The organism is Acidisoma cellulosilyticum (assembly GCF_020621385.1).
Taxonomy (GTDB): domain Bacteria; phylum Pseudomonadota; class Alphaproteobacteria; order Acetobacterales; family Acetobacteraceae; genus Acidisoma; species Acidisoma cellulosilyticum.
Window position 1 is genome coordinate 398,408 of the sequence record NZ_JAESVA010000005.1, and the last position, 54,789, is coordinate 453,196.

At 61.9% G+C, this 54,789-nt stretch carries 57 protein-coding genes (2 of these 57 only partly in view); 26 read left to right on the plus strand and 31 right to left on the minus strand.

Going from position 1 to position 54,789, the window contains the following annotated elements:
• From ACELLULO517_RS16775 to ACELLULO517_RS16810, 8 genes are all read right to left on the minus strand, one after another.
• Positions 1-48, minus strand: partial view of a hypothetical protein gene (locus ACELLULO517_RS16775; RefSeq protein ID WP_227308550.1) — the start only. 342 nt of this gene lie to the left of the window's left edge; only the first 48 of its 390 coding nucleotides appear in the window; it begins with the start codon at positions 46-48; the stop codon falls past the left edge of the window.
• Positions 49-101: 53 nt separating this feature from the next.
• On the minus strand, positions 102-419 hold the full coding sequence (locus tag ACELLULO517_RS16780; RefSeq protein WP_227308551.1) for a CREC-EF hand family protein: 318 nt from the start codon (positions 417-419) through the stop codon (positions 102-104).
• 93 nt (positions 420-512) lie between these two features.
• The gene (locus ACELLULO517_RS16785; RefSeq protein WP_227308552.1) at positions 513-995 is read right to left on the minus strand and encodes a periplasmic heavy metal sensor; all 483 of its coding nucleotides are present in this window, start codon (positions 993-995) and stop codon (positions 513-515) included.
• A gap of 5 nt (positions 996-1,000) precedes the next feature.
• On the minus strand, positions 1,001-1,486 hold the full coding sequence (locus ACELLULO517_RS16790) for a hypothetical protein (protein WP_227308553.1): 486 nt from the start codon (positions 1,484-1,486) through the stop codon (positions 1,001-1,003).
• A 13-nt stretch (positions 1,487-1,499) separates the two neighbouring features.
• Complete coding sequence (locus tag ACELLULO517_RS16795; protein WP_227308554.1) at positions 1,500-2,057, minus strand: sigma-70 family RNA polymerase sigma factor; 558 nt, start codon at positions 2,055-2,057, stop codon at positions 1,500-1,502.
• Positions 2,058-2,368: 311 nt separating this feature from the next.
• Complete coding sequence (locus ACELLULO517_RS16800; protein WP_227308555.1) at positions 2,369-2,578, minus strand: cold-shock protein; 210 nt, start codon at positions 2,576-2,578, stop codon at positions 2,369-2,371.
• A gap of 244 nt (positions 2,579-2,822) precedes the next feature.
• A complete protein-coding gene (locus tag ACELLULO517_RS16805) occupies positions 2,823-3,740 on the minus strand; it encodes a lysophospholipid acyltransferase family protein (RefSeq protein WP_227308556.1) in 918 nt (305 codons plus the stop codon).
• An 11-nt stretch (positions 3,741-3,751) separates the two neighbouring features.
• Complete coding sequence (locus ACELLULO517_RS16810; protein ID WP_227308557.1) at positions 3,752-4,780, minus strand: Ldh family oxidoreductase; 1,029 nt, start codon at positions 4,778-4,780, stop codon at positions 3,752-3,754.
• 188 nt (positions 4,781-4,968) lie between these two features.
• On the opposite strand from ACELLULO517_RS16810, the gene ACELLULO517_RS16815 reads away from it, so the two are divergent.
• Positions 4,969-5,370 (plus strand): Rid family hydrolase, encoded by a 402-nt coding sequence (locus ACELLULO517_RS16815; protein WP_227308558.1) that lies wholly within the window; start codon positions 4,969-4,971, stop codon positions 5,368-5,370.
• Between the two features lie 63 nt (positions 5,371-5,433).
• Here ACELLULO517_RS16815 and ACELLULO517_RS16820 read toward each other — a convergent pair whose 3' ends face one another.
• The 9 genes from ACELLULO517_RS16820 to ACELLULO517_RS16860 all read right to left on the minus strand — a co-directional run bounded on the left by ACELLULO517_RS16820 (position 5,434) and on the right by ACELLULO517_RS16860 (position 14,910).
• The gene (locus tag ACELLULO517_RS16820) at positions 5,434-6,807 is read right to left on the minus strand and encodes a hypothetical protein (RefSeq protein ID WP_227308559.1); all 1,374 of its coding nucleotides are present in this window, start codon (positions 6,805-6,807) and stop codon (positions 5,434-5,436) included.
• 153 nt (positions 6,808-6,960) lie between these two features.
• Complete coding sequence (locus ACELLULO517_RS16825; RefSeq protein WP_227308560.1) at positions 6,961-7,743, minus strand: hydroxyethylthiazole kinase; 783 nt, start codon at positions 7,741-7,743, stop codon at positions 6,961-6,963.
• A gap of 81 nt (positions 7,744-7,824) precedes the next feature.
• The gene (locus ACELLULO517_RS16830) at positions 7,825-8,223 is read right to left on the minus strand and encodes a RidA family protein (RefSeq protein WP_227308561.1); all 399 of its coding nucleotides are present in this window, start codon (positions 8,221-8,223) and stop codon (positions 7,825-7,827) included.
• Positions 8,220-8,912, minus strand: a complete 693-nt coding sequence (locus ACELLULO517_RS16835; RefSeq protein WP_227308562.1) for an HAD family hydrolase — start codon at positions 8,910-8,912, stop codon at positions 8,220-8,222. Before ACELLULO517_RS16835 ends, ACELLULO517_RS16830 begins: the two co-directional genes overlap by 4 nt.
• Positions 8,909-10,303 (minus strand): amidase family protein, encoded by a 1,395-nt coding sequence (locus ACELLULO517_RS16840; RefSeq protein ID WP_227308563.1) that lies wholly within the window; start codon positions 10,301-10,303, stop codon positions 8,909-8,911. Before ACELLULO517_RS16840 ends, ACELLULO517_RS16835 begins: the two co-directional genes overlap by 4 nt.
• Positions 10,296-11,171, minus strand: a complete 876-nt coding sequence (locus ACELLULO517_RS16845; protein ID WP_227308564.1) for a sulfurtransferase — start codon at positions 11,169-11,171, stop codon at positions 10,296-10,298. Before ACELLULO517_RS16845 ends, ACELLULO517_RS16840 begins: the two co-directional genes overlap by 8 nt.
• On the minus strand, positions 11,161-12,501 hold the full coding sequence (locus ACELLULO517_RS16850) for an LLM class flavin-dependent oxidoreductase (RefSeq protein WP_227308565.1): 1,341 nt from the start codon (positions 12,499-12,501) through the stop codon (positions 11,161-11,163). Before ACELLULO517_RS16850 ends, ACELLULO517_RS16845 begins: the two co-directional genes overlap by 11 nt.
• Positions 12,502-12,643: 142 nt before the next feature.
• Positions 12,644-13,537, minus strand: coding sequence for a LysR family transcriptional regulator (locus ACELLULO517_RS16855; protein WP_227308566.1), 894 nt, complete (start codon positions 13,535-13,537; stop codon positions 12,644-12,646).
• A complete protein-coding gene (locus tag ACELLULO517_RS16860) occupies positions 13,534-14,910 on the minus strand; it encodes an aminotransferase-like domain-containing protein (protein WP_227308567.1) in 1,377 nt (458 codons plus the stop codon). The genes ACELLULO517_RS16855 and ACELLULO517_RS16860 overlap by 4 nt, the downstream gene beginning before the upstream one ends.
• Before the next feature lie 156 nt (positions 14,911-15,066).
• Between ACELLULO517_RS16860 and ACELLULO517_RS16865 the strand changes: the two genes are divergently transcribed.
• On the plus strand, positions 15,067-15,933 hold the full coding sequence (locus ACELLULO517_RS16865) for a DMT family transporter (protein WP_227308568.1): 867 nt from the start codon (positions 15,067-15,069) through the stop codon (positions 15,931-15,933).
• Between the two features lie 9 nt (positions 15,934-15,942).
• On the opposite strand, the gene ACELLULO517_RS16870 is transcribed toward ACELLULO517_RS16865, so the two are convergent.
• Positions 15,943-16,218 (minus strand): chorismate mutase, encoded by a 276-nt coding sequence (locus tag ACELLULO517_RS16870; RefSeq protein WP_227308709.1) that lies wholly within the window; start codon positions 16,216-16,218, stop codon positions 15,943-15,945.
• Positions 16,219-16,512: 294 nt separating this feature from the next.
• Here ACELLULO517_RS16870 and ACELLULO517_RS16875 point away from each other — a divergent pair, with 294 nt between their 5' ends.
• Both ACELLULO517_RS16875 and ACELLULO517_RS16880 read left to right on the plus strand, forming a co-directional pair.
• A complete protein-coding gene (locus ACELLULO517_RS16875; protein WP_227308569.1) occupies positions 16,513-18,000 on the plus strand; it encodes a glucosyltransferase domain-containing protein in 1,488 nt (495 codons plus the stop codon).
• A 110-nt stretch (positions 18,001-18,110) separates the two neighbouring features.
• Positions 18,111-18,743 (plus strand): DNA-3-methyladenine glycosylase I, encoded by a 633-nt coding sequence (locus tag ACELLULO517_RS16880; protein ID WP_264481529.1) that lies wholly within the window; start codon positions 18,111-18,113, stop codon positions 18,741-18,743.
• On the opposite strand, the gene ACELLULO517_RS16885 is transcribed toward ACELLULO517_RS16880, so the two are convergent.
• Positions 18,720-19,631 (minus strand): DMT family transporter, encoded by a 912-nt coding sequence (locus ACELLULO517_RS16885; RefSeq protein ID WP_227308570.1) that lies wholly within the window; start codon positions 19,629-19,631, stop codon positions 18,720-18,722. The genes ACELLULO517_RS16880 and ACELLULO517_RS16885 overlap by 24 nt on opposite strands.
• Positions 19,632-19,730: 99 nt before the next feature.
• Between ACELLULO517_RS16885 and ACELLULO517_RS16890 the strand changes: the two genes are divergently transcribed.
• Complete coding sequence (locus ACELLULO517_RS16890) at positions 19,731-20,501, plus strand: AraC family transcriptional regulator (RefSeq protein ID WP_227308571.1); 771 nt, start codon at positions 19,731-19,733, stop codon at positions 20,499-20,501.
• A 45-nt stretch (positions 20,502-20,546) separates the two neighbouring features.
• On the opposite strand, the gene ACELLULO517_RS16895 is transcribed toward ACELLULO517_RS16890, so the two are convergent.
• Positions 20,547-21,845: a DEAD/DEAH box helicase gene (locus ACELLULO517_RS16895; RefSeq protein WP_227308572.1), complete on the minus strand. Its 1,299-nt coding sequence runs from the start codon at positions 21,843-21,845 to the stop codon at positions 20,547-20,549.
• Positions 21,846-22,226: 381 nt separating this feature from the next.
• Between ACELLULO517_RS16895 and sfnG the strand changes: the two genes are divergently transcribed.
• The 7 genes from sfnG to ACELLULO517_RS16930 are packed head-to-tail and all read left to right on the plus strand — an operon-like array spanning position 22,227 to position 29,559.
• Complete coding sequence (sfnG, locus tag ACELLULO517_RS16900; RefSeq protein WP_227308573.1) at positions 22,227-23,342, plus strand: dimethylsulfone monooxygenase SfnG; 1,116 nt, start codon at positions 22,227-22,229, stop codon at positions 23,340-23,342.
• A 26-nt stretch (positions 23,343-23,368) separates the two neighbouring features.
• Positions 23,369-24,172, plus strand: a complete 804-nt coding sequence (locus ACELLULO517_RS16905) for an ABC transporter ATP-binding protein (RefSeq protein ID WP_227308574.1) — start codon at positions 23,369-23,371, stop codon at positions 24,170-24,172.
• The gene (locus tag ACELLULO517_RS16910) at positions 24,169-25,059 is read left to right on the plus strand and encodes a branched-chain amino acid ABC transporter permease (RefSeq protein ID WP_227308575.1); all 891 of its coding nucleotides are present in this window, start codon (positions 24,169-24,171) and stop codon (positions 25,057-25,059) included. The genes ACELLULO517_RS16905 and ACELLULO517_RS16910 overlap by 4 nt, the downstream gene beginning before the upstream one ends.
• Positions 25,060-25,062: 3 nt before the next feature.
• Positions 25,063-26,103, plus strand: a complete 1,041-nt coding sequence (locus ACELLULO517_RS16915; protein WP_227308576.1) for a branched-chain amino acid ABC transporter permease — start codon at positions 25,063-25,065, stop codon at positions 26,101-26,103.
• 30 nt (positions 26,104-26,133) lie between these two features.
• On the plus strand, positions 26,134-27,498 hold the full coding sequence (locus tag ACELLULO517_RS16920; protein ID WP_227308577.1) for an ABC transporter substrate-binding protein: 1,365 nt from the start codon (positions 26,134-26,136) through the stop codon (positions 27,496-27,498).
• Between the two features lie 7 nt (positions 27,499-27,505).
• Complete coding sequence (locus ACELLULO517_RS16925) at positions 27,506-28,306, plus strand: ABC transporter ATP-binding protein (RefSeq protein WP_227308578.1); 801 nt, start codon at positions 27,506-27,508, stop codon at positions 28,304-28,306.
• Entirely contained in the window at positions 28,303-29,559 is a 1,257-nt protein-coding gene (locus ACELLULO517_RS16930; protein WP_227308579.1) for an SfnB family sulfur acquisition oxidoreductase, read from the plus strand. Before ACELLULO517_RS16925 ends, ACELLULO517_RS16930 begins: the two co-directional genes overlap by 4 nt.
• A 97-nt stretch (positions 29,560-29,656) precedes the next feature.
• On the opposite strand, the gene ACELLULO517_RS16935 is transcribed toward ACELLULO517_RS16930, so the two are convergent.
• Positions 29,657-30,586 (minus strand): LysR family transcriptional regulator, encoded by a 930-nt coding sequence (locus tag ACELLULO517_RS16935; protein ID WP_227308580.1) that lies wholly within the window; start codon positions 30,584-30,586, stop codon positions 29,657-29,659.
• A gap of 146 nt (positions 30,587-30,732) precedes the next feature.
• Between ACELLULO517_RS16935 and ACELLULO517_RS16940 the strand changes: the two genes are divergently transcribed.
• Both ACELLULO517_RS16940 and ACELLULO517_RS16945 read left to right on the plus strand, forming a co-directional pair.
• A complete protein-coding gene (locus ACELLULO517_RS16940) occupies positions 30,733-31,233 on the plus strand; it encodes a lactoylglutathione lyase family protein (protein ID WP_227308581.1) in 501 nt (166 codons plus the stop codon).
• Positions 31,234-31,450: 217 nt separating this feature from the next.
• Positions 31,451-32,566 (plus strand): NADH:flavin oxidoreductase/NADH oxidase, encoded by a 1,116-nt coding sequence (locus ACELLULO517_RS16945; protein ID WP_227308582.1) that lies wholly within the window; start codon positions 31,451-31,453, stop codon positions 32,564-32,566.
• A 24-nt stretch (positions 32,567-32,590) separates the two neighbouring features.
• Here ACELLULO517_RS16945 and ACELLULO517_RS16950 read toward each other — a convergent pair whose 3' ends face one another.
• Positions 32,591-33,502, minus strand: a complete 912-nt coding sequence (locus ACELLULO517_RS16950; RefSeq protein WP_227308583.1) for an SIS domain-containing protein — start codon at positions 33,500-33,502, stop codon at positions 32,591-32,593.
• A 314-nt stretch (positions 33,503-33,816) separates the two neighbouring features.
• Here ACELLULO517_RS16950 and ACELLULO517_RS16955 point away from each other — a divergent pair, with 314 nt between their 5' ends.
• Genes ACELLULO517_RS16955 through ACELLULO517_RS16965 form a run of 3 tightly spaced genes read left to right on the plus strand, consistent with a single transcriptional unit; the run spans position 33,817 to position 37,355 of the window.
• Positions 33,817-34,809, plus strand: coding sequence for an ABC transporter substrate-binding protein (locus tag ACELLULO517_RS16955; protein WP_227308584.1), 993 nt, complete (start codon positions 33,817-33,819; stop codon positions 34,807-34,809).
• A gap of 7 nt (positions 34,810-34,816) precedes the next feature.
• Entirely contained in the window at positions 34,817-36,340 is a 1,524-nt protein-coding gene (locus ACELLULO517_RS16960; protein WP_227308585.1) for a sugar ABC transporter ATP-binding protein, read from the plus strand.
• A gap of 13 nt (positions 36,341-36,353) precedes the next feature.
• The gene (locus tag ACELLULO517_RS16965; RefSeq protein WP_227308586.1) at positions 36,354-37,355 is read left to right on the plus strand and encodes an ABC transporter permease; all 1,002 of its coding nucleotides are present in this window, start codon (positions 36,354-36,356) and stop codon (positions 37,353-37,355) included.
• Between the two features lie 170 nt (positions 37,356-37,525).
• Here the strand turns inward: ACELLULO517_RS16965 and ACELLULO517_RS16970 are convergent, their stop codons facing one another.
• The 5 genes from ACELLULO517_RS16970 to ACELLULO517_RS16990 are packed head-to-tail and all read right to left on the minus strand — an operon-like array spanning position 37,526 to position 41,571.
• Positions 37,526-38,383, minus strand: coding sequence for an MBL fold metallo-hydrolase (locus ACELLULO517_RS16970; protein ID WP_227308587.1), 858 nt, complete (start codon positions 38,381-38,383; stop codon positions 37,526-37,528).
• Positions 38,367-39,311: a phosphoglycerate dehydrogenase gene (locus tag ACELLULO517_RS16975; RefSeq protein ID WP_227308588.1), complete on the minus strand. Its 945-nt coding sequence runs from the start codon at positions 39,309-39,311 to the stop codon at positions 38,367-38,369. The genes ACELLULO517_RS16970 and ACELLULO517_RS16975 overlap by 17 nt, the downstream gene beginning before the upstream one ends.
• A 4-nt stretch (positions 39,312-39,315) precedes the next feature.
• A complete protein-coding gene (locus ACELLULO517_RS16980) occupies positions 39,316-40,275 on the minus strand; it encodes a shikimate dehydrogenase family protein (RefSeq protein ID WP_227308589.1) in 960 nt (319 codons plus the stop codon).
• A gap of 14 nt (positions 40,276-40,289) precedes the next feature.
• Entirely contained in the window at positions 40,290-40,937 is a 648-nt protein-coding gene (eda, locus tag ACELLULO517_RS16985) for a bifunctional 4-hydroxy-2-oxoglutarate aldolase/2-dehydro-3-deoxy-phosphogluconate aldolase (RefSeq protein WP_227308590.1), read from the minus strand.
• Position 40,938: 1 nt separating this feature from the next.
• Positions 40,939-41,571, minus strand: coding sequence for a glucose-6-phosphate isomerase (locus ACELLULO517_RS16990; RefSeq protein ID WP_227308591.1), 633 nt, complete (start codon positions 41,569-41,571; stop codon positions 40,939-40,941).
• A 158-nt stretch (positions 41,572-41,729) separates the two neighbouring features.
• Between ACELLULO517_RS16990 and ACELLULO517_RS16995 the strand changes: the two genes are divergently transcribed.
• The 6 genes from ACELLULO517_RS16995 to ACELLULO517_RS17020 all read left to right on the plus strand — a co-directional run bounded on the left by ACELLULO517_RS16995 (position 41,730) and on the right by ACELLULO517_RS17020 (position 48,829).
• The gene (locus ACELLULO517_RS16995) at positions 41,730-42,713 is read left to right on the plus strand and encodes a sugar ABC transporter substrate-binding protein (RefSeq protein ID WP_227308592.1); all 984 of its coding nucleotides are present in this window, start codon (positions 41,730-41,732) and stop codon (positions 42,711-42,713) included.
• 24 nt (positions 42,714-42,737) lie between these two features.
• The gene (locus ACELLULO517_RS17000; protein WP_227308593.1) at positions 42,738-44,279 is read left to right on the plus strand and encodes a sugar ABC transporter ATP-binding protein; all 1,542 of its coding nucleotides are present in this window, start codon (positions 42,738-42,740) and stop codon (positions 44,277-44,279) included.
• A gap of 1 nt (position 44,280) precedes the next feature.
• Positions 44,281-45,270 carry an ABC transporter permease gene (locus ACELLULO517_RS17005; protein WP_227308594.1) on the plus strand — a complete coding sequence of 330 codons (990 nt, stop codon included), beginning with the start codon at positions 44,281-44,283 and terminating at the stop codon, positions 45,268-45,270.
• Positions 45,271-45,305: 35 nt separating this feature from the next.
• On the plus strand, positions 45,306-46,079 hold the full coding sequence (locus tag ACELLULO517_RS17010) for an SDR family NAD(P)-dependent oxidoreductase (RefSeq protein WP_227308595.1): 774 nt from the start codon (positions 45,306-45,308) through the stop codon (positions 46,077-46,079).
• Between the two features lie 161 nt (positions 46,080-46,240).
• On the plus strand, positions 46,241-47,746 hold the full coding sequence (locus tag ACELLULO517_RS17015; protein ID WP_227308596.1) for a xylulokinase: 1,506 nt from the start codon (positions 46,241-46,243) through the stop codon (positions 47,744-47,746).
• 33 nt (positions 47,747-47,779) lie between these two features.
• Positions 47,780-48,829 carry a DUF1176 domain-containing protein gene (locus tag ACELLULO517_RS17020; RefSeq protein ID WP_227308597.1) on the plus strand — a complete coding sequence of 350 codons (1,050 nt, stop codon included), beginning with the start codon at positions 47,780-47,782 and terminating at the stop codon, positions 48,827-48,829.
• Between the two features lie 9 nt (positions 48,830-48,838).
• Here the strand turns inward: ACELLULO517_RS17020 and ACELLULO517_RS17025 are convergent, their stop codons facing one another.
• Complete coding sequence (locus ACELLULO517_RS17025) at positions 48,839-49,720, minus strand: aldo/keto reductase family oxidoreductase (RefSeq protein ID WP_227308598.1); 882 nt, start codon at positions 49,718-49,720, stop codon at positions 48,839-48,841.
• Positions 49,721-49,817: 97 nt separating this feature from the next.
• Between ACELLULO517_RS17025 and ACELLULO517_RS17030 the strand changes: the two genes are divergently transcribed.
• From ACELLULO517_RS17030 to ACELLULO517_RS17040, 3 genes are all read left to right on the plus strand, one after another.
• Positions 49,818-50,717 carry a LysR family transcriptional regulator gene (locus ACELLULO517_RS17030; RefSeq protein ID WP_227308599.1) on the plus strand — a complete coding sequence of 300 codons (900 nt, stop codon included), beginning with the start codon at positions 49,818-49,820 and terminating at the stop codon, positions 50,715-50,717.
• A 162-nt stretch (positions 50,718-50,879) separates the two neighbouring features.
• Positions 50,880-51,461 carry a hypothetical protein gene (locus tag ACELLULO517_RS17035; RefSeq protein WP_227308600.1) on the plus strand — a complete coding sequence of 194 codons (582 nt, stop codon included), beginning with the start codon at positions 50,880-50,882 and terminating at the stop codon, positions 51,459-51,461.
• A 10-nt stretch (positions 51,462-51,471) separates the two neighbouring features.
• Positions 51,472-52,155 carry a hypothetical protein gene (locus tag ACELLULO517_RS17040; protein WP_227308601.1) on the plus strand — a complete coding sequence of 228 codons (684 nt, stop codon included), beginning with the start codon at positions 51,472-51,474 and terminating at the stop codon, positions 52,153-52,155.
• A 168-nt stretch (positions 52,156-52,323) separates the two neighbouring features.
• Here ACELLULO517_RS17040 and ACELLULO517_RS17045 read toward each other — a convergent pair whose 3' ends face one another.
• The 3 genes in view from ACELLULO517_RS17045 to ACELLULO517_RS17055 are tightly spaced (at most 21 nt apart) and all read right to left on the minus strand, a layout consistent with a single transcriptional unit that may run on beyond the window.
• Positions 52,324-53,127: a DNA adenine methylase gene (locus ACELLULO517_RS17045; protein ID WP_227308602.1), complete on the minus strand. Its 804-nt coding sequence runs from the start codon at positions 53,125-53,127 to the stop codon at positions 52,324-52,326.
• A gap of 21 nt (positions 53,128-53,148) precedes the next feature.
• On the minus strand, positions 53,149-54,315 hold the full coding sequence (locus ACELLULO517_RS17050; RefSeq protein WP_227308603.1) for a DGQHR domain-containing protein: 1,167 nt from the start codon (positions 54,313-54,315) through the stop codon (positions 53,149-53,151).
• Positions 54,312-54,789 carry the 3' portion of a hypothetical protein gene (locus tag ACELLULO517_RS17055; RefSeq protein ID WP_227308604.1) on the minus strand. It continues 146 nt past the right edge of the window, so only the last 478 of its 624 coding nucleotides appear in the window; the start codon falls outside the window, past its right edge; it ends in the stop codon at positions 54,312-54,314. The genes ACELLULO517_RS17050 and ACELLULO517_RS17055 overlap by 4 nt, the downstream gene beginning before the upstream one ends.

Consider the following 54,789-nt stretch of genomic DNA (forward strand, 5'->3'; position numbering starts at 1 on the left):
CAAAGTCAGCGCCGAGACAACGGTCGCGATAGAGAGCTTCTTAAACATGATATGTCTCCAGCATCCTTGATGATGGGATAGGTTTGATCAGGAAACCGCGCTTACGGCGCGTTCCAGTCGTTCTGATCCAGATAACCCTTGTTGCCTTGGTCCCGTTTTGCGAAACGCTTTTGCAGGATCGATTGTTGCTGTTGTGGCGTCATTGCCTTGAAACGCTGTGCAAGGGGACCGTTCGCATTCGCCAGCATCTGCATGGCGTAGGCGTCGAATTCCGGGAAGGTGACGCGCCCGTCATGGTTGGCGTCGGCGACAGCGAAATTGCCCTTCATCTGCGCCAGGGCCATGGGTGCCAAGGCAAGCGTGCCGGCAAAAGCGAGAAGCCCCAGCGTCCCGATGCGGCGGGTCTTGTGTGCAGTCATGAGAGTCTCCGTCATTGGTCTTGACGCAGACTGATACGGAAGCGGGAGAGCGATGCGACATCATCCCCCGCTCGCCTCTCTCATTCGTGACCGTCAGGGATCGAAGCCCGTTTCGTGCATGCTTTTGCGCGTCGCATCGCGGTCGGCGATCAATTTGCGCCGCCCTTCCGGAGAGACAGCGCCCAGCGCATCGACCAGCGGGCCACGGAAGACGTCGAAAAACTGGTTCCAATCGCTGCGCCAATTATTCAGGGATTGGCTGACGGCCGCCGGGTCATAGGGTTCCGCGCTAATCGCCTGTCCTACGGCATGCCGAGCCGAAGCGAGCCTTTGGGCCGATCCGGCAAAGACCGATGATTCGCTTTTGATGACCTGCCGGAAGGTTTTCGCATCCTTGGGCGGCAGGCTGTGTTCCGCCGTCGCCAGCGCCTGGGCGAGTGGATTGTCGAACCGCCGCTGGCTCTCAACCCGCCAGATGTGACTGCCGATCAGGGCGACCAGAAACAGATTGATAATGACCGAGACCGACAGCGCGATCTTGGCACGGGTCCAGCAAGGGGGGGTGCGTAGGACCATGGCCATCAAAAGGGCAGGACGTGGAGGGGAGAGGTCTGCAGCAAGCTCAGCACCCCTTCCGATATGCCGGACGGTGCCGAAATGGCCCCGATCAGAAACCCGCCGGCGACGGCGATGCCGCCGGAGGTCGCAAGGCCCAGCCAGCCGAGATTGGCCTGCACGACAGCAAAGCCGTGGTTCAGAGACACCAGGCCCGGCCAGCGCCGGCGCTGGCCGCGGGCGACGCCGTCCCGCGCGATATGGCCCGAGACGCCCGCGCGCAGGCGCGCCACGGCCGCCGCTTCCTCGGCCTCAGTCCACAGCGCGGCATGCTCCGCCCGGCTCATGGCATCAAATAGCGCGTCGGTTTCGGCAGCGGAGGCGAGGATGGCCTGAGCGTCCGCGGAGACTCGCAGCAAAGCCTCGGCATCCCGTCGCTCGTCTGCGGGCCAGCGCAGCAGGTCGGCGCCATAACTGTCCGAGAGCGCCTTCAGCCGGTTGATCGTCATCATTCGCGGCCCCCTTTCACGTCTGTCTTTGAATAGTGTCACGCAAAAAGGCACGCGCGCGTGCCAGCAGTCTTTCGATGGCCTTGGCCGATAGACCCAAGGTCCGGCCGGCCTCCGCGCCCGACAATCCCTCATCATAGACAAGTGTCATGGCGGCGCGCTGCCGGGCAGGCAATTGGTGGAGAGCCGCCAGCAGCACCTTGTTCCGCTCGGTCGTGGCGAGCTTGTCCTCGGCGCTGTCGCTGGGGTCAGGCGCGTCGTAATCCTCCGGCAACTGACCGGGCTGGATACGCCGACGATGATCGATGCAGAGATTGACGATGATGCGATACAGCCAGGTGCGAAACTGCGCGCGCGCGGGGTCAAACCGCGCGATTTGAGACCAGGCGCGCAGCATGGCTTCCTGCGTGATATCCTCGGCGATGAGACGGTCGGGGATGACGCGCGCCGCGACACGCAGGGCGAAGGGCCCGTGCCGCGTGACGATCTCGTCGAAAGCCCGGCGGTCGCCCTTGCCGGACCAGCCAGCCAGGGCTTCATCTGTCGCGTCCCGATAGGTAAGCGGACCCGTCATTTGGGGCGCCTTGCCCCAAAGACCCGCCTGGGCGCGCAAAATCGACATACCATTCAGCCATGACCCTGCTGCTCATCCAGCCATCACGCCGGGCGAGACTGCCATGCGTGGGTGCGAGCCTGATACGGGGTGGGGCAGGCAATCCCCCCTGTCGGGGCTGATCTGGTCAGTGCGGCGGAGATAACGCCGGGCGCGCTGAGCGCGTTCGGGTCTCAGAATCAAAAAAGGCCGGGCGAACCCGACCTTCTTCTAAGCGCCTCAAGGGCTAGTGCCAGTACATCCGTGGTCACTGGCCCAAAGCGCTGTCCGAATTACGCGGACTGAAGATTCTCGGCGGCAACCTTGCCGTTACGATCATTCTTCACGGCGTCGAAGCTGAGCTTCTGGCCTTCGCTGATGGAATGCAGGCCCGAACGCTCGACGGCAGAGATGTGGACGAACACGTCCGGGCCGCCGTTGTCCGGCTGAATGAAGCCGAAGCCCTTGGTCATATTGAAGAACTTAACTGTTCCAACGGTCATGACGATTTTCCTTTCAATCGCATTAAAAATTTGGCCCGGGCGGTTAGCCATGACGGACCGTTCATGGTCGATTTTGAAAGAGGAAGATCGTCAGCGGCGCAGGTAGCGCAGGAACAAAGTTCGTCAGTAAAGATCGATGAAGGGCTCTCTAGACCCTCGGAACAGTATCGGCAAGACAATTCTGAAAAAGCGTAAGACATGCGCCAGTTGCAGTGCAGGGCTCGCGCCATCAATCGCGCGGATTTCAGGCCTTTGACTGCTTCGGCCAGCGGCGATGCAGCCAAAGCCAGCTGCCCGGGCGGGCGCGCACCCAGCCTTCTACTGTCCGGTTCAGCGCAAAGGTGATGGCCGCGATATCGGCGGTTCTGTCGCCCGTCAGGGGGATGTCGAGCGCAGGTTCGCAGATCATGCGCAGCCGCGCCGGTCCGATACGCTCAACCCGGACCGGCACCAGCGGCAGGTTGAAGCGCAGCGCGAATTGGGCCGGGGCCGTCGCGGTCATCGCCATCCGTCCGAAGAATGGCGCCGGGATTCCGTCATTCATCTTCTGGTCGATCAGCAGGCCAAGCGATCCGCCGCGAGCGACATGCAGCAGCGCCGCGCGGGCGCCGGCCGCCCCCTTGGCGAACATGGAGACATCCGCGCCATGCGCGGCGGAGCGCATCGCCTGGATGGCGTCCTCCATCGCGGGATTCGATGCCCGCCGATAGGCACCGGACACGGCAAGGCCCATCTGCGCGGCAATGGGAAGGATCATTTCCCAATTCCCGCAATGGGCGGAGATGAAAATCGCCTGGCCCGGCGGCAGGAATTCCGCCCCGGCAAATTCCCAGCCTGGGCCGCTTTCCGTGCGCTTCAGCCGCGCGAGATGCGGCAACTCCCCGACATTGCGGCCAAGATTGCGCCAGACATCGACGATGATCCGCTTCCGCTCGGCGGCGCTGAGGTCCGGCAAGGCGCGGCGCAGATTGCCATCCGCGACCTTGGACGGGCTCAGATGCGGGCCGATCGCCGCGGTGACGGCACCCGCCAGATTGGAGGCATTCACCGGGCCGATCAGACGCAGAAAGCCGAATCCGGCCCGCATCGCGAGCTTCGTCGCGGACTGCCAGGGATAGGCGCGCCGGCCGCCGTCAGCGCGCCGGGTTTTGTCTCGCTCCATGGATTAGGCGCTCAGAATCCCAGGATCTGCGCGGTATCCTGGTCCACCGGTATGCCGTCGCGCAGGCGCTGTTCCACGACCTGCCATTCGCGGTCGCCCGGCGCCATCGGCGGCGGGAAGCCCTCGCGCGGCGGCGAGGCGCGCAGCGCATCCAGATAGCGGCGCATCCCGGCCGCCATCTCCGTCACGCCGGCAAAGCGCGCCGGGTCGATCGCGATGAAGAAATGGCCGAGATTGGAGGGTTTCGCCGTCTCGGATTTGCCGAGCGAGACCAGATCATGGTCCAGCGTCGCCCCGGTCAGAATGGCGGAGAACAAGGTCGCGACACCCGCCAGTGCAGCGCCCTTGAAGCCGTAATCGGCGCCGCCCATCGGCATCAGCATCGTGGCATCGGCCGGATCACGCACCGGATTGCCGCTGGCATCGACCGCAATGGCCTCCGGCAAAGGATGCCCGAGCGAGCGGTAGAGCAGCACGCGATTGAAGGGAATGGCGGAGGTCGCCATGTCCATCAACCAGGGTTTTTCGCCCGGCACCGGGGCGGCGACGGCCAGCGGATTGGTGCCGTGAAAGGCCTCCCGCCCGCCGAAAAGCGTGACCAGGCTTTCCGCATTGGTGGTGGCAAAGCCGATCATCCCGGCTTCGGCTGCTGCCAGCGCATAGGCACCGGCCGCGCCGTAATGGGAGGAGCCGGTGGCGCCCACGGCACCGATGCCGCTGTCCCGCGCCAGTTCGACCGCCGCCTTCATCGCCTCATAGCCCGTGTGATGGCCAAGGCCGTTATCGCCGTCCAGCATGGCGGTGGCGGCGGCCGTCTTCCGCAACCTGACCTGCGGGCGGCCGTTGATTTCGCCGGATCGCAGCGGCCCGTCGTAATAGCCGACCAGCCGCACGCCGTGGCTATCCACCCCATGCAGCGAGCCGTGCATCAGCGCGCGGACGGTGGCGGCGGAGGAGGGGGCATCGGCGCCGGCTTCCGTCAGTTTCTGCTGCACGCGCTCGGCCAGCTTTGCCGCTGGTACGATAATAGGAGCTTTCATCCCGCAACCCTTGGTCTCTTCCCGCCAACAGATAGCCCCTGTCGGGGGAGGAGACCAAGGGGACAGGATCGGCGTAAATTGGAAGAATCATTTTGTGCGCGTTTGTCCATGCCCGCGCCCGCGCAGGCGCCTAGGCTGCCGGCATCGTCACGGCGATCCAGGTCGTGTCAGGCAAAGAGGGTAGTGCGATGAACGAAGCGATCAATCCGAAGGGCTGGCTGCCGGGCAAGACCGCCAACGGCACGCTGCATCTGAATTGGGGCGTGAAAGCCGGCAACCATATCTATGTCGCGGGCATGCTGTCGCTTGATCCCTATGACGGCAGCCTGGTCGGTGAGGGCGACGTGACGGTGCAGACGCGCCGCGTGCTGGACAGCATCAAGGAAGTGATCGAGCTTGCGGGCGGCACCATGGCGGATGTCACCTTCAATCAGATATTCCTGCGCAACATGGATGACTATCACGCCATGAACGCTGTCTATGTCGAATACTTCAAGGACTTCCTGCCCGCGCGTTTCTGCCTGAAGGGTGAGATGGTGAAGCCGGAATTCCTGGTCGAAATCGCGACGACGGCCGTTGTGACGCGCTGACGTCTTTCGTTCTGCTGTCGAGGTCAGGCCCGTCCTTTCGCGGACGGGCCCAGCCTTTTGCCTTCAGCCGGTGGCGGAAACCGGCTTCAAGACTGTCTCCGTCACCGATGACGTATCATCGGTCATGAAGCGGGACCAATAGGTCGCGTCCAGACCTTGCGCCTCCTGCTTGGCCGTCACCCGCAGCCCGATCGTCTTTTCGAGCAGGAAGATGACGACGAAAGCGACGACGGCGATGCCCACCACCATCAGCACCGTGCCGTGCAACTGTGTGCCGAAGGTGATGCGCGCATGCTGATAGGCATAGGCGCCCTTCGTGACATCGAAGAAACCGCCCTGCATTTTGCCGCTCCCCACGATGCCCGCCATGATCGCGCTATAAAGACCGGGACCGAAGGCCAAGGGCACGATCTTGGGATCGTCGATGCCGATGCGACGCATCAGCGCATCCGCCAAGGCCATCACGACCGGGCCGAAAAAGCCGACCGCGAAAGCCTGCCAGGGCAAGGCGATATCAAGGAAGGCCGAGCAGGAGATATAGCCCGCGATCGGTCCCAGGATGATGTAGATCGGATTGCCTTTGACGTAAGCCACAATGGCGCCGGAGACGCCGCCCGCGACCAGCGCCAGCACGATGCTCATGAACAGCACGCCCAGGCCGCTATCGTTCACGGCAATGCCGTAATAGCCGACGCCCGGCACCAGGAAGCCGCAGGCCGGCACAAACAGCGGAATGGCGAGGATCAGAAAGAAGGCGCCGAGCGCCATCATCGGGAAGTTCGTCGAGACCGAGGCGATCTTCTGGCGCGGCCCAAGACGCCAGGCAAGGATAAGCCCCCAGATGCCGACGAAGACATACATGGCAAAATCGCCCACGAAATCATGCAGGCCGCTATTGGTCAGCGCGCTGGCCGATCCATAGGTGAGGTAAGCGACGGCCGGGCTGATGATGCCGCCGATCAGCGCGGACATGATGACGGCCGGCACCGGCTTCAGACGCTCCACCCCCGCGCTATGCATCAGCATGCAGATCAGCATGGTGAACAGCACGAAGAAGGCCGCAAAGATCTGCGCGGTATCGGCGCCGGGCACGAAGGCCGGGTCCAGATGCTGCGCAAAAGTATTCAGGTTCGGCCCGAAGATGGACCAATCCGACAGCGCTTGCCGCAAAGGATGCGGCACGCCCAGCGCCTGGTAGATCTGCCAGTTCCAGGACCCATAGCCGATGACCAGATAGGCAAGACCGCCGACAGCGCCGCAGACCCATTTCTGCACGATGGTATCGACCACGTTCTTGCGGTTGACGATACCGGCATCCAGCAGCGTCAACGCCACCATGCCGAGCACCACACCGAAACAGCCGAGTATGTAGAAGATATCTGAAACATAGGCACCGGCTGTCACCTGTGCCGAAAACGTCTTTAAGCCCGCCGACATTCGGATTATTCCTTCTTTTGATGCATTGGAATCCGGATGCCGTGGAAAGGGATTTCATCTCCAGGATGACAGGGGATTGTTTCCCCCTATTTTTGGTCGTCACGGTTACAAAGCCATTCACGATGAATGACCTTGCAACCGATTGTCTCGTGATTATTCAGCAGGGTCGAGCAGCGACAGATGATCCAGGAACTGCACGGCGAAGCTGCCCGTGCCGATAGCACCGGACGCACGCTCGGCCGCTTCGGAATAGATCGCGTGGGCGGCGGCCACCGCCGTCAGACGGTCATCCGCATTGGCCAGCATGCCGGCGATGAAACCGCCGAGCGAGCAACCGGCGCCCGTCATCTGCGTCATCCGCGCGTCACCGCCGCTGACCGCAATCGTGGTGCGGCCGTCGGTGATATAGTCGATCGGGCCGCTGACGGCCGCGATGGTGCCGGTCTCGGCGGCCACCTTCTCCAGGAAAGGCAGCGCCTTGTCGGAGGTCAAGGTCGTCTCCACACCCTGGCCGCCGCCATGGCCGCCCGCGAGCGCGATCAACTCGGACGCATTGCCGCGAATGGCGGTCGGCTTGAATTCCAGCAGGCTGCGGACGACCGCATCATATTCGGCCGCACCGGCACCGACCGCCACCGGGTCCAGCACCCAGGGCACATTGCCTTCATGGGCCGAACGCGCGGCGAGGCGGATTTCATCCGGTCCGCAGCTCATCAGGCAGGCGGCATTGATCCAGACGGCATGGGCATGGCCGCCGAAGACGCTGGGCCAGTCCATGGCCGTGCCGATGGCGGGGCCGGCGCCGACCGCGAGCAGAACATTGGCCGACAGACCGGCGGTGACGTAATTGGTCAAGCCGTAGCAGAAGGGTTTCATGGCCTTCAGCCGGGAAAATTCGTGGCGGACGGCGGTATCCCGCCAAGATAATTCTTTCATCACGCTCTCCAGGTTCCGGCCGCGACGCGGCGGTTGATCGTCAGGTTGATACAAAAAACGGAAGGTTTCGTCTGCGGCGTCCTATTCGGCGCTGACCCCGGCAATGGCCGTGACTTCAAGTTCGATCTTCATGCGCGTATCGATGAGGCGGGAGACCTGCACCATGGTGCAGGCCGGCCGCACGGCGCCGAAAGCCCGGCCATGGGCCGCAATCAGCGCATCCCAATCCGCGTCGTCGGTCAGATAAAGGCGGGTGCGCACGACATCGGCGAGCGTGGCGCCGGCCTGTTCCAGGATGCGGCTGACCTTCGTCACGGCATAGGCCAGCTGCGCGGCGGCATCACCCGGGCCAGCGGTGTCGATATCCGGCGGCAGGCCGGAACAGCCCGAGACATAGATGGTCCCCTGCGCCAAGACAGCGCGGGAATAGCCCATCAGCTCTTCGTAGCGGCTGCCGGTCGCGATCGTCTGTCTTGTCATCGCTTGACCTCGTGAAGGCTGACGGGCTGTGCCAAGGACAGCAGATGCTCTGCCGTCAGCGTGCTGAAATCGGCCAAGGTCAGCGCGGTCTCGGTATTGAAAACATGCAGGCCGGTCTGCAAGGCAACGAAAGGAATGCCGAGCACAGCGGCGGTGCGCTGGTCCCAAAGCCCGTCGCCCAGAATGACGGCACGGAAGGGCTCGGCCTCCGCGCCCATGGCAAGTGCCGAAGCCGCAAGGACGATGTCTTCGCGGGTGAGGTGCTCCCCGCCGGTGGCCAGCGCCAGATCGTCCGGCTTCAACCCAAGGAGAGACAATTTCAGCCTCGCCATGCGGCGCAGCGATCCGGTGGCAAAGGCAATCTTCACACCATCGCGCTGGGCCAGATCGGTCAGAAGCGCTTTGGCGCCGGGGATTTCGTGAAGCGCGTGTTCCGCCAGATGCTCGCGCAGCGCGGCCTCGTACAATTCATCGTAGCGGGAGAGTTCGGCGGCGGTGATGCCGCGTCCGTGGTAATGCCGGAACAGCGCATCCAGCACGCCCAGATCGGTATAATGCGGATAGGCGCTCCAGGGCTGAAACGTCACGTCCAGCCCGTCATCGGCGAGAAGGCGGGTGATCAGGTCATGATGCAAATTGCCTGAATCCAGCAGCGTGCCGTCGACATCAAAGATGACGAGCGTTTTCATACAACGGTCTCCGGCCAGCGGATATCGAAACCGCGTGTCTTTTCCAGAAGCTTGGCCACCTGCAGCACGCCGGCATCGTCAAACCGCTTGCCGGCGATCTGGACGGAGACCGGGCAACCGCCGTCCCCCGCATCATGCACCACGACGGTCGCGGCCGGCCAGCCGAGCTGGTTGAACCAGCAGGCGAAAGCCTGGTGGGACATCGCACCCAGCGACGGGTCAGGGCAGGGCAGTTCGGCCGGGAAGGCGCGCACCGGCAAAGCCGGTGACAGCACATAGTCGAAATCGGAGAGTTGCTTGGCAATGCGCGTGGTCGCGACCGTGATACGGCGATTGACGCCGGCCGCAAAGATCGCAGACTGGACCAGCATGCCGTCATACATCGCACCGATGACAGGATGAATGCGCCCGCGCTCGGCTGGCGTCAGGCCAAAGTAATCGGGCGCACCGATGGACAGCATATACCAGTGGATCGCCATGTAATCCTCGGCGTCCACCGTGATATCGGCGATCTCGATGATTTCGGCACCAAGATCGGCCAGACGCGCGGCCTGCGTCTGCACAGCCGCCAGCGTCGGCGCATCGGTCGCGTCACCCCAGCCGGCCTGCGCCCAGACTGCGATGCGGCGGCCGTCGAGACGCGTCAGATCCGTGAGCGCCGGGATGAAACGCCCCTCGGCCGAGAAGAAATCGCCGTCGGAAAACTGGCCGAGGGCCGCGAGCGTCAGTTCCACATCGCGCACACAGCGCGCCATCGGGCCGGCACTGCGATAGCTGCCCGGCGGATCATAGGCGATGCGGCCCTGCGTCGGCTTGATGGAGGCAAGGCCGGACAATGCGGCCGGCAGGCGTACCGATCCCACCATATCGGTGCCGAGTGCGACGGCCGCGCCACCCAGCACGACGGAGGGGCCAGCGCCGGAGGAGGAGCCGCCGGGGCTGGTCGCACCATCCCAGGCATTGCGGATGATGCCGTGTTCGGAACTTAGGCCGGACATGACCATGGCGAAATCCGGCATCGTCGTCTTGGCGGTCGGCACCATGCCGGCGGCGCGCGCCCGCTGCACGGGCAGAGCGTCATGGGGGGAGGGCGTGCCGGCATGGCAGGCGGTGCCGTGCCAGCGCGGAAAGCCCTGCATATGGAAACTGTCCTTGAAGCTGATCGGCACGCCGTCCAGCGGGCCGATCGGCTTGCCTGCGCGCCAGCGTTCTGTGCTCGCCTCGGCCAGGGAGATGGTCAGGCCGGGAGAGACGCTGGCGATGGCATTCAGCGCGGCCAAGGGCCCGGTGATACGGGCGAGGGCGGCTTCCGCGACATCGACCGGGGTGAAGCGCCCGCCCGCGAAGCCTGCGGTCATGTCGGCCGCCGTCAGCAGGGTGATGTCAGACATGGCTTGCCTCATGCGCGACCGGCAGGGACAGCGTATTCCGCCAGCCGTTCATGGAATCGTCGTAGATTTTCACGTCATCGATGCCGACCAGGGACAGCGCCAAGGCCAGACCGGCCGCGTTGATACCGCCACCGCAATAGAGCACCGGGGCGATATCATGCCCGACGCCGAGCTTGGACAGGGCCGCCTCCACACGCTCCGGCGTCAGCCTGCCGTCCGCGTCCAGAAGGTCAGGGAAGGGAAGGTTGAGGCTGGTCGGAATATGGCCGCGCCGAGGGTCAGTGCTGTCGTCACCCCGAAACTGCACATCGCGCAGCCCGCAGAGCAGCGGCTGCCCCGGAATGGTTCCATGACCAATCATTTCGGCGACAAAATCCGTATCGACGAACAGCGTAGAATTCTGCTGAGCGCTCAAAGTACCAACCGGCACTGGCGCGGCCTCGCCCGTCTCGATAGCGCCGCCGATGGCTTCCCAGGCGCCGATGCCACCATTCAGCACGCGAATATTGGTCAGGCCGAAAGCCCGAAACACGCACCACAGCCGCGCGGCATAGGCGCTGCCCAGATTGTCATAGGCGACGATCCGGCTATCCGCGTTCAGGCCCAGCGCTTGCGCGGCGCTATCGAATCCCGCTCGCGTCGGACAGGTAAAGGGATAGCGCGCGTCCGGATCCGAAAACGCCTGCATGACATCGGCGAAGCGCGCGCCAGGAATATGGCCGCGCGTGAAGGCGGCTCCGCCGGGCGCGAATGCGGTGCGGCCATTGATACCGGGGATGCGCGCGACCGAGCAGTCCAGCACCACGACCGCATCAAGATTGGCCGCCAGCCAATCGGCCTCGACCAGGGGGGAGGGGTCAGCGCGCAACGCGGTTCATCCATTCGTCGCGCAGCGGACGCTTCAGGCCGAGCAGGTCACGCGTCGTGCCCTCGGGGTAGGACGTGCGATGCAGCCCGCGCCGCTGCAATTCCGGCACCACGCCGGCGGTGAAGTCCTGAAAGGCGCCGGGCAGATGCGTCGCCTGCACCATGAACCCGTCCGCCGCGCCGGCTGCGACCCAATGCTCCATCCTATCGGCAATGGTCTTGGCCGAGCCGATCATATTGCCTTCGGTCCGCGCGCCGTACCAGCGCCCGATCTCCCGCACGCTCAGCTTTTCGCGCTGGGCGAATTCGACGACTTCCTCGTAATGGCCCTGAACGCCGACTTCTTCCAAGGTCGGCAAAGGTCCGTCCAGGTCGTATTGCGTCAGATCGACATTGCAATGATAGGCGAGGCGCGACAGGCCAGCCAGGGGATGAACCAGATCGGCGAAGGCTTCATGCTTCGCCTGGGCTTCCGCATCCGTTTCGCCCACAACCACGGTCGCGGCGCATAGAACCTTGATCTGATCCGGGTCGCGCCCGAAGGCCGCGGCGCGCTTCTTGATGTCCTGGTAGAAGGCAATCGCCGATTCCAGAGATTCGTTGCTGCTGAAAATGACATCGGCCCAGCGTGCCGCGAAATCCCGTCCGCGCGGGGAAGCCCCGGCCTGGATCAGCAGCGGATAGCCCTGCGGCGGGCGCGGCACCGAAAGCGGTCCCTGCGTGCTGACATATTTGCCTTTGAAATCGACGGCGCGCACGCGGTCAGGGTTGCCGAACACGCCGCTATCCTTGTCCTGGGTGATGACATCGTCATCCCAGCTGTCCCACAGCCGCGCCGTCGCTTCCACAACCTCCTCGGCGCGGGCGTAACGCGCCTCGCGCGGCGGCAGCTTGTCCTGGCCGAAATTCTGCGCCTCCGCGTCCTGGAAGGATGTCACGATGTTCCAGCCCGCGCGGCCATCGGTCAGATGATCGAAGCTCGCCAATTCCCGCGCCAGATTATAGGGCTCGTGATAGCCGGTGGAGATGGTGGCGGCGAGGCCGAGATGGGTACTGGCGCCGGCCATGACGCCCAGCACCGTCATGGGGTCCAGGCGCGGCGTGCCCGATCCCCATTCCACCGCCGGACGGAAAGACCCGCCGAGCGAGCGCGGCATGGACAGCGCGTCAGGGATGAAGGCGAGGTCGAAACAGGCGGCTTCCAGGATACGCGCGGCATTGCGGTAATAGCTGGCGGACAGAAACGCAGGGTCGGCATCCTTATGGCGCCAGCCCGAGGTTCCCATCGGCCCGCCATTCATGAAAGCGGCGAGATTGATCTGCCCGGCCATTCTCTGCTCCTGAAGCGCAACGCTCGCTCATGCCTATCCGGCATAGCGTCGCGCCTTTGCCATCACGCCATGTGATATCCTGAAGAAACCTATCCTGACGTCCGGAAGCCGGCTTTCAACAGAAGAGATTTTGCCTTCGTGATTACTTTTGGAATGACGCGGCGACGCCCTCGGCGATCTTCAGGAATTGCAGCACGACCGGCTTCTTCTCCGTGCTGCGCCAATACATGGCCGTCTGCCAGCCGAGATCGGGGCCGTCGATGGGCTGCACCACAAGCCGCGAGCGATCGATGAGGCTAGACACGGCTGAGCCGTGCATGATGGCGACGCCGAGCCCGGCCGCGACCATGCGCAATTGCACTAGGCTTTCATTCACCCAATGGGTCACGGCCGGCTCGATCCCCTTCCATTCGAACAATCGCTGCACCGCGCCCTCGAACCCCGGCGCAATGGCGTGTTTCAGGCGGATGAAGGGCATATGCCGCACGGCCGGACTGTCGATGCTCTCAATCTCGCCGGCGCGTTCGGCCGGGAAGACGAAGGCCAGCCGGTCGCTGGAGACGATGCAGGAGGAGAGGTCAGGACTATCCTGCAGCCGTGCGAACGCGACATCCAGCCGGTGTTCGCGCAGCATCGGCAATTGGCTTTGCGACGAAATGTCGTCGAAACTGATTTCGACGTCCGGGAAAGTCTCCCGATAGGCGATCAGCGCCCGCGTCATCACTTCCAGCGCGGAGAAGGTAAAGCCGATGGCAAGCTGGCCGGTCTGGCCCGCCGCCATGCGCAACCCGCGCGCCCAGATACGGTCGGCCTCCCGCACCAGCGGCTGCGCTTCGACCAAAAACTGACGCCCGAAATCGGTCAGTTCGGTGCCCTGGCGGGAGCGGTGAAACAGCAGTTGCCCCAGGATATCTTCCAGTCGCGCGATCTGCTTGGTCAGCGTCGGCTGGCTGATGCCAAGCCGGTCGGCGGCGATCGTGTAATTGCCGGCCTCGCCCAGGATGACGAAAGAGCGCAGCAGGTCTATCCGGGTCATGACCCTTGCTCCTGCCTGGCGGTGGCCAGCGCGCGGCGCAGCACCTCCCAGAAACGCGGCTCGCCGCATTGCGCGACATTGAAGCGCATGAAATTGCCCGCCGTTTGCGAGACGCTGAAGACATTGCCGGGGGCGAGCACGACATCCTCGTCCATGGCGGCTTTCGTGACGCGCGTGGAATCCAATCCTTCCGGCAAGCGGCACCAGAGATTGAAACCGCCGCGCGGCATCGCCCAGGGTTCTATGCCCAGCGCCCGCAACTGCGCCGCCGTCTCCCGCCTTGCGCGCGACAGCTTCGGATGCAGCGCCTGCCGGTGCTTGCGATACAGGCCATCGGTCAGCACGCGGGCGATGATCTCGGTCACCAGCGGGCTCGGGCCCGTGAAATTGGTGGCGACCTGCAGGTCGATCAGATCCTCGGTCCAGTCGCTGCGCGCCGCGATATAGCCGCAGCGGATGGAAGCCGAGATGGTCTTGGAGAAGCTGCCGATGCGGATGACGCGGGCGAGACCGTCCAGGCTCGCCAGACGCGGCGAGGGTTCGGGCTCGAAATCCGCGAAGATATCGTCCTCGACGATCGTCAGATCATGGGCGGCAGCCAAAGTCAGAAGCCGGTGCGCCGTCTGCAGCGACAGCGTCGCCCCGGTCGGGTTATGCAGCGCGGAATTGGTGATGTAGAGGCGCGGGTGATCTTCCCGCAGCACCGTCTCGAAAGCCGCCAGATCGGGCCCCGACTGCGTATAGGGCACGCTGACGATCCTGACCTGATGCGCCCGCAGCAGCGCGCGGAAATTGAAATAGCAGGGGTCGTCCACCAGAACCGCATCGCCCGGCCGCAGCAGGAAACGGCAGACCATATCCAGCGCCTGGGTGCCGGAACTGGTCAGCATCAGTTGATCGAGGCTGGCCGAAATACCTTCCTCGGCGAAGCGCGCGAGCAGCAGGCGGCGCAATGTCAGCGCGCCGCGCGTGCCGGCATAATCGGCCAGCAGATCGTCCTCGCAGCGGGCAAGGCCGCGCACGGCACGGCGGAGGGCGGCGGTCGGCATCCAGCTTGCCGGCAGCCAGCCGCAGCCCGGCCGCATGACGCGCTGATCGGCGTCGAGCGATTGGCGGGAGACCCAGAAGGGATCCACGGCCCGATCCCGTTTCGGCTCACTCTCGGCGAGCGCCAGCGGCCCGGCGGCGCGACCGGCGACATAGAAGCCGGAGCCGCGCTGCGGGCGGATCAAACCCTCCGCCGAAAGCCGGTCATAGGCTTCGACGACGGTGGAGGGCGACACGCCCATGCTGGTCGCAAGACCGCGGATGGAGGGCAGACGGTCGCCGCCCGCCAGCGTGCGATTGGCCATGCGCGCGCGAATGGCTGCCATTACCTCCTGCGTGCGGCCGGCGGTTCTAACGGCGATGTCCTTGACGCTATCCAATTGTATGGGCTTCCGCATCAGTACAGTTCGACAGGATTGTATGGAATTGTTCCTGTCCCCGCCAGTGCCGTGAGCGCAGACCTTTTGCGAAAGCGAGGCGCCATGACACAGACAAAAACGGGATCGGGTTGGGGCAGCGGGCTGCTCGGCGTGCTGATCTTCAGCGGCTCCCTGCCGGCGACGCGCCTGGCCGTCTCTGGCTTCTCGCCGCTATTCCTCACCTCCGCCCGCGCCGTCATTGCGGCCGCGCTCGCGGGGGCGATGCTGATCCTGCTGCGGCAGAAGCGGCCGGCACGCGGGGATATTCTGTCGCTCGGCATCGTCGCACTCGGCGTCGTCATCGGCTTTCCGCTGCTCACGGCGCTGGCCTTGCGCCATATCGATGCCGGCCATTCCGTCGTCTTCATTGGCCTGCTGCCCTTGATGACGGCGGGTTTCGCGGTGCTGCGCGGCGGGGAGCGGCCAAAGCCGCTATTCTGGTTGTTTTCGGTTTTGGGCAGCCTCAGCGTCGTCGGTTTCGCGCTCGGCCAAGGGGGAGGGGCAGCGACCGCCGGCGATCTGCTGATGGTGGCGGCCATCCTGCTCTGCGGTCTGGGCTATGCCGAAGGGGCAAGGCTATCCCGTCAGCTTGGCGGCTGGCAGGTGATTTCCTGGGCGCTGTTGCTGGCCTTGCCGCTGATGCTCGTCCTCGCCATGGCGACAAGGCCAGCGCATTGGGCCGGCATCGGGCTGGCTGCCTGGGCGGGCCTCGCCTATGTCTCGCTCTTCAGCATGCTGCTGGGCTTCGTGTTCTGGTATCGCGGCCTGGCGCTGGGCGGTGCTGCGCGCGTTGGCCAGTTGCAGCTGCTGCAACCCTTTATCGGGCTGATGCTGGCGGCCCTCGTCCTGGGCGAGACCATGGAATGGAGCATGCTGGCGGCGGCCGGCGCGGTGGTGCTGTGTGTCGGCGCCGCGCGGCGTTTCGCCTGAGGGAAGCGGCTAGCCCTGGCGGGCGGCTTCGTGATGCTGGATCACCTCGCGGATCACGAAGCCCAGAAATTTCTCGGCGAAATCGGGGTCCAGCTGGGCATCCTCGGCCAGCGTCCGCAGGCGGGCGATCTGCTCGGCTTCCCTGGCCGGATCGGAGGGCGGCAGACCATGCTCGGCCTTTAAGGCGCCCACGGCCTTGGTGCAGCGAAAGCGCTCGGCCAGCATATGGATCAGCGCGGCGTCGATATTGTCGATGCTGCGGCGCAGCGTCTTCAGCGCTGCCATGGGCGTATTGGGGGGCGTATTTTGGGGCGCGGTCTGGGTCGGCTGGTCCGTCATTCTCATCAGTCCTGTTCTAGCCGGACTATTCTAGCGCGGTCTCGGCTGCCGGGAAGACGTGGATTTGACACGGTACGGCGATGACCGCCGAGGCGTAACGCTGATCGGTGGACGCGGTGCCCAGGCCCAGCCCGCTATCCTCAAAACATCGACGTAGAGAAACGACATGCGGTTTCGGTTGCGTTGCAACCGGCCCGCCAATCACGCTAAGACGGCCGCCCTCTTACCGACGTGGATGGCATGGACGAGTTCTATAAAGCGCATAAAAGCTTGTTGATCGGGTGCCTTTTAGCGGCGTTATTTGTATATGGCTATCCGCTGACAAACTTCGCCCTTCATATCGACGAGGAAAATGGGGCAGTTTTCGGTACCGTATTCAATAATATCAGCATTGGTCGCTGGGGGACATCGCTCATCCACAGCACGATATTGCGTGGCCCTGTCTTGCCTTTTTTCATGCCGGCGATCAGCCTTGCTTTTCTGGTGGCGGCCGCCATCGGCACCGCTAAAATCATCGGGAACGGCGGCTTTTCCGAAAAATTCCTGGCTTTGCTTTATATCGCGTTTCCGCAATTTGCTTATCAACTCGAATTCCTGAACCAGACGGAGTCTGTGGCGCTGGGCCTATTGGCCGCGACCGTCGCCTTCGGGTGCATTGTCAGGACAGCAGGCAATGCAAATCAAGGAAATTTTCGATACTATATAATAAGCGTCGTTCTTGTTGTATTTGCAATTTCTACCTATCAATCCCTGGTCCTTATTGTGCCGGCCTTATGCGCCTTGTCGGCCCTATCCCTGGTTCTGGAGGATGCTCCGAACAGACGCATTGTCCGCGAGATCGGCATTTCCTTAGCCGTTACGATCGTTTCTTTGATCATCTATCATTTTATTACAAAATTCCTCCAATTCGCGCTCCACGTTCCAGCCTCTGACTATCTCGATGCGGTGGTGGGATGGCATCACGGGTCCTGGTCTCACGCGTTTCAAAATGGGACGGGTTCTCTGTGGAAGGATGTCTCGGGGGGCGATTATTTCGGCGAGTCGATCTACGCGACCGTTTTTATTCCCGGCATTATGATCCTGGTACAGTATTGGAAGCGCAAACCCAGCCTTTCCAGAAAAGCGCTCGCCTTTGGCTTGGTGCTGTTCGGGATTGCCTCTCCCTTTGCCATGGTGCTTTTGCTTGGCATGCAGGAGCCGCCGCGGACATTCGTGGCTTCGGCGGTTATTTTTTCCGGATTTTGGACGCTCGGTTTCCGGTCGATCGGGTGGCGGAAATCCTGGGCCTGGGTGATTGTGGCATGCTGCCTCCTCTACGGTTCCTTTCATGTAACCCGCCTGTTTTTTGCGGATACGATGGCGTACCGATCGGACCTTCTGCTGGGCAATCGCATTGTATCGGCAATCTATGACCGAGAGCCCGCATTCGATGAAACCAAAACGCCGGTCTATTTCTGCGGCGTTTACGCGGTCCCGAACTTCTGGCGAAAGAACCATTATGATGTCTTCGGCGGATCCTTCTTTTCGTGGGACGTCGATGACAGCATCCGGATCAGCTCATTTCTGACGGTCAACGGGATCGCCAATGTCAAGCTGGCGACAGACGCCGATAAAGACAGGGTGCAGTCAAAACTGCCGTTCCTGCCGGCCTGGCCCAATCCCAATGCCATCAGCGATATCGACGGCGTCCTTGTCGTAAAGCTCGGCCCGACATGCGGTAACCCTTGATGTCCGACGGACATCATGCTGCGCCGGATCGGTCAGCCGCTTGACCGGCGCAGCACTTGCCAGCCGGGTGGGGCCCGGCGATCATTCGGACCGATGAAAAGGACGCATGCATGAGCGGCACGATGATCGCGCCGGACGGGAGGCCGCGCTGCCATTGGTGCGCCATCGGCCCGGATATGCTGGCCTATCATGACCGCGAATGGGGCTTTCCGGTCGGCGACGACCGTCTGCTGTTCGAAAAATTCTGCCTGGAGGGATTCCAGTCCGGCCTCAGCTGGCGCACGATCCTGACCAAGCGAGAGAATTTTCGCGCTGCCTTCCATGGTTTCGATATCGCCCGTGTGGCCGCGATGACCGATGCCGATATCGGCCGGTTGCTGCAGAATGAAGGCATCATCCGCAATCGCGCCAAGATCGCGGCGGCGATCAACAACGCGAAACGGGCGCAGGACTTGATCGGTGAGGTCGGCTCGCTCGCGGCCTATGTCTGGCGGTTCGAGCCTGCGGCGGAGAATCTGCCACCGCCGCAGACGATCACGACCTCGCCCGAATCGATTGCCCTATCAAAAGACCTCAAGAAACGCGGTTGGGCTTTCGTCGGCCCAACAACGGTCTTCGCGATGATGCAGGCCCTGGGACTGGTCAATGACCATGCCCATGGCTGCGTGACGCGGGATGCGGTGGCGGCAGCGCGGGCAGGGTTTCGGCTGCCCGCCCTGTCACGGGTGGAAAAGTCGCCGTGACGCCAGAGGGCGTTTGAAGATCTGGGCCGCGATTACGCCCGCCAGCGCCAGCCCCCCGCCGATGACATGAAACAGCCGGACAGGTTCGCCCAGCATCACAATGGCCGCGGCTGCCGTCAGCACCGGCAAAAGGTTGATGAAGATCGCGCAACGGCTGGGTCCCAATTGGGCCACGCCACGGATCCAGAAAAAGGGTAGCACGACGGAGGCCAGGGTTCCGGCATAGGCGATCAGCGGCCAGGTTTCGGCATTGATCTGTCGCAGCGGTGCGGGTGTCGCCAGATAGGCGGGGATCATGATCACCAAGGCGCAAAGCGACTGCATATAGGTGTTCTGCCAACCATCCACCGGCAATTTCCAGCGCTTCAGCAGCACGCCGTACAGCGCATAGACGCAGGCATCGATGAACATCAGCGCGTCGCCCGGATGGATGCCGTTGCGCCAGATCGATGCCGGGTCACCGCCGCTGACCAGATAGATCAGGCCCAGGAAGGACAGAACGCCACCGCCCAGCATGCCGATCGTCGGCGCCTCACCCAGCACCAGCGCGCCGAGTGCGACCGTCAGCAGCGGCGTCAATGCCGTGAATACGGCCATATTGGTGGCGGTCGTCGTTTCCGCCGCCAGATAGGACAGGCTCTGGAACAGGCAGGCGGCCAGGAAGCCGAGGATCGCGAATTGCCCGATATGCGGCCAGATGACGGCGCGGTTGCGCCAGGCGGGCCGGGCGACGAACAGGCTCATGATACCCACCGCCAGAATAAGGCGATAGGTGGTGATGGCCTGCGGCCCGATCGTATGGGCCGACAGTCGGGAAACGATGACATTGCCCGACCAAATCAGGATCGCGCCGAAAGGGTAGAGAAGGGCGGCTTTGTGCTTGAGCATGGCGTTTCGCTCTTATGGGATGAAGGGAGCGTCCAGCCTTAGCCTCTGGCAATCGCGTCCGTCTCTCGCTAAACAGACGTCAATTAGCGAGAATAGGACATGCCCAATTCTCCTCCGCGCTATCAGGATTATCACGCGACTTCCCAGCCCATGGCGGCGATGGAGGCGGATTACGCCAGCGGCGCTTCCACCGGCTGGCATGCCCATCCGCGCGGCCAGCTGCTTTATGCGATCGAAGGGGTGATGATAGTGCGCTCCGCCGCCGGCAGCTGGGTGGTGCCGCCCAATCGCGCTGTCTGGCTGGTGCCGGACTTGACGCATGAGGTGCGGATGAGCGGGGCGGTGAAAATCCGCACTTTGTTCATCCGTCCGGATGCCGCGCCGCATCTGCCGCGCGCCAGCTGCGTCATTGCGGTCTCATCCCTGCTGCGGGAACTGATCATCGCCGCGATGCTTGTGCCCTTGGACTATCGGCCGGACACGCGGGATGAGCGGCTGATGCGCTTGATCCTGGATGAGCTGAGGGAAACATCGGTGCTGCCGTTGCATCTGCCGATGCCGCAGGATGCGCGGCTGCGGCAGATCTGCGCGGCGCTGATTGCCGATCCCAGCGACGCGAGGACAGCCGAGGATTGGGCGCGGCCTTTCGCCGTGACGGCGAAGACCATCTACCGGCTCTTCATGCAGGAAACCGGGCTGAGTTTCGCGCAATGGCGGCAGCAGGCGCGGTTGCTATTCGCGTTGGAGCGACTGGCCCAAGGCGCGCGCATCCTCGATGTCGCGCTCGACAGCGGTTATGCCAGCCAAAGCGCCTTCACCGCCATGTTCCGTCGCCATTTCGGCATGCCGCCGGGTGTCTTCTATCGTTAACGGTTGTCTTCAATCGTTAAGATAAAGCCCCGGCCGCCGGCCTGATCAGACTTCTTCCAGGACCTTGCCGGTCGCCGCTGCCCGCGCGGCGCGCTTCTCTTCCTCGGTCCAGACTTTGCGCTCGCGCTTTTTTTCCTGCGGCTTGACTTGCTTGACCGGGCCGCCGCCCAGAACCGGCGCGCGCATGGTCGAGTTCCTTGCCGCTTCGGAATGCCATTCGTGATCGGCCAGCACGGTCAGCGCGCGGCCGATTTCCCGCTCCACATCCCGCAGCCACGCCCGCTGCTCGGCATCGCAGAGCGTGACGGCGAAGCCGCTGCGCCCGGCGCGGCCGGTGCGGCCGATGCGATGGACATAGCTTTCCGCCAGGCTCGGCAGGTCATGGTTGAAAACATGCGTCACGGTATCGACGTCGATGCCGCGCGCCGCGATATCCGTCGCCACCAGAACCTGCACGCTGCCGGCGCGGAAGGCATCCAGCGCGCGCTCCCGCTGGCCTTGCGACTTGTTGCCGTGCAGGGCCTCGGCCGTGATGCCTGCCTCGGTGATGAAGGCGCAAACTTCGTTGGCAATGTTCTTCTGCAGCGTGAAGACCACGGCCTGGCCAATGCCCGGTGTGCGCAGCAGTGCCAGCAGCGCCGCCTTCTTGTCGGATGCATCGACGAACATGACCGATTGTTCGATCCGGTCGACGGTGGTGGATGGCGGGGCGATCTCGACCTTCGCGGGATCGCGCAGCAGGGTCTCAGCCAGCACCGCGATGGATTTCGGCATCGTGGCCGAAAACAGCAGCGTATGCCGATCCTTCGGCAGGGTCGCGACGATGCGCTCGATCGGCTTGGCGAAACCCATATCCAGCATCTGGTCGGCCTCATCCAGCACCAGCGCCTCAAGCTGCGACAGGTCGCAAAGGCCCTGATCGATCAGATCCAGCAAGCGCCCCGGTGCGGCCACGATGATATCGACGCCGGCCTTCAGCGCATTGACCTGATGGAACTGGCTGACGCCGCCGAAAATCGTCGTCACGCGGGGCTTCATGTGGCGGCCGAATTTCTCGAAACCGTCAGCGATCTGAGAGACCAGTTCGCGTGTGGGTGCCAGGACCAGAACGCGGGCGCCGCCCTTGGGCGCCGGGCGCGGCGCGGCGGCCAGACGATGCAGCAGCGGCAGCGCGAAGGCAGCGGTCTTGCCGGTGCCGGTCTGCGCCATGCCGAGCATGTCGCGGCCTTCCAGCAGCATCGGGATCGATTGCGCCTGGATCGGGGTCGGGCAGACATACCCTTCCTCGGCCAATGCGGAGAGCAGGGATGGCGCCAGGGAAAGATCGGCGAAAGTCATGGACATGGTCGTGCGGCGCCTCCGGCGCTGGGTAAGGCTGCGCCTATTGGGGCTTCGCTGGTTCAGGATGACGCCTTTTACGGGTGATGCTGCACTGCGTCAACGCAGAGAGGCGGGCGGCAGCATCCTGTAAATCCCGAAGCCAGTGCTGAATGCGCTGTATGGAAAGACCCGGCAGCGCGCGATCTGGCGCCAGCAGGTTAACAATTTTGTCACGAGAAAATACAATTGTAAAAAGTAAAATAATAAAATGACTCAAAATTTTTGTTTTTAATTTGTTGACCTAACTTATTTCGGCATTTAACCCTGCTTACGAGGCCATTGGCTTCATTTAATTATTTTCAATCGTGAAATACGATCCAGGGTTAACTGGGTGAGGACATCAGAATGACGAACGAACCTCCCAAGACGAATGGCGCCGATCCTCTAAGCTTTGCCTACTGGGTCCCGAACGTCTCAGGCGGTCTGGTTGTCAGCAAGATCCCGCAAAGGACCGATTGGAACCTGGCTTACAACGTCAAACTCGCGCAGATCGCCGAGGCTTCCGGCTTCGATTACGCGCTATCGCAGATCCGGTTCATCGGCAGCTACGGCGCCGAGTATCAGCATGAATCGACAACCTTCTCGACGGCGCTTTTGGCCAGCACCACGCGGCTGAAGGTTATTGCGGCGATCCTGCCTGGACCCTGGCATCCGCATGTTATCGCGAAGCTGGGGGCGACGGCCGACCAGCTTTTTGAAGGCCGATGGGCCATCAATGTCGTCAGCGGGTGGTTCGCCGGTGAGTTCGAAGCCCTTGGGTTGCCCTGGCTGGCGCATGATGAGCGGTACAAGCGCTCGCGTGAATTCATCGAAGTGGTGAAGGGCATCTGGACCGAAGACAATTTCAATTATGAAGGTGAGTTCTACAAAGCGAAGGACTTCACCCTGAAGCCCAAGCCGGTGCAGCGACCGCATCCCGAGATCTTTCAGGGCGGAAACTCCCGCGCGGCGCAGGAAAATGCAGGCGCCGTCTCAGACTGGTATTTCATGAACGGCAATACGCCGGACGGACACCGGAAGCAGATTCAAAACGTCCAGGCGATTGCCGCCAGTCACGGACGCCACGTCAAGTTTGCTGTCAATTCCTTCGTGATCGCACGAGAGACAGAGGAGGAAGCGCAGGCGGTCCTGGCGTCGATCATCGATCAGGCAGACCCGGAGGCCGTCAATGCCTTCGGTGGCGCCGTCAAGGAAGCAGGACAAGCGAGCCCGGAGGGGCAGGGCATGTGGGCCAATTCCGGTTTCAAGGATCTCGTTCAATACAATGACGGCTTCAAGACGAACCTGATCGGCACACCCCGCCAGATCGCCGAACGGATCGTCGCGCTGAAGGATATCGGCGTCGATCTCGTGCTCTGCGCTTTCCTGCACTTCCAGGAGGAGGTCGCGTTCTTCGGCGAGCGTGTCCTGCCGTTGGTGCGCGAGTTTGAAGAAGCCCGCAGTCGCGCCCGCGCCGCTTAGCCGCACCGGCCAGAGACATCACCACCATGGCAGGCGCCGCGATCCGTCTTTCAGGCGTGACACTCTCCTTCGGCGGCATCCTTGCCCTCAAAGGTGTGGATCTCGACATTCATGCCGGAGACATTCACGCCATCATCGGCCCCAATGGGGCCGGTAAAAGCTCGCTGGTCAATATCATCTGCGGCATTTATCGGCCCGAGGCCGGGTCTATCGACTTCGACGGCCAGCATCTTTCGCGCATGGAAACCGGTCGGCTGGCCAAGCTGGGCATCACGCGGACGTTCCAGAACATCGTTCTGTTCAAAGGCATGTCGGTGACGCAAAACGTCATGATGGGGCTGACCCATAAGACGCGCTCGACGCCCTGGGGCCAGATCATCGGCAGCGCGCGCGCAAGGCGCGAGGAAGCTCACGCCTACGAAATTGCCCGAGCGATCCTGGCGCGCCTTGACCTGACACAGGTCCAGGACCGCGCCGTCAATACCCTCTCCTATGGCGCACAAAAGCGCGTGGAGCTTGCCCGCGCGCTGATAGCGGGGCCGCGCCTTCTGCTTTTGGACGAGCCTATGGCGGGGATGACGGCGGGTGAGAAGGTCAGGATGATCGCGTTCATCCGGGAAGCACAAGCGCATAGTGGTGTGACTGTCATCCTGATCGAGCACGATATGGGCGTGGTGATGGAACTCTCGGATCGCATTACCGTTCTGGACCACGGCAAGCGCATCGCGCAGGGAACGCCGTCCGAAATTCAGGTCAATCCCGACGTGATCGACGCCTATCTGGGCGTCGCCCACGCAGATGACGGCGATGACGCGGTGCTTGCAGCATGAGTGCGTGGAGCTTTTTCTTCGAAGTTCTGGTCGCGGGACTTGCCGCCGGCATCATGTATTCGCTTGTCGCGATCGGCTTCGTGCTGATCTACAAAACATCCGGTGTCCTGAACTTCGCCCAAGGCGCGATGCTGCTTTTCGCGGCACTGACCTTCGTCAGCCTGCATGAAAGAGGCATGCCCTTCTTATATGCCCTCGCGATCACATTCCTCGTCATGGTCATTCTTGGCATCGCGATCGAGAAATTTGTCTTGCGACCTATGATCAATCAGCCGCCGATCACCTTGTTCATGGTCACCCTTGGTCTTTCCTATATTATCGAGGGCAGCGCGGAGCTTATCTGGGGCACCCAGGTCCACGGCCTCGATCTTGGCATTCAAGATGAGCCCATGCAGATCGCGGGCGTGCTCGTAAGCCAGTTCGATCTGTTTTGCGCAGCGGTCGCGGCCGTAATGGTCGCGGCGCTGACAATCCTGTTTCGCTATACGCGTATCGGCCTGTCCTTTCGGGCCGCCGCCGAGGACCAATATGCGGCGCTCAATATCGGTTTGAGATTGCCGTTCATCTGGGCCGCCGTCTGGGCGACGGCGGGTATTGTGGCCCTTGTCGCAGGGCTGCTGTGGGGTGCGCGGACAGGCGTACAATTCTCCCTGTCGCTCGTCGTATTGAAATCGCTTCCCGTCCTGGTGCTCGGTGGTTTCGATTCCATTGCGGGCGCAATCATCGGTGGTCTGATCATTGGCGCGACCGAGAATCTCGCTCAGGTCTATCTTGGCCCCTATATCGGCGACGGTATCGATAGTTGGATCGCCTATGTCGTGGCGCTCGGATTTCTGCTTGTGCGTCCTTCCGGCTTGTTCGGCCAGAAACTGGTCGAAAGGGTCTGATCCATGAGCAGCGCAATCCTCGAACGTCAGGCCAATTCCCAAGGCCTTCCCGGGCTCAAGTCCTTTCGCGGTCCCTTTCTGGTTTTACTCGTCTTTGCTGTCGTCATCCCGCAAGTGCATTCGGATTATTTGTTCGATGCCATTCTGACGCCATTCCTCGCGATCAGCCTTGCCGCATTGGGGCTCAATCTTTTGACCGGTTATGCCGGTCAGGTGTCTCTGGGAAGTGCGGCCTTCATGGCGGTGGGGGCCTTCGCCGGATATAATTTCCTGTTGCGGATTCCGGGCTTGCCGCTGCTCGCGGGTCTCGCTTTCGCGGGACTGACCGCAGCCGTCATTGGCATCGTTTTCGGTCTACCCAGTCTCCGCCTGCGTGGCTTCTATCTTGCCGTTTCAACATTGGCGACGCAGTTCTTCGTCCAATGGGCGCTCACCAATATCAGTTGGTTTTCAAACGACGACACATCCGGCGTCATAAGCCCGCCTCCTTTGCATCTGGGTGGTTTTGCGCTGGACAGTCCGGTCAGGCGCTATCTGCTTTGCCTCGGCGTCGTCGCGGTCCTGACCTTTCTGGCCATGAGGCTGGTCTCCGGCCAGACCGGCCGTGCCTTGATCGCCGTGCGTGACAGCGAACTTGGCGCGCGTGTTCTGGGGGTCAAGGTCCTGCGCACGAAGCTTTTCATCTTCGCTGTCAGCAGCTTCTACATTGGCGTGGCTGGCGCCTTATGGTCCTTCGCCTATCTGCGGACGATCGAGCCGGACGGATTCGATCTCGACCGCTCCTTCCAAATTCTATTCGTGATCATCATCGGCGGTCTTGCCAGCATTCGCGGGGCCTTCCTCGGTGCCGCGTTCATTGTGGTCCTGCCGCTTTTGCTCTCACGCGCCGGTGCCATCCTGCTCGGGCCCGGGTTCGACAGCGGACTTGTCGACCTGGTGCAGAAAATTTTCCTCGGCGCTCTCATCATTCTTTTTTTGAGGCTCGAACCCGCCGGTCTTTCCGCCCTCGTCGGTCGCTTACGCATCCGGCGCAACGCGACCTGAATCGTCATTCGGTTTCATACGGAGTCTTCTATGGTCCCTATTGCAAAGAGGCTGGCAGCGCTCGCGCGCTCAACAGCCCTGGTGGCAGGTTTCGCTCTTGCGGCCGCCATCCCCATGGTCTCGGCGCAGGCTGCCCAACCGGAACAGTATTTTCCGCTGCAAAGCTATCGCGTCGGCCCTTATGCCGCAGGTGGAACCGGCTTCTTCGGCGGCTTCATCGACTACATGAACCTCATCAATCTGCGGGACGGCGGCGTGAACGGCGTCAAGCTCACCTGGGACGAATGCGAGACGCAGTATATCGTCGAGCGTGGCGTTGAATGCTATCAGCGGCAAAAGACGCATGTTCCAGGCCCCTCCGCCTGGAATCCGCTCAGCGTCGGCATCGCCTATGCCATGATCGACGGCGTGACCGCCGATAAGGTGCCCTTGATCACGATCGACCACGGCAGGACCGATTCCACGGACGGCGCCGTTTTCCCTTACGTGTTTCCGCTGTTGATGAACCCCTATAGCGAAAGCTCGGGCATCATCAATTTCATCGGCAGTCGCCTGGGCGGTGACGCCAAGCTTGCCGGCAAGTCGATCGTCGTCCTGTATCACGGCTCCCCCTACGGTCGTGAGACCGTTCCCATCTATAAGCTGCTCGCCGCCAAATACGGTTTCACGGTGAAGCAGATCGAGGTCCCGGCGCCAGGCACTGAACAGGAATCGGAGTGGTTGACGATTCGCCGCACCAATCCCAATTATGTCGTGCTGCGCGGCTGGGGCGTGATGAATCCGGTGGCGCTCAAGACAGCGCAGAAAGTCGGTTTCCCGGCCGACCATATCATCGGCAATGTCTGGAGCAATTCCGAGGAAGACGTAATACCGGCCGGTGGCGCGGCGAAGGGCTATATTGCGCTGACGACGCAAGCGACCGGAACGACCTATCCGGTGGTGCAGGACATCGAGAGGCTCGTCTATGGCGCCGGCAAGGGCAATCTCGCGGATAAGGCGCGTATCGGCAGCGTCTACCACAATCTTGGTATCGTGAACGGCATTCTGAACGTCGAGGCCATCCGGATCGCTCAGGCGAAGTTCGGCGACCGGACCTTGACAGGTGACGAGGTCCGGTGGGGCTTCGAGCATCTGCAGCTCGATCCGGCGCGGGTAAAGGCGCTGGGTGCGGAAGGGCTGTTTCATTCCATTAACGTCACCTGCTCCAATCACGAAGGCGACGGCTATGTGACCTTCCAACAATGGGACGGGGCGAAATGGGTTCGCATCAGCGACTGGATCGCTCCGGACTGGACGCTTCTGCGTCCGATCATTGAAACATCGGCCAATAAATACGCCAAGGAACACAGCATCACGCCGCGCGACTGCGCCAAAGAAACCGTCGCGGCGAACTGAGGTCACCATGACAGTCGCGCCCGCCTTGTTGACGTTGGAGGATGTGGACGTCGTCTACGGCGCCGCCATCACGGCCGTGCGCGGCGTCAGGCTTCATGTCGGGCAGGGTGAGATTGTCACCCTGCTCGGTGCGAATGGCGCCGGAAAAACCTCCACATTGCGCGCGGTCTCCAATCTGTTGCATGCCAAGCTCGGCCGCATGAGCCGAGGCCGCATCACCTTCGACGGCCGATCGACAGCGGGCTTGCCCACCAGCCGGCTGGTGTCGTCCGGACTGGTTCAGGTTCTGGAGGGGCGGCACTGCTTCCGGGCGCTGACTATCGAGGAAAACCTCATCACCGGCGCGATCGGACGGCGGGCCAGCAAGGCCGAAACCGCCACGGATCTGGAGCTTGTCTATGCTTTGTTTCCGCGTCTGCGGACCAAGCGGGCGGTGCTTGCCGGCCTGACGTCCGGGGGGGAGCAGCAGATGGCGGCCATCGGCCGGGCGCTGATGGCGCGTCCGCGACTGCTCATTCTCGACGAGCCCTCCATGGGTCTGGCGCCGATCGTCGTCGCGGAAATCTTCCTTGCCCTCACAGCGCTCAATCGCGATCAGGGGCTTTCCATCCTGCTGGCCGAACAGAACGCCACGGTGGCGCTTAAGGCCGCGCACCGCGGCGTTGTGCTGGAAAACGGCCGGGTCACCCTGACCGGCATCGCATCCGAGCTCAGCGCGCGCGACGACATTCGCGCGGCCTATCTCGGTCTCAACAAACCGCCTTCGTCTGAGTCTTCGCGCTCAAAATCCATTGAGGTTGTCGCATGAACGTCATTAAGCCGAATACCGGGCATCCGCCCTTGGGTAAGAGTGGTGTTCCCGGATTGCCCCGGCCGTCTGCCCCAGCCCATGTCATCAGCGATGATGCCGAGGCGATCGCGGTTGCCCATAGGCTGGCCGCTGATTTTGTCCAAGGTGCCGCCGCGCGTGACCGGGATCGCGTCGCGCCGGTCCGGGAACTCGACCTGTTCTCGCAAAGCGGCCTGTGGTCCATCAACGTGCCCCGCGCCTTTGGTGGGCCGGAGCTTTCCTATGTGACGCTATGCCGCGTTATTGCGATCATCGCGGCGGCCGATCCCTCCATCGGGCAGATTCCCCAGAACCATCTGGGTGTCGTCGCGGCCATTCGGACAGTCTCTGATCCGGCCCAGCAAACATTGCTCTTCGACCTCGTGTTGAGCGGTCTCCGCTTCGGCAATGCCTTCTCGGAATTCGGTTCCAAACGGGCGGCCGATTTTGAAACCAAATTCGAGGACGCAGGTGACCACGTCATCGTCACCGGCCGGAAATTCTACTCGACCGGCGCGATCTTCGCGCATCTGGTGCCGATCGTGGCCTTGGACGATCAAGGGCGTGCCTGGTACGCGATTGCGGATCGCAATGCGCCCGGTCTGACGGTCATCGATGACTGGTCGAGCTTCGGGCAACGCACGACAGGCAGCGGCACGGTCATTCTTGATCGCGTCACCGTGCCGAAGACGCATCTGGTGCCGGGTTATCTCGGCTATGAGCGGCCGACAGCGGATGGCGCGATTTTCCAGATCATCCAGGCCGCTGTCGATACCGGCATTGCGAAAGCAGCGATTGAGGACACGATCGCCTTCGTCCGCACGAAATCCCGCCCCTGGATCGATAGCGGCCTGGATCGCGCGTCCGATGATCCTTACACAATTCAGGCGATCGGTGATCTGACGATCCGGCTTCACGCGACCGAAGCACTTCTCGATCGTGCGGGTGCCGCGATCGATCGCGCCGTCAGCGATCCGACGAGCGAGAGCGTGGCGACGGCGCAGTTGGCGACAGCCGAAGCGAAGGTGCTGTCCACGGAACTGTCGGTCTATGCCGCGAGCAAGCTATTCGAACTGGCCGGCACGCGGTCAACGCTGGCGGCCGAGGCACTCGATCGGCATTGGCGTAACGCAAGGACCCATACGCTCCATGACCCTGTGCGCTGGAAATACGCGATCCTTGGAAACCATGCGCTCAATGGCGTCAACCCGCCGCTCCATGCCTGGAGTTAGCGGCAAACGCAGTCTCGATTATTGGCGTGTAGGCGATCGGGTCTGACGGATCGCTGAACGACATCGGGCGCAGACTTTATGGGCAGGGCGATATCCGCTAGCCAATTTGGTCTGCGCTCTCCTCCGGCAAACCCCCGGACGTCTCGAACAGCAAGGCGCGGACCCAGCGGTGGCCGGGGTCACGATGCGTCCGTTCATGCCAGACGGCGATCTTGCTGAACCCGGGTATGGCGACGGGCGGCGCGCGCATGGCGAGCCCGGGGGCACCGCTGACCAGGCGGCGCGGCGCGACCGCGATCAACTCTGTCCTGCGCAGCACTTCCGCCAGCACCAGAAAGCTCGTGACCGACAGCGCGACATGGCGGGCGCGGCCGATCTCGGCCAGCGCATCATCCGTCACGCCCCAGAAGCGCTCGCCGGCATAGGAGACGAGCGCATGGTCGAGGGCACAGAAACGGTCGAGCGACAGCACCTCCGTCGCGGCATCGGCATGGTCGGCGCTCAGCGCACAAACATAGGTTTCATCGAATAGGCGGCGCGCATGCAGGTCCGGCGCCGCACTGTCCGGCGTCATCAAAGCCAGGTCCAGGTCGCCGCGCTCGAAAGCGGTTTGCACGCGGTCGCTTTCGACCGGGCGGATGGCGACGCGAATGGCGGGCGCGCGGCGGCGCAGCGCCGCCAGGAAAGGCACCACGACGGCCTGCTGCGCGTAATCGGTCGCGGCGATGGAGAGGGTGAAAGCGGCGGTCAGCGGGTCGAAACCGGCCGGCAGCAGCAGGCTGTCGACATCCCCCAGAATCTGCTTCAGCGGGCCGGCCAGTTGCGCGGCGCGGAGCGTCGGCAGGATTCCGTGCGGCGTGCGGACAAACAGCGGGTCGCCGAAACTCTCCCGCAGCCGGGTCAGCATGCCGCTGACCGCCGGCTGGGTCAGGCTCAACCGCGCCGCCGCGCGTGTCACGCTCCGCTCATCCAGCAGCGCGTCCAGCGTGCGCAGCAGGTTCAGGTCCAGGCTTCTGATATCGCGCATTCTGATGGCGTAAATCGGACATTGTAATTGGCGTTATGTCCCCTTAGCTGGTATCTCAGTTTCTGTCACCCGGTCATAACCGGCTGCGGCTGGCCGCTTTCCGGCAGCCGAAGCCAGTCGTTCGGCCGTCGCATAAGGATAACCGCATGAATCCCGTCTATCCGCGTAGCTTTTCCCATATCGGCCTGTCCGTGACCGATATCGACGCGGCCGTAAAATTCTACACTGACGTGCTGGGCTGGTATCTCATCATGCCGCCGACCCTGATTACCGAGGATGATAGCGCTATCGGCATGATGTGTTCCGATGTCTTCGGCGCCAATTGGGGGCAGTTCCGCATCGCGCATCTTTCGACCGGGGACCGTGTCGGCGTCGAGATCTTCGAATTCAAGAACGCCGAGAAGCGTGAGAACAATTTCGAATACTGGAAATCCGGCGTCTTTCATTTCTGCGTGCAGGACCCCGACGTCGAAGGCCTGGCCGCCAAGGTTGTCGCCGCAGGCGGCCGCCAAAGAATGCCAGTGCGCGAATATTTCCCCGGCGAGAAGCCCTACCGCATGGTCTATATGGAAGACCCCTTCGGCAATATCTTTGAAATCTACAGTCATAGCTACGAGCTGACCTATTCCGCCGGCGCTTATTCCTAAGGGCCTGTCAGGTTTTGATAGAGACCTCGCCGCCCATACTTCGTCGTCCGCGCACGCGTTGCGCGGAACTACCCGACGTGGCGCCTCTCTGGCCGCTTGCCTGTGCAAACGGGTTGAAGCTGCGCAGGACAGAGTCGGGGGCGCTTCCGATCAAATCTGACAGACTGTACAGCCGGACCCAAGATTCGCTCGTTTGACGATACAAAGGATAAATAGAATGTCGGCATTATTTCAGCCGTTTGAGCTGAAAGACGTGACTTTGCGCAACCGCATCGCGGTGCCGCCCATGTGCCAATACAGCGCCCTGGACGGGTTCACCAACGAATGGCATTGGGTCCATTACCCCAGCATGGCTCGTGGTGGCGCTGGCCTGGTGATTGTGGAAGCAACCGGCGTCTCCCCCGAAGGGCGCATCACCCCGGGCTGCACCGGGTTGTGGGATGACGCGCATGTCGAAGGCATGGCGCGCATCGCGTCCTCCATCAAGGCGGCCGGAGCGGTGCCGGGTATCCAGATCGGCCATGCCGGCCGCAAGGCCAGCGCCAATAAGCCCTGGGAAGGCGATGACCATATTCCGGACGGCGCGCTCGGCGCCTGGCCGACCATCGCCCCCTCCGCCATCGCTTTCGGTGGCGGTCTGCCCAAGGTGCCGAAGGCGATGACGATTGCCGATATCGAGCGCGTGCGCGCGGATTTCGTGGCTGCCGCCCGCCGGGCGCGCGATGCCGGTTTTGAGTGGCTGGAGCTGCATTTCGCCCACGGCTATCTCGGCCAAAGCTTCTTCAACCCGCAATCCAACCAGCGCAGCGACCAATATGGCGGAGATTTCCAGGGCCGCAGCCGCTTCCTGCTGGAAACGCTGGACGCCGTGCGCGCCGTCTGGCCGGAAAACCTGCCGCTGACGGCAAGGTTCGGCGTCATCGAATTCGACGGCCATGACGATCAGATCGTCCCGGAATCCATCGAACTCGTGAAGGCCTTTCGCCGTGGCGGGCTGGATATGCTCAATGTCTCGGTCGGCTTCTCGACGATGGACGCCAATGTGCCCTGGGGGCCGGGATTCCTCGCGCCCATCACGCAGCGCGTGCGACAGGAGGCCGCATTGCCGGTCTCCGTCGCCTGGTGCATCGACGGCGCTGAGATTGCCGATCTGGTGATCGCGGAACAGCAGGCCGATCTGGTGATGATCGGGCGGGCCCATCTCGCCAATCCGCATTACGCCTATGATCTCGCCCAGGCTTTGGGCGAGAAGGATCCGGCTTGGACTCTGCCGGCACCTTACGCGCATTGGCTGGCGCGCTATGCCGGTCCGGGACGGCCCTCGGCGCAGTAAGGGGGCTTGCGATGGGGACGCGCGTTAGGTCGGGTCCCCATCCTCCTCTGCGGCACTCGCACCCATGCGGAAATTGCTCAGCGTCGCCTTCATGTCGCGCATCCGGTCCAGCTGATCGCCGTGACGGCGCAACGCGACCGCGATCGACAGCACATCGATGACGACGAGTGCGGCGACGCGCGATGTGGTCGGCGTGAAGGCGTCGGTATTGTCCAAAGTCTCGACCAGCAGCGTGATGTCGCAAAGGTCCGACAGCGTGGCGCGTGCGCCGGTCAGCGCGATGGTCTGGGCACCATGGTCGCGAGCGATGCGCGCGGCCTCGATGATCCCCTGGGACAATCCGGTATTGGAAATGGCGACCGCGACATCCTCCGGTCCCATCATCGCGGCGGCCATGACCTGCTGATGGCTGTCGGCCAGCGCCCGGCAAGGCACGCCGAATAGCGGGAATTTCTGCTCGGCATCCTGTGCGACGATCGCGGAAGCGCCGAAGCCAAAAAAGGTAATACTGCGAGCCGAGGCGAGCACGTCGATGGCAGCGCCGAGGGCGGCGGCATCCAGATGATGCCGCGCCCAGTCCAGGCTGGTCATGGTATATTCGAAGATCTTCTCGACGACGGCCGCCGGCGGATCGTCGCTGCGGATGACGGAATGGGTCGCGGGCGTGCCCAGCGCCACGCTTTGCGCAAGGCGCAATCTGAAATCATGAAAGCCGGTGCAGCCGACGGCCGTGCAGAAGCGGATGACGGTCGGCTGGCTGACATCGGCGAGCTTCGCGACCTCGGCCACCGTGCCGGCCAGAACCTGCTGCGGATTCGCGAGCACGAGATCGGCGACCTTGCGTTCGGATTTGCGCAACTCGTCGATCGATAGTCGCACGACTTCCAGGATATTCGGTCCGGCGCGGCGGTGATGGGGCTCCGGATTACGGGACATTGGACCAGGCGCTTTCATGGGGTTCGACCAGAGAATGCTCTGCGATAGGCCAAGCAGGCTGCCCCTGGCAACAGGCGGATAGGGCCGATGACCTGCCCTGGGCCTGAGATATGTGTAGCGCTGCTACTTTTGTGAGGCTCTCATCGCCTATATTGGCGCGGAAACATCCAAAATTGCCATTGCCGGACCGGATATCGTGAATTAAAACTACAGGACGCTGGATGATGGGCGGTCACAAGTTAGAACGACTGGCCCGTCCGTCATCGGCTGAAGCAACGAAGCAATCAATCATCAGCCTAAGCTGGGGAAACGCGATGAAAAGACATCTGTTGATGGCGGCAGCCTTATTCGGGGGCAGTTTGGCGGGCGCAAGCCTGCTGACGGCGAGCCCCAGTTTCGCCAAGGACGAAAAGATCGCCGTCATCATCAAGGCGACCGATTCGGATTTCTGGCAATATATGGTCGTGGGTGCGAAGAATTACGCGCATGACCATCCGGGCGTCAGCGTCACCATCTATGGTCCGCCCTCCGAAACCGATGTCGATCAACAGGTTTCGATCCTCGAAAACGTGGTGACCCGTCATCCTGACGGTATCCTGATCGCACCGTCCAGTTCCGACGCGCCGGTGGAAGCCATCGGCCAGGCCATTTCCCAGGGCATTCCGGTGGTGACCGCCGATAATCGCGTCCGCGGCGTGACGGTGACCGGTCATCTCGCGACCGACAATATCAAGGCCGGCGGACAGGCGGCACAGACGCTGGTGGATATGCTGAAGGCAGCCGGCAAGCCGCTCAAAGGCAAGATCGGCATGATCAGCGCCTACGCCGGCGTTCAGGTTCTGACAGACCGTGACAAGGGTTTTTCCACGAAACTCGCGGAAATTGCACCGGATCTGAAACTGCTGCCGGTGCGTTATATCGATAATGATATCCAGAAGGGCATGTCCTCGGCGACCGATGTGATTTCCGCCAATCCGGATATTCTCGGATTCTTCGCCGATAACAACCATTCCGCGGACGGCACGGCGCTGGCGATCCAAAGCAGCGGCAAAACCGGCCAGCTGGTTGCCATCGGTTTCGATTCCGATCCGCAGGAAGTCGATGCGCTGAAAAGCGGCGATCTCTCGGCGCTGGTGGTGCAGGACCCGTACAGCCTCGGCTATAAGGGCGTGCAATTCGTCATCGACGCCATCAACAAAAAGCCGGTCGCGGCCTATACCGATACCGGCGTCGCGCTGATCACCAAGTCCAATATGGATCAGCCGGACATGAAGGGCCTGCTCAACCCCTTGACCCGCAAGGAATAGGCCGCGGATGTCGGCGGCAGCCCCAGTGATGCAGGCGCCGAGCGTGCAGCCCTTCCTGCGTCTGGACGGTATTTCCAAAAGCTATCCAGGCGTGCGCGCGCTTTCCAATGTCACGTTGGAGGTGATGCGGGGGGAGGTGCATGCCCTGTTGGGGGAGAATGGTGCGGGCAAATCGACCCTCATCAAGATCCTCATGGGCGTCATTCAGCGCGACGAGGGCAGCATGTTTCTCGACGGTGAAGCGGTGGAAGTCCGCTCGCCGCTGCGAGCCCAGGCACTGGGGCTTGCCGCCGTCTATCAGGATGTGACCCTCGCCCAGCCTTTGACGGTGGGCGAGAATTTCTTCCTCGGCCATCTGCCGCGAAAGAACGGCATGGTCGATTGGGGCCATATGCGGCAGGAGACGGAGCGCTTTCTCCGCTCCCTCGGCATCATGACGGATGCGCGCATGCGCGTGGGCGATCTGCCCATCGCGCAGCAACAGCTGATCGCCATCGCCAAGGTCATCTGGGGCGGCGCCAAGCTGATCATCTTCGATGAGCCGACGGCGCTGCTGACCAATGCCGAGACGGATATTCTGTTCGGCATCATCGAGAAGCTGAAACAGGAAGGCCGCTGCGTCATCTACATCTCCCACCGGTTGGAGGAGATTTTCCGCATCTGCGACAGTGCCACCATTCTGAAGGATGGCGGCTTCGTGCGCCGCGTTCAGGTGGCTGATGTCACCGAAGACGATATCATGGCCATGATGGTCGGGCGCAGCCTGGACGCGGCCTTTCCGCATCGGCCGCCGACGCCGGGCGATGTGGCGCTGGACCTGCGCGGCATCACCGCCGCCGGTCGTCTGGACAGCGTCGACCTGACGCTTCGCCGCGGTGAAATCCTCGGCCTCTACGGGCTGATCGGCGCCGGACGGACCGAGTTGCTGCGGGTGATTTTTGGCGCGGACCCGATGGATAGTGGGGAGATGCGCATCGAGGGCAAGGTCGTGAAACCAAACTCGCCGCTCGGCATGATCCGCGAAGGTGTGGCGCTGCTGACGGAGGACCGCAAACACCAGTCGCTGGCCCTGCAACTCGACGTCAATGTCAACATGAACCTGGTCGTCAGTCAGAACCAGGGACGGTTCGGTCTTCTGGAGAGGAAGAAGGAAGATGCGGTGACGGGGCGCTTCATCCGTGCGCTGAATATCCGCACGCCGTCGCCTTTCCAGAAGGTTCTCAATCTCAGCGGTGGCAACCAGCAGAAGGTCGTCATCGGCAAATGGCTGGCCGCCGATCCGCGCATTGTGCTGTTCGACGAGCCGACCATCGGCGTCGATGTCGGTGCGCGCGTCGAAATCTACGGCCTTATTCACAAGCTGGCCGATGAAGGTCGCGCCATCATCGTCGTCTCCTCCTATCTGCCGGAGGTGATCGGCATCTCGGACCGTATCGCGGTCATGCATAAAGGACGCATCATGGGCATCGTTGACAAGGAAGAGGCGACGGAGGAGCGGCTGTTGCGGCTTGCCTCCGGCCTCGCGTCATAAGAGCGATAGTGACATGGCAATGACGATTCCCGGCATCGGCCCGGCCAAGGGCGCGAAGCGGCCCCCGGCGTCCAGCTTCTCCTTCTGGCATCGCTACAGCACGGAATTGACGCTGGGCGCGATTCTGGTGGTGTTCTTCCTTATCCTGAGCTTCGCCTCGCCCTATTTCTTCACGCAGTCCAATCTCGCGAATCTCGTGAAGCAATCGGCCATCAACGGCATCATCGCGCTGGGCGTGACAGCGATCATCATCACCGGCGGCATCGATCTTTCGGTGGGCGCTGTGGCGGGATTGACGGGCGTCGTCACCGCCATGCTGATGGTCGGTGGTTGCGGTGTCCTTCTGTCATGCGTCGCGGGTCTGGCGGCGGCGGTCGTCATCGGCATCGTCAATGCGATTATGATCTATGAAGGCGGCATCCCGCCTTTCATTGCCACACTTGCGACCATGACGATGGTGCGCGGCCTGATCAGCCTCATCACCAATGCGATGATGATCACGGGATTGCAGCCGAGCTTTCTGAAATTCGGTGAGGCCTCCTATTTCGCGCTGCCGTCGCAATTCTGGGTCTGGATCATCCTTGCCGTCGTCATGGCTTTTGTGCTGACACGCACAAGGCTGGGGCGGAATTTCTACGCCATCGGCGCCAGCCAGGAGGTGGCGCGGCTGAGCGGCATCAATCTGCGCCGCACCATTTATGCGGTCTATGGCCTGGGCGCGCTGCTGGCTGGCATCGGCGGTCTTGTGCTCACAGCGCGCGTGCGCATGGCGGCACCGACGGCGGGCGAGGGGTATGAGCTTTACGCCATCGCTGCCGCCGTCATCGGCGGCGCTAGCCTGAACGGCGCGCAGGGCTCCGTGCTTGGCGCCATTCTCGGTGCGCTGATCATGACGACCATCACCAATGGCGGCAATCTGCTTGGCATCGACGCGTTTACGCTGCAGATCGTCATCGGCGCGCTGATCGCGGGTGCGGTCTGGTTGGACAAGCTACGCAAGGGCGGCAGGCGGTAGGGGATTTTGCATCATGAGCCGTCATCCCGGCACGTGTTGCGGGAATCTTCTGACTTGGGTGCTCAGGAAAGAAGATCCCCGGGTCAAGCCCGGGGATGACGGTTATTGGTGGGGAATGTATTTAATGATGTGTCATCCTCGGGCTTGACCCGGGGATCCACTCTTCACCACTAGGCCAACCGATACGCCACACCCGGCGCCGCCGGCAGCAGATTGATCGGCAGATCGGGCTGTGCGGCGGCAGCTTCGATATCCGCACGCGGCAGGGTATTGAAATCAAACATATCGAAGTGATGCGCGATCATCGTCGGAATGCCGGCCTGCGCCGTCAGCGCGATGGCTTCGGCGAGAAAAAAATTGCCCGGCACACGCTGCGCCGCCAGCGCCGCCGAACGGCCATTGACCGGCAGCAGGGCGATATCGGCGCCTAGCGCTCGCACTTCATCGACCTGTCCATCGAAGGGAATAGTATCGCCCGCGTGAAAGACGGTGCAGCCGCCGAGGGTCATGGCATAGCCGAGGAAGACGTGACAGCCTTCCGCGTCTCTCTCCACTGTCTCATGCGCCGCGCGGACAGCGCGGATGGTGAGGCCGGGCAGGGGAGAGATGGTCTCGCCCGCATCCATGGTGACGACGCGATCGGCATCCACGCTGGCGCGCGTCATCGCCTCCGTCAGCTTCGCGCGCGGGCTGATGACGCGTGTTTGCGGCTGCAACGCCAGCAGCGGTTGCAAGGTGCGGGGATCCATATGATCCGTATGGGCATGGGTACAAAGCACAAGATCGATCGGCGGCAGATCCGCGACCGCGATCGGTGTCAGCATCATCCGCTGATGCGGAAAGGGCTTGCCGCGATATTTCTCGGCAAGGCTGTCCGACAGGTAAGGGTCGATCAGCAGCGTCAGGCCGCCCCCCCGGATCAGAAAGCCGGCCTGACCGAGCCAATAGAGGCTGACGCCCTCGGCCGGTTTCTGAACGCGCGCTGCCAGCGGCCCGGTGAAAGGCTGCGCGTCACACCGGACGCGCATGGTCGTCCTTCAGCGCCGCCAGCAGGTTCTGCACGGCGATGACCGTCGTGCGGTCAACGCTCTCCTCCGTGAAGGCGCCGATATGGCTGGTCGCGATGACATGCGGGTGGCCGGCAAGGGCGAGGGACTGCGGCGGCTCCTCCGCGAAGACATCGGCCGCATAGGTATCCAGCTGCCCGCTTTCGATCGCGGCCAGAATGGCGGCCTCGTCCACCAAGCCTGCGCGCGCGGTATTCACCAGGATCGCGCCATAACGCATGCCGGCCAGATGGTCCGCATCGATCAGCGGACGGCCGTTCGCCGGCGGCGGGCAATGCAGCGTCACGATATCCGATTCCGCCAGCAGTTCGGGGATGTCAGCCCAACGGAAATCCGGCGGCGTCTCGAAATTCGGCCGCATCGGATCGTGGCCGATGACACGCGCGCCGAGCGCACCGGTGAGCTTCACGACATCCCGCCCGATGGCACCGCACCCGATGACACCCACGGTCGCACTGCGCAATTCGCGACCACGACGACGCGGCCAATGGCCGGCCTTGATGCCGGCATCCGCCGCCGGCACATGGCGGAGCGCCGAAAAGATCAAAGCGATCGCCAGTTCCGCGACACCGGCCGCATTGGCACCATCGGCGGTCAGCACGGGAATGCCGCGGGCGCGCAGATGGTCGACCGGCAGATTGTCGGTGCCGACGCCATTGCGCGCGACGGCGCGCAGGCTGCCGGCGGCAGCGATCACGGCCTCCGATACCGGTTCCACGCCGGCGATCCAGCCGATGCAATCGGGGATGAGGGACAGCAGCGCCGCCTCGTCAGGCTGTTTGCCCGCAGGGCCCAGAACGACTTCGAAACCATGAGCCTCGAAATGCGCGAAGGCCGGATGCGGATGCGCGGTCAAGCTACGCGGCGTGACCAGAATTTTGCCGGACATGGTGCTAAGCTCGCTTCACGGCGCCGACCTCGCCCGCGATGCGCGCCAACGCATCGAAATCAGGCCCGCTGGTCGGGATATCGATATGGAAGACCTCGGCAATCACCTGCGTCCAGCCATGGATGAAATAGGTCCAGCCGTCTTCGATCTGCAAATGCTTTGCCGTTTCCTGCGCGCGCGCCTGATCGAGGAAGATGAGATTGCCGCGATAGTTCAGGTCCCAGACAATGGCGCTGTCCGGGAATTGCACCGCGTCCGTCAGCGGCGAACCCGGCGCATCCTTGCCCAGGCCGGTGGCGTTGATGACGAGCGATCCGGGTTTCAGCGAAGCCACAACGGCGTCATTGTCGCACGGATCCGGGGCGCAGACATAATCCAGCTTGGCGGTCGTCGGCACCTGTTCATGAATGCGACGGATCTCGTCCAGCCGGCTTTGGCTGCGGTTGGAGACGACGATGCGGCTCGGCACATTGGCGCCGCGCGCCGCGCGCATCAGATGCCAGGTCAGCGCAATGGTGGAGCCGCCGGCCCCCATCGAGAAAACCTCAGCCCCCGTCTTGGCGAAATGATCCGGCGGCAGAAATCCGTCCAGCGACAGGCCGGAGCTGATCGGGTCCTTGGCGTGACAGACCAGCTTGCCGTCCAGCTTCGAGATGCAGCTTGTCTCATCCATGAAAGCGGCATGCGGGTCGATGACATCAAAAAGATCGTGGCAGGCCTTGAACAGATCGATCTTATGCGTCGTCACCAGCGCGCCGGCCGACATCGGGTCGTCGCGGATGAATGCCACAGCCTCGCGGTAGGCAGCCGGGTCCGCGTGCAGCGGAAAGTCGATGCCTTTGATCTCGGCATCAAGCCCGAGATGCGCGGCCCAGGCAGGGAAAACCCGCATGATGGAGCTTTGGCCGGTGGACACGCCGATGAAATAGAGCGTCGGCCGCGTGGCAGGGGCGGGAAGGGGCATGCGATCTCTCCTGCTCAGCCGCCGCGGGCCGCGCGCACGCGGGCCACCGCGGCACGGGCCTTGGCCGTGATGTCAGACCAACGGCCGTCGCCCATATCCTTGGTGGTGGCGATCCAGGTGCCGCCGACGGCGAGCACGGATTTGATCGTCAGCCATTCCGCAATGGTGCTTTCGGTGACGCCGCCGGTCGGGATGAAGCGCGGCCCGAGATGGGCGAAGGGCGCCGAAACGCCGGACAGGGCGGCGGGTCCACCGGCAATGCCGGCGGGGAAGAATTTGCAGAGTTTCGCGCCCAGTTTCATGGCCGCGCCCAATTCGCTCGGGGTCATGATGCCGGGTGCGAAGGGAAAGTCGCGCGCGGCGGCACCGGTCATGATCTCGGCGTCGAAGCCGGGGGCAAGGCCGAAGGCGGCACCGGCAGCTTTGGCAGCTTCCAGCGAGGCGATATCCAGAATAGTGCCGGCGCCGACCAGCAGATCAGGCCGCTTGTCGCGCAGGATATGCATCACATCGGCGGCGGCCTTGGTGCGGAAGGTGATTTCGGCGAGCGGCAATCCGCCTTCCAACAGCGCATCCGCGAGCGGCAATGCGTGGTCAATGCTGTCGATGGCGATGACGGGTACAACGCCGATGGCGCCGATGCGGTCCAGTAGATCGGTCATGTTACATCTCGTTCTTGCTATTGGCGGCATAAAGCGCCGCGATGTCGTCCCTGTGCCGGGGCCTATAGAGCGTGTTGTCGCGGAGCGCCCAACCTTGCCCATCCGCCACCACCCGCTGGCGCATGCCGCCCGCACGGTCGATGATAGCATAATCCTGCCCGGAATCGGCCGGATACATGAAGGACATGACCAGTTCGGTGCTGCCGATATTGACGGAGCGGTGAATCCAGAAGGGCGGCACATAGCATATGTCGCGCGGACCGATGGGCAAGGCCCGGATCTCGCCTTCGGGGCTTTCCAGCAGCATCACGCCTTGACCAGCCTCGCCGTAATAGATTTCCGGCCGATCGGCGCGGGCATGGATATGGCCGCGGGTGAGATAGAACTCATCGCCGATGCGCCCTGGCTCCATGCGCGTGACGCCGAAGATGAGATCGCCGGCATTCGCGGAGGGACGGTAATCCGTCACTTCATAAACTATCCCGTCGCCCGCGCTAAGCGCGGCGGCGAAGGCCGTCTGGTCCTCATACAGACCGTTCAGATCGGAGAGCTGCTTCGTATAGCGGCCCGAGGCCTGGCCGAGTCGTCCGGCGGAAACCGAGACGGGACAAAGGATCGGCTCGTGCAGTTGCATGACGCTTCCCTATGCGTTTGTAGTTTAACTACCTTTATACGCCCTTTGTCGCGAAGAAAATCCCCAAAATCGTCCAAAGAGCGTTGACGGCCCCCTAATTCATGAATTATTGCTACAAAAAATCATCGCGATCACGCGATCATAGGGAGAGAACAATAATGACCGTTTCAGGATTTCGCCGCTTGCTGCTGGGCTCCGCCTTGGCTGTGACGCTGGCCCCCTTCGCTGCCGCCACCGCCCATGCCGCCTGTTCGGTCGGTGTGTCCATGTTCACGCTCGGCGCGCCCTATTATGCAGCGCAGATGGCAGCCGCCGTCGATGAAGCGAAAAAGAACGGTTGCACCGTCACCACGGCCGACGGTCAGAACGATCTGACCAAGCAGATCGGCGACGTAGAAGACATGGTCTCCAAAGGTATTCAGCTGCTCATCATCAATCCGCGCGATCCGGAAGCGATGGTGCCCTCCGTCAATGCGGCCGCGCGGGCCGGCGTGAAGGTTGTGGTCATCGACAGCGGATTGGACCCCAAGGCCAAGTACGTCACCCTTGTGCAATCATCAAACGACCAGAACGGTTTCCTTGTCGGTCAGTGGCTGGCCGACAAGATGGCCGGCAAGCCGATGAAGATCGCGCTGATTTCGGGCGACAAGGGCAATATCGTCGGTGAGGAACGCCGCCTGGGCGTGCTGAAGGGCGTGATCGAGGAGCAATTGGTCAAAAGCGGCCATGCCGGCTTTGACGTTGTCGCCCAGGGCTGGGGCGGCTGGAATACCGATGGCGGCCTGAAGGCGATGGAAGACATCCTGACCGCGCATCCGGACGTCAATGTCGTGCTCGGCGAGAATGATTCGATGGTGCTCGGCGCGCGGGATGCGCTGCGCGAAGCCCATAAGCTTGACGGCGTGCTGCTGGTGGCCGCCGCTGACGGGCAGAAGGACGCGCTGGAGCTGATCCAGAAGGGTGAATATGGCGCGACCGGCCTCAACAATCCGGATCTCGTCGCCCGCACCGGCGTCGATATCGGGCTGAAGGCGCTGGCCGGCAAGCTGCCGGCGGACTTCCCGCGCGTTGACTACACGACGCCCGAAGTCATCACCAAGGACAATGTCGCCAAGTTCTACAATCCCAAGGCGGTCTTCTGAACGAGCCGAGGTAGAAGCGAGACCATGAGCGATCTTCTGACGCTGACCGGCATCACCAAATCCTTCGGTGGCGTCAGGGCGCTCAAGGGCGTGGACTTCTCCCTGAGGGCGGGGGAAGTTCATGCTCTGCTTGGCGAAAACGGTGCCGGCAAATCCACGCTCATGCGCGTCGTCGGGGGGGAGCTGCAGCCCGAGGCCGGCAGCATCACTTTCGAAGGCCGCAGTCTGACCCTGGCGGACCCGAAAGCGGCGGCCGATCTCGGCATCGCCGTCATCCATCAGGAACTGGCGCTGGCGCCCGATCTGTCGGTCGCCGAAAACATCTTCATGCGGGAATTGCCGGCGGCGATTTCCTGGGGGAAGCTCAACCGCCGTGCGCGGGACGTGCTCGCCCGCATGGGTTTCGAACTCGACGTCCGCCGCCGCGTGGGTGACCTCGCGGTCGCTCAGCAGCAGGTGGTGGAAATCGCCAAGGCGCTGTCGCGCGACGTCAAGGTCATTGTCTTTGACGAACCGACCGCCGTTTTGTCCTCGCGTGACGCGCAGCGGCTGCATGACATCATCGCCGTGCTGCGGGATTCAGGTGTCGGCATCGTCTATATATCGCATCGGCTGGAGGAGGTCTTCAAGATCGCGGACCGCATGACGATCATGAAGGACGGCGCTTTGGTCGGTGTCACCTCACCGCAGGTCTCCACCATCGACGACGTCATCCGCATGATGGTCGGGCGGTCTTTGGCGGCACTTTTCCCGAAAGCCGCCCATCGCAGTATCGGGGAGGAGGTTCTGAAGGTTGAGAATCTTCGCCGTGGCATCAAGGTCCGTGGCGTCAGCCTATCGGTGCGCGCGGGCGAAATCGTCGGCCTCGGCGGTCTGGTCGGTTCCGGCCGCACGGAAACCGCGCGGCTGATCTTCGGGGCGGACGCCAAAGAGTCCGGGGAAATCCGCGTCCACGGCAAAGTCGTGAAAATCAATTCGCCGCTGGATGCCGTGCTCGCCGGTATCGGCCTGGTGCCGGAGGATCGGAAACATCACGGCGCCATACTGGATATGTCGATCCGCATCAATACGACCATGGCGCGGCTGAAGCCGGTGGTGAACGCTTTAGGTTTCATCCGCCGTCAGCGCGAGCGCGATACGGTGATGAAACTCGGCCAGCAGCTGCGGTTGAAATCGGCCGGGCCCGAAGCGCCCGTCTCCAGCCTTTCGGGTGGCAATCAGCAAAAGGTCGTGCTGGCGAAATGGTTCCATGCCGGCGGCGATGTCATCATCCTGGATGAGCCGACGCGCGGTGTGGATGTCGGCGCCAAGACCGAAATCTATGGCTTGATCGAGGAGCTGGCGGCTGCCGGTCGCGCTATCCTCGTCATTTCCTCGGAACATCAGGAGCTGTTCGGTCTCTGTGACCGCGTTCTGGTGATGGCAGAAGGGGAGCTGCGCGGCATGCTGCTGCCGGAAGACTATTCCGAGGAAAAGCTTCTCGCCCTTGCCATGACAAATTCCGTCGCGGCCGATCAGGCCGCCCCGCTCGATCTTCCTGCGCATAAGCATCAGCCGGTGAATTGATATGACCCAATCCGTCACAGCGACCCCCGTTCCGGCGTCGCGCCGGTCCTTCGATGCCGGCGAATTCTTCCGCCGCTACGGCACCGTCTGTATCTTCGTGGTGCTGGTGGTCGGCGCCGCCTTCGAATCGAATGCCTTCCTCAGCGACCGCAATATCATGAATGTGCTGCGCCAGATTTCTGGCACCGGCATCATGGCGGTCGGCATGCTGTTCGTGATCCTGACGGGCGGCATCGATCTGTCGGTCGGCTCCATCCTCGCGCTCGGCAGCGTCGTCAGTGCCATCGCGATCGATGCGCATGGCACGGGCCTGGGCGTCGGCTTGTCGGTCGCGGCGGGGGCCGGTTGCGGCCTCGTCACCGGCGTGCTGGTCGCCTATGCTGGTCTGCCACCTTTTGTCATCACGCTGGCCGCCATGACGGCGGTGCGCGGCTTCGCGCTGATCGTGTCGGACGGTCAGCCGATCATGATGGGTGATGACGCCAGCACGGTGATCACCAATTTCGGGTCCGGCTTCTTCCTCGGCATTCCTGACCCTGTCTGGCTGATGGCGCTGGTCTTCGTCCTGGCCGGCGTGGTGCTGACCTTCACCAAATTCGGCCGTCTGGTGAAAGCCATCGGCTCCAATCGTGAAGCCGTGCGGCTGTCGGGCATCGCCGTGCCGCGTTACGTCATGGCCGTCTATGTCATCTCGGGTGCGCTGGCGGCACTCGCCGGTGTCATCACCACCAGCCGGACGGGCGTGGGCTCCGGCGTCGTCGGTGTCGGTTCGGAACTGAACGTCATCGCCGCCGTCGTCATCGGCGGGGCCAGCCTGATGGGCGGCAAAGGTGGCGTCATCAACACGCTGCTCGGCGCGTTGGTGATGGGCGTCATCGCCAATATCATGAACCTGGTCGGCGTGCCGGGCTACAATCAGCAGGTCTGCATGGGCGCGATCATCGTCATCGCCATGCTGCTGCAGCACGGATCACGCTGGTTCAAGCGCTGAAGTTTTTCAACACCCTCATGTGACGGGGCTATCGCGTGTATCTCGAAAAATTCAGGCTGGACGGAAAAGTGGCAGTCATCACCGGCGCGGCGCGGGGCATCGGCCTTGCCTGCGCCGAAGCCCTGTCGGAAGCCGGCGCCGCCGTGGTATTGACCGACATGAACGGTGCGGCGGCGGCAGAGGCGGCGGCGGTGCTGGCAGAACGCGGCTATACGGCCTCGGCCGAAGCGCTGGACGTGACGGACCCGCGCGGGGTCGAGCGCGTGCATGACGCGGTCATCGCGCGGCACGGGCGTTGCGATATCCTGGTCAATAATGCCGGCATCGCCATCAGCAATCGCCCGGCCGAGACCATGGATGACGCAACCTGGCTGAAGGTGCTGGACGTCAATCTGAACGGCACCTTCTGGTGCTGCCGCAGCTTCGGCGCCACCATGCTGGCGCAAGGGAAGGGGGCGATCGTCAATATCGGCTCCATGTCCGCCGATATCGTCAATCGGCCGCAGGAACAGAGCCAGTACAATGCCTCCAAGGCCGGGGTGCATCATCTGACACGCTCGCTGGCGGCCGAATGGGCAGCGCGCGGCGTGCGCGTGAATGCGGTGGCACCGACCTATATCGACACCGAACTCAACGCCTATGTCTATGAGAATGCCGAGATGTATCGGCATTGGGTCGGCGGTACGCCGATGAACCGGTTGGGCAAGACCGAGGAGGTCGCCTCCGTCGTGCTGTTCCTGGCCTCCGAAGCCGCCAGCCTGATGACCGGCTCTATCGTTCTGGCGGATGGCGGCTATACCTGCTGGTAGAGGCGGGTTCTCGGTTCTTCAGGTCCGGTCAGAAACGGCATGGCTAAGGGGAAGCGGCGCGCAACGACGGGATGGCAGGCTCAAGGCCGGCCATGACGACATCGGGGCCAATTCAATTGGGTTCTGACTGACGCTGGCTGGTTGGAGGGGGAGACCAAAACATGGCCGAAGGCCTGATACTCGCGATCGATATCGGCACCGGCAGTGCGCGCGCCGCGCTGGTCGACGGGCAAGGCCTGGTTCTGCGTGTGGCGTCGCGCGAGCATGAGCAGATCGTCCTGCAATTCGGCTGGGCGGAGCAGCGGCCCGCGCAATGGTGGGCCGGCACGGTTGCCGCGATCCGCGAGCTGCTGGACGGGATGCCGGACGCGCGCCAGGCGATCGAGGCGATCGCCGCGTGCGGGCAGATGCACGGCACGGTTTTGGTGGATGCAGACGGAAATCTGACCCGCGACACCGCGCCGCTGTGGAACGACAAGCGCACGGCGGCCAGCGTTGCGGCTTTCGAGGCTGCCAATCCATCGGCCGATTATCTCCGCCTGACGGCCAATCCGCCGACACCCGCCTGGCCGGGCTTCAAACTCGCCTGGCTGCGCGACAATGACCCGGATGCCTATCACCGTGCGGCGCATGTTCTGATGCCGAAGGACTATATCAATCTGCGGCTGACGGGCCAGGCCGCCATGGATCGCGGCGATGTCTCCTGCAGCTTCCTGAACGACTGCGCCAGCCATGACTGGTCACCCGCGATGATCGCGGCCTTGGGGTTGGACGCGGCGAAGCTGCCGCCTGTGCTTGACCCGCGCGATATCCTGGGCGCGGTCACGTCAGAGGCTGCCGCCGAGACCGGCCTGCGCGCCGGCACGCCGGTTCTGGTCGGCAGCGCGGATTATCCGGCGGCCCTGCTCGGTGCCGGCGTCTGCCGCCCTGGTCTTGCGTCGGACGTGACCGGCACATCCTGCATCATGACGGTGATCGCGGAAAAGCCGATCCTGGACCCCGAGATTTGCAATGTCGCGACCATCGAGGGCGGCTGGGGCGCTTTCGTGCTGCTGGAAACGGGCGGGGACGCCGTGCGGTGGGCACGCCGGGCGCTGCATGAGCGGCGGATGGATTATGCGGGCATCATGGATCAGGCGGAAACCGCGCCGGCGGGCTGCGACGGCCTGTTTTTCCTGCCCTATCTGACCGGGGAACGGTTAGGGGCGCATCGCAATGCCCGCGCACAGTTTTTCGGCCTCGGTGCCGGTCATGGTCTGGCCCATCTCGACCGCGCGCTGCTGGAAGGGGTGGCTTTCGCCGGCAACCGCGCGCTGCGCATCATGGCCGATAGCGCCGGGCAGAAGGTGGAGCGCGTCATCGCCACCAGCGGCGGCGCCAAAAGCCCGCTTTGGCTGAAGATCAAGGCCAGCGCCTATAACCGGCCGATCCTGGTCCCGCGTGAGGCTGAGAGCGGGTTGATCGCCTGCGCGGCCATGGCGGCGGCGGCCACCGGGCGTTTTGCGTCCTTGCATGCGGCCGTTGATGCCTTCGTGCGGTTCGAGCCCGAAATTCTGCCCGATCCCGCCTGGGCCGAGCGCTATGCGCGCATGCAGCCGATTTTCGACCAGCTTTATCTGCAAAGCCAGTCGCTATACGGCGCGTTGGATGCGCTGTCGGGCGATTGACGCGGGCGGGAAGGGCAGGGAAGTCTGCGCGCCATGCGCATTTTCTGTCTTGCCCTTGTTCTGATCAATCTGCCGATCGCCGCGCGGGCGGCGGGAACACAGTTCCCCTTCTATGCCGCATACAAATCCTGGCTGATCGGTTGCGATAATACCGGTCGCTGCACCGCCCGCGCCTTCGCGCTGGACGGCGGCCCCGCGACCGATATCACGCTGACGCGCGCGGCCGGGCCGGACGGCGCTGTCACCGCCGCCATCCGTGGACAGGATGCGTTTGACGCCCTTGGCCTGACGCTGGACAGCAGGCCGATCACCCTCGGCGCGGGTTGGCAAAGGGTGAGCGATGATGACGGCACCAGCCTGACCGCGACCGGCCTCGGCCCAGTGCGGGCTTTGGTGAACCAGATCCGCAACGGCGCCGTGCTGGGTCTGGGCAAGACCATGACCATCCCGCTGGACGGTATCGCGGCCGCGCTGCTGCGTATGGATGCGGCGCAAGGCCGCGTCGGCACCGTGACCGCACTGCTCGATCCCGGCGACAAGCCGGCCAGCGCCGCGCCGCCTGCTTTGCCCGAGCCTGTCGTGGCACCGCATCCTGTGACCGCCACGCTGGCACCGGGCGAGGATGCAAAACTGATCGCTTTGGCACAGACGGCCAGCGCGGCGAGGGTCGCTAAGGAGGAATGCGATGCCCAGCCGGGGGAGATGACGCCCGAAGCCGATGCGCTATCTGACAAGACAGCGCTGGTTTTGCTGCCTTGCCTGATGGGCGCCTATCAGGGGTCTTCGCTCGGCGTGTTGGTGGATCGCACACAAGGGACGGTTTCCAAGCTCGTTCTGCCGATGAGCTTCCAGGGCAATCCGGCGCCGGATGACCCGACCGATATGCTGACCGAGCCGAATTTCGATGCCAAAACGGGGACCCTCAGCAGCTTCGCCAAGGGCCGGGGCCTGGGTGATTGCGGCCTGACCGCCAGTTGGATCTGGGACGGCCAGGCTTTTCAACTTGCGGCGCTGAACTATCAGGATGCCTGCGGCGGGGTGGAAGCGGGGGACTGGCCCGCGCTGTTCCGCTCCCATCCTTAACGCCCTGGCTTAGTGGCCGACGCCCTTCTGCTCCAGCAGTTCCAGCTTCGCCATGGCACCCTCGGACAGGTGGATTTCCGCCGCCTCCAGATTCTCGCGCAGATGTCCGCGCGAACTGGTGCCGGGGATCAGCATGATATTGGGCGAGCGGCGCAGCAGCCAGGCGAGTGCCACCTGCATCGGCGTCGCACCGGCATGCTCGGCCACTTCGCTCAGGATGGTGGATTGCAGCGGCGAGAAGCCGCCCAGCGGGAAGAAGGGCACATAGGGAATGCCCTCATCGGCCAGGAAATGCACCAGCGCCTCATCCTCGCGATGGGCGAGGTTGAAGGCGTTCTGCACGCAGACGATGGGCACAATCTGCCGCGCGTCATCGACCTGTTTGCGGGTGACATTGCTGAGCCCGATATGGCGGATCAGCCCTTCGCGCTGCATCTCAGCCAGCGCATTCACCTGCTCTTCCAGCGGGCCTTCCGCCGGCCCATGCACTGAATGCATGCTGCGCAGATTGACCACTTCCAGTTGCTCCAGGCCCAGATTGCGAAGGTTATCCTCCACCGCCGCACGCAGTTCTGACGGCGACATGGCCGGCAGCCAATTGCCCTTGTCGTCGCGCTTGGCCGAAACCTTCGTCACGATGACGAGATCCTGGGTGTAAGGATGCAGCGCCTCGCGGATGATCTCATTCGTCACATGCGGCCCATAGAAATCGGACGTGTCGATATGGTTGACGCCGGATTCCACGGCCTCGCGCAGCACGGCAATGGCCTCGGCGCGGTCGCGCGGCGGGCCGAAAACGCCGGGCCCCGCCAGCTGCATCGCGCCATAGCCCATGCGGCGGACCGGTCGGTCACCCATGATATAGGTTCCAGCGGCATCGATTTTCGCCATGGTCAGTCTCCTCTTGTCTCTGAAAACGGAATTTAGGGACTGTTTGGCCGCTCGATAACCGCCGATAAAGCGGACACCCTGTTCACATGAGCGAACAATGGCCGCCGATCTCAACGAGCTTTCCCTTTTCCTGGCGGTCGCCAAAGCCGGCGGTTTCCGCCAGGCCGCGCGTGGCCTGAACCTCAGCCCTTCGGGGTTGAGTGAGGCCGTCAGCCGGCTGGAGAGCAAGCTTGGCCTGCGCCTGCTCCATCGCAGCACCCGCAGCCTGGCGCTGACCGAGGCCGGGCAGCGGCTGGTTGCCCGGCTGGCGCCGGCCCTCAGCGAGGTCGAGGCAGCGGTGGAGGCCGCGCAGGAATCCGCCCGCCATCCGGCCGGCACGCTGCGTCTGAATGTGCCGGTCAGCGCCGCGCGGCTGGTTCTGCCCGCGCTCGTCCCGCCCTTCCTCAAAGCCTATCCCGATATCCGGCTGGAAATCACGGCCGAGGAAAGCTTCGTGGATATTCTGGCGGCGGGCTGCGACGCCGGCATTCGCTATGATGAGCGGTTGGAGCAGGACATGATCGCGCTGCCCATCGGCCCGCGCCGGCAGCGCTACGCCGCAGGTGCCGCGCCCGACTATTTGTCCCGTCATGGCTTGCCCGCCCATCCGCGCGACCTTCTCGCCCATGCCTGCATGCGCGGGCGTTTCCCGAGTGGTGCGACTGATGTCTGGGAGTTCGAACGCGGCGAGGAAAAGCTGGTGGTGGAGCCGACCGGCCCGCTGCTGGTGACGATCGGCCCGACGACCGATCTGGCAGTCGACGCCGCGCTGGGTGGACTTGGCATCGTCTATATTTTCGAGGATTGGATCAGGCCCCATTTCGCCGCCGGCCGTCTGCTGCCGGTGCTGGAAGACTGGTGGCCGTCCTTTTCCGGGCCGTTCCTGTATTATTCCGGCCGGCGGCTGGTGCCACCGCCGTTGCGGGCGTTTATCGATTTTGTGCGGGCGATGGGGTAAGAAACTTAATAGTCTCCGTTGTGCGAAGTGGCGGATCGCATCCTCAATCGTTTCGGGACAGATAAACCTCACTATTTTCTATGCGAAATCGCAATGTGTTGATAATTTAGTTTGGCATCGTTTTCAGGCTTCCGTCGCGCCCGATCCATCCCAGGACAGCCCATGCCCCTCATACCGCCCCATGACGGATTAGACGGACTGGCGGCGGTGCGGCCACTCAGCGGCTTCGGCTGCGTGCGTAATCATCAGCAGCAAGGTCACGATGCCCTGACAGGGGCCGTCTATGAACTCGCAATCGTTGAATTGGACGATCAGGGGTGTGCCTATGACCGCATGCAGGTCGATCTTGTCGAGCAGCGCCTCGCAACACTGACAGCGGACTGCGTCGACGCCATCATCATTACCTTCACGCATGGTTGGAAACATGATGCGCGGAGTGATGATGACAACCTCTCGGCATTTCGTATTCTTCTGGCAAAAACGGTTGCTCACGAGAACAGCACCGCAGCTAATGCGGGGATAAAGCCAAGGCCGGTACTGGGCATTTTCATCGGCTGGCGTGGCCTGTCGCTCTACGGCCCGTCTGATTACGTTGCCAGCCTGACGACGTTCTTTACGCGCCAATCGGCCGGCAGGCGTGTCGCCGTGGGGTCGGTACGCGAGGTTTTCGGCCGGGCCCGAGCCTATCGCAAGGCGCGTCTGAAGCAGAAAGGCAATCCCGCTTCTGGTCATCGCCGGCCATAGTTTTGGCGGCATGATCGTCTTTTCGGCACTTGCGCAGTCATTGATCGAGGCCGCCGCGACGCCGGACGGCACGCTTGTGCCCAGCTTCGCGGATCTGGTTCTGCTCATCAATCCGGCGATCGAGGGTGCACGTTACCTCCCTATCTATGATCTTATCCGGAGCTTTGCCGCCAATCTGGCCCGACCTCTCCAATTGCCGGTCTTTGTCTGCGCCCAGGCCAGGAACGACTTTCCGGTTAGGAAACTATTCCCGGTGACGAGTTTTCTGTCATCCTTGACGCAAAGCACGATCGGCAGTCTGGAAAGGCGCTGTGTCAATCATGGCATTGGTTTTATCAAGGAATTTCGGACCCATGATATTGCGGGACCGACGGGGACCTTGCCATTCGACCTGAAACCGGTAGCGATCCGCACCCATAATCCCTTCTGGATGGTCCGGGCCGAGCCCGCTATCATCAACGGTCATGGCGGCATCTGGCAGGACGCCTTCCTGCTCTTCCTTGCCAGTCTCGTTTTTCAGCATGTGCAGCACAGCCAGGCGAGAAAGCACAAGCATGTTCAACCCTGCGGCGGCCCAGAGTCTTATATGGGGGCAACAGCTTTGCCGCTGCCGTTTGTTGACGGCAGTGTGCAGGACGGAAACCTGGCCGAGTTCGCCCGCGGTATCAAACTGGCGCCCCTGCAGCGGCGTTGATCTGGCGGCGCATCCGACGACGGGGAGGGGGCAGAACTTCTCGCCGCCGTTTCGGCATTATTCAGGCAGAGGCTCCCCTACCCGTCAGGATGTTCATCAATTTGCGTCGGGTAGAGAACAAGCTTAACTCAAGTTAGTCAAAGATAGCGCATCATTGCGAGAAGTTTATCATAGATTGGCAAAAAACAATGCTTCGGTTGTAGGAACTCGTTTGCTTGCTATGCTAGACAAAATGCTATGGCGGTGAAGCTTTCGATATTTACAATGTCCGCTGTAAAGAGAACGAACGCTTTCATGATCCGCATTTGTTACGGCAACAGAAACTCCACGTTGTATTGCTCGTTTGACTGAAGAACTCAAACGAATTTGGTCCGGCCAACTAAAAATGTTCTCATTGTATTTTAGGAATCCATTTAAGTTATGTTTGACGGTGTATGGCGGGTCAACAAACAAAAAATCTCCTTCGCTTGATTGGTCAATTGTTTTTTCAAAATCATGACAGTAAATTTCTGTTCGCTTAAGGGCTTCGCTGAAATTTTGGAAATTTTCATGTGGCAATATAACGGAAGTTTTAGTACCAATTGGAACGTTAAATTGGCCGCTGAGATTCACTCGATATAGACCGTTCCAACATGTTCGATTCAAATACAAAGTGCGAGCAGCTCGGTCAACCGAGGAACTTGGAATATTTGATCTTATTTCATAATAGTAACATTTATTGTGGTTTTTGTGATGCGTGAAAAGGGCCGCATGTAGATTTTTTGGCTTATCGCGCATGACTAGGTAGAGTTCTATTAGATCTTTGTTGAGATCTGACAATATTGCCGAATGTGGATTCAAACAAAAAAAGACAGCCCCGCTGCCGAGGAACGGTTCGATGTAACGTTTATAGGCGCTAGGCACGGGTAACTGGCCACTATTTACAAGCCAGCGTTTCCCACCAGCCCATTTCAAGAAAGGGGTAAGCATCATGAATCTACTGAAAATCCAAATTCAAAGATTTTCATCACCACGCATGACACGAAGAAGACGTGCTTCGCCGGATGTGCCTGGTGTGAAATTGTCAACAGTGAAATCACGATCCTTTAACAAAATGCGACTAAATACTTTTTCTTGATATTGATTGGGTGTCGGCACACTACCGGGAGAGCCAACGCGCGAGTAAGCGTATCTAAAAAATCTCATTAAAGCACGAAAGCCATTAGTTCGATTAAGGACATAGCCGCGACCCTGTTCGTTCCATGCGATAGGCCAACGATTTTTCACAGCCACAAAATAATTGTTGACTATACGTGCAATGTCAATGTCTTTCTCTTCAGAAAACAATAAGCGCAATGGATATCTCTGTAAATCATCATTTAAGTAAGTAGGAATTTTTTGTCCTCGGATGAGTTTATCTCGATCAACACGAGGGTCTTTACTAATATAGGAAATAATTGATTCTACAAAAGTCGCCTGTGTTATCGGTTCAAAAACGCGTCCCTCGGTAGCGATTCCAAGGCGTTTGATTCGCCCAAACAATGGTGAATCACTATCTCGATCGAGCGCTACCGCTATGTTGTGGCAGGTTTTTTGAGGACTGCGAGAATGAGCTAGGTCATATAAATCGTAGACAAGGCTTTTATTTACCTTAGTCTGCTCTAAGTTCACCGTTGCAAAAATCTGAGCCTGATCAGCGATATCTGCTCCAACAAAAATAGTCACGGACAAGTCGAATTCGGAAGAAGAAGCATTGAAACCATCGAGACCCGCTATGCGGTGTTGCCCGTCTAAGACACGGGCGATTCGAGCGAGATTAATACTTGGTGTCGTTTCTCCTTCAAGACAGTTGCTTATAGTCATCTTGCGCGCCTCTTCGTCATAGCGCACATAATCTTGCTCGACAGATAAAATGATTGAAGTTGGAAAAGAGGCATCTTTAAAATTTACGTAATCACGAAGCTTAGCAACGCGCTTTTCGTCAAGTGGGCGTTGAATCCCAAGATATCGTTCAAAATCTCTTTCGTCTCTTAAAACTCTTCTGACATCAAAATAGGTAATTGACAGCAGACGTTTGGAGGGGATGGCAGCTATAAATATATCACCAATAGGCTGACGTGCTCGCAAGCACGGAATTTCAAATGTTATCGGATCGAGATCATTTGGTGGATCGGAAGTCATTTTTGATCTTCCCATTTCCGAACGAAGTCATTCTCGCTCTTTGCCATCTGCGCAGCTGGGTGGTCCATACTATTGCGATAAGCTGTCGCGCAAAAAAATATCAGTGTAGAAAAAAGAAAAGTTATTATAGATACATTGGCTACACTATTGTAGTCGATAAATGTTGATAGTTCATTTTGGCTAAACAGTGGATTGCGAAGAACAAAAAAGGCAAAGCTTGATAAAATGCAAATTGCAAAACAGACAAATATAAATCCTGCCCCGTAGGGAAATCGAATCGAATACAATTTTAGCGGATGACCTGACACGCTATCGCTATTTCTCACGCCATAGCCTTTGGTAATAATGTAGATCAAAGGGCCAACCAAAGCCGCCGATAAGAGAAACAATTCTCCAGTTCTAATGCCTTCCCATGCACTTACTGCGACTTTGAAAATTGCATGGCTTAAAAGGGGCAGAAGCCACAAAGGCATA

Excerpts from the sequence above, each read along its gene's own strand:
- ACELLULO517_RS16780 (WP_227308551.1), bottom strand. The coding sequence starts at position 419 with ATGACTGCACACAAGACCCGCCGCATCGGGACGCTGGGGCTTCTCGCT.
- ACELLULO517_RS16785 (WP_227308552.1), bottom strand. The coding sequence starts at position 995 with ATGGTCCTACGCACCCCCCCTTGCTGGACCCGTGCCAAGATCGCGCTG.
- ACELLULO517_RS16790 (WP_227308553.1), bottom strand. The coding sequence starts at position 1,486 with ATGATGACGATCAACCGGCTGAAGGCGCTCTCGGACAGTTATGGCGCC.
- ACELLULO517_RS16795 (WP_227308554.1), bottom strand. The coding sequence starts at position 2,057 with ATGACGGGTCCGCTTACCTATCGGGACGCGACAGATGAAGCCCTGGCT.
- ACELLULO517_RS16800 (WP_227308555.1), bottom strand. The coding sequence starts at position 2,578 with ATGACCGTTGGAACAGTTAAGTTCTTCAATATGACCAAGGGCTTCGGC.
- ACELLULO517_RS16805 (WP_227308556.1), bottom strand. The coding sequence starts at position 3,740 with ATGGAGCGAGACAAAACCCGGCGCGCTGACGGCGGCCGGCGCGCCTAT.
- ACELLULO517_RS16810 (WP_227308557.1), bottom strand. The coding sequence starts at position 4,780 with ATGAAAGCTCCTATTATCGTACCAGCGGCAAAGCTGGCCGAGCGCGTG.
- ACELLULO517_RS16815 (WP_227308558.1), top strand. The coding sequence starts at position 4,969 with ATGAACGAAGCGATCAATCCGAAGGGCTGGCTGCCGGGCAAGACCGCC.
- ACELLULO517_RS16820 (WP_227308559.1), bottom strand. The coding sequence starts at position 6,807 with ATGTCGGCGGGCTTAAAGACGTTTTCGGCACAGGTGACAGCCGGTGCC.
- ACELLULO517_RS16825 (WP_227308560.1), bottom strand. The coding sequence starts at position 7,743 with ATGAAAGAATTATCTTGGCGGGATACCGCCGTCCGCCACGAATTTTCC.
- ACELLULO517_RS16830 (WP_227308561.1), bottom strand. The coding sequence starts at position 8,223 with ATGACAAGACAGACGATCGCGACCGGCAGCCGCTACGAAGAGCTGATG.
- ACELLULO517_RS16835 (WP_227308562.1), bottom strand. The coding sequence starts at position 8,912 with ATGAAAACGCTCGTCATCTTTGATGTCGACGGCACGCTGCTGGATTCA.
- ACELLULO517_RS16840 (WP_227308563.1), bottom strand. The coding sequence starts at position 10,303 with ATGTCTGACATCACCCTGCTGACGGCGGCCGACATGACCGCAGGCTTC.
- ACELLULO517_RS16850 (WP_227308565.1), bottom strand. The coding sequence starts at position 12,501 with ATGGCCGGGCAGATCAATCTCGCCGCTTTCATGAATGGCGGGCCGATG.
- ACELLULO517_RS16855 (WP_227308566.1), bottom strand. The coding sequence starts at position 13,537 with ATGACCCGGATAGACCTGCTGCGCTCTTTCGTCATCCTGGGCGAGGCC.
- ACELLULO517_RS16860 (WP_227308567.1), bottom strand. The coding sequence starts at position 14,910 with ATGGCAGCCATTCGCGCGCGCATGGCCAATCGCACGCTGGCGGGCGGC.
- ACELLULO517_RS16865 (WP_227308568.1), top strand. The coding sequence starts at position 15,067 with ATGACACAGACAAAAACGGGATCGGGTTGGGGCAGCGGGCTGCTCGGC.
- ACELLULO517_RS16870 (WP_227308709.1), bottom strand. The coding sequence starts at position 16,218 with ATGGCAGCGCTGAAGACGCTGCGCCGCAGCATCGACAATATCGACGCC.
- ACELLULO517_RS16875 (WP_227308569.1), top strand. The coding sequence starts at position 16,513 with ATGGACGAGTTCTATAAAGCGCATAAAAGCTTGTTGATCGGGTGCCTT.
- ACELLULO517_RS16880 (WP_264481529.1), top strand. The coding sequence starts at position 18,111 with ATGAGCGGCACGATGATCGCGCCGGACGGGAGGCCGCGCTGCCATTGG.
- ACELLULO517_RS16885 (WP_227308570.1), bottom strand. The coding sequence starts at position 19,631 with ATGCTCAAGCACAAAGCCGCCCTTCTCTACCCTTTCGGCGCGATCCTG.
- ACELLULO517_RS16890 (WP_227308571.1), top strand. The coding sequence starts at position 19,731 with ATGCCCAATTCTCCTCCGCGCTATCAGGATTATCACGCGACTTCCCAG.
- ACELLULO517_RS16895 (WP_227308572.1), bottom strand. The coding sequence starts at position 21,845 with ATGTCCATGACTTTCGCCGATCTTTCCCTGGCGCCATCCCTGCTCTCC.
- sfnG (WP_227308573.1), top strand. The coding sequence starts at position 22,227 with ATGACGAACGAACCTCCCAAGACGAATGGCGCCGATCCTCTAAGCTTT.
- ACELLULO517_RS16905 (WP_227308574.1), top strand. The coding sequence starts at position 23,369 with ATGGCAGGCGCCGCGATCCGTCTTTCAGGCGTGACACTCTCCTTCGGC.
- ACELLULO517_RS16910 (WP_227308575.1), top strand. The coding sequence starts at position 24,169 with ATGAGTGCGTGGAGCTTTTTCTTCGAAGTTCTGGTCGCGGGACTTGCC.
- ACELLULO517_RS16915 (WP_227308576.1), top strand. The coding sequence starts at position 25,063 with ATGAGCAGCGCAATCCTCGAACGTCAGGCCAATTCCCAAGGCCTTCCC.
- ACELLULO517_RS16920 (WP_227308577.1), top strand. The coding sequence starts at position 26,134 with ATGGTCCCTATTGCAAAGAGGCTGGCAGCGCTCGCGCGCTCAACAGCC.
- ACELLULO517_RS16925 (WP_227308578.1), top strand. The coding sequence starts at position 27,506 with ATGACAGTCGCGCCCGCCTTGTTGACGTTGGAGGATGTGGACGTCGTC.
- ACELLULO517_RS16930 (WP_227308579.1), top strand. The coding sequence starts at position 28,303 with ATGAACGTCATTAAGCCGAATACCGGGCATCCGCCCTTGGGTAAGAGT.
- ACELLULO517_RS16935 (WP_227308580.1), bottom strand. The coding sequence starts at position 30,586 with ATGCGCGATATCAGAAGCCTGGACCTGAACCTGCTGCGCACGCTGGAC.
- ACELLULO517_RS16940 (WP_227308581.1), top strand. The coding sequence starts at position 30,733 with ATGAATCCCGTCTATCCGCGTAGCTTTTCCCATATCGGCCTGTCCGTG.
- ACELLULO517_RS16945 (WP_227308582.1), top strand. The coding sequence starts at position 31,451 with ATGTCGGCATTATTTCAGCCGTTTGAGCTGAAAGACGTGACTTTGCGC.
- ACELLULO517_RS16950 (WP_227308583.1), bottom strand. The coding sequence starts at position 33,502 with ATGTCCCGTAATCCGGAGCCCCATCACCGCCGCGCCGGACCGAATATC.
- ACELLULO517_RS16955 (WP_227308584.1), top strand. The coding sequence starts at position 33,817 with ATGAAAAGACATCTGTTGATGGCGGCAGCCTTATTCGGGGGCAGTTTG.
- ACELLULO517_RS16960 (WP_227308585.1), top strand. The coding sequence starts at position 34,817 with ATGTCGGCGGCAGCCCCAGTGATGCAGGCGCCGAGCGTGCAGCCCTTC.
- ACELLULO517_RS16965 (WP_227308586.1), top strand. The coding sequence starts at position 36,354 with ATGGCAATGACGATTCCCGGCATCGGCCCGGCCAAGGGCGCGAAGCGG.
- ACELLULO517_RS16970 (WP_227308587.1), bottom strand. The coding sequence starts at position 38,383 with ATGCGCGTCCGGTGTGACGCGCAGCCTTTCACCGGGCCGCTGGCAGCG.
- ACELLULO517_RS16975 (WP_227308588.1), bottom strand. The coding sequence starts at position 39,311 with ATGTCCGGCAAAATTCTGGTCACGCCGCGTAGCTTGACCGCGCATCCG.
- ACELLULO517_RS16980 (WP_227308589.1), bottom strand. The coding sequence starts at position 40,275 with ATGCCCCTTCCCGCCCCTGCCACGCGGCCGACGCTCTATTTCATCGGC.
- eda (WP_227308590.1), bottom strand. The coding sequence starts at position 40,937 with ATGACCGATCTACTGGACCGCATCGGCGCCATCGGCGTTGTACCCGTC.
- ACELLULO517_RS16990 (WP_227308591.1), bottom strand. The coding sequence starts at position 41,571 with ATGCAACTGCACGAGCCGATCCTTTGTCCCGTCTCGGTTTCCGCCGGA.
- ACELLULO517_RS16995 (WP_227308592.1), top strand. The coding sequence starts at position 41,730 with ATGACCGTTTCAGGATTTCGCCGCTTGCTGCTGGGCTCCGCCTTGGCT.
- ACELLULO517_RS17000 (WP_227308593.1), top strand. The coding sequence starts at position 42,738 with ATGAGCGATCTTCTGACGCTGACCGGCATCACCAAATCCTTCGGTGGC.
- ACELLULO517_RS17005 (WP_227308594.1), top strand. The coding sequence starts at position 44,281 with ATGACCCAATCCGTCACAGCGACCCCCGTTCCGGCGTCGCGCCGGTCC.
- ACELLULO517_RS17015 (WP_227308596.1), top strand. The coding sequence starts at position 46,241 with ATGGCCGAAGGCCTGATACTCGCGATCGATATCGGCACCGGCAGTGCG.
- ACELLULO517_RS17020 (WP_227308597.1), top strand. The coding sequence starts at position 47,780 with ATGCGCATTTTCTGTCTTGCCCTTGTTCTGATCAATCTGCCGATCGCC.
- ACELLULO517_RS17025 (WP_227308598.1), bottom strand. The coding sequence starts at position 49,720 with ATGGCGAAAATCGATGCCGCTGGAACCTATATCATGGGTGACCGACCG.
- ACELLULO517_RS17030 (WP_227308599.1), top strand. The coding sequence starts at position 49,818 with ATGGCCGCCGATCTCAACGAGCTTTCCCTTTTCCTGGCGGTCGCCAAA.
- ACELLULO517_RS17035 (WP_227308600.1), top strand. The coding sequence starts at position 50,880 with ATGCCCCTCATACCGCCCCATGACGGATTAGACGGACTGGCGGCGGTG.
- ACELLULO517_RS17040 (WP_227308601.1), top strand. The coding sequence starts at position 51,472 with ATGATCGTCTTTTCGGCACTTGCGCAGTCATTGATCGAGGCCGCCGCG.
- ACELLULO517_RS17045 (WP_227308602.1), bottom strand. The coding sequence starts at position 53,127 with ATGATGCTTACCCCTTTCTTGAAATGGGCTGGTGGGAAACGCTGGCTT.
- ACELLULO517_RS17050 (WP_227308603.1), bottom strand. The coding sequence starts at position 54,315 with ATGACTTCCGATCCACCAAATGATCTCGATCCGATAACATTTGAAATT.